49 protein-coding genes (1 of these 49 running past the window's edge) are annotated in these 57671 nt (G+C 39.4%); 27 read left to right on the plus strand and 22 right to left on the minus strand.

Features of this window, described 5'->3' with window-relative positions:
- Positions 1 to 241 precede the first annotated feature (241 nt).
- The 9 genes from JWR87_RS05280 (at position 242) to JWR87_RS05320 (ending at position 7867) form a co-directional block, all read left to right on the plus strand.
- The gene (locus JWR87_RS05280; RefSeq protein ID WP_297816469.1) at positions 242 to 2485 is read left to right on the plus strand and encodes a TonB-dependent receptor; all 2244 of its coding nucleotides are present in this window, start codon (positions 242 to 244) and stop codon (positions 2483 to 2485) included.
- Between the two features lie 154 nt (positions 2486 to 2639).
- Entirely contained in the window at positions 2640 to 2948 is a 309-nt protein-coding gene (locus JWR87_RS05285; RefSeq protein ID WP_297816472.1) for a 2TM domain-containing protein, read from the plus strand.
- A 7-nt stretch (positions 2949 to 2955) separates the two neighbouring features.
- Positions 2956 to 3594, plus strand: coding sequence for a hypothetical protein (locus JWR87_RS05290; protein WP_297816475.1), 639 nt, complete (start codon positions 2956 to 2958; stop codon positions 3592 to 3594).
- A gap of 98 nt (positions 3595 to 3692) precedes the next feature.
- Positions 3693 to 4286 (plus strand): hypothetical protein, encoded by a 594-nt coding sequence (locus JWR87_RS05295; RefSeq protein ID WP_297816478.1) that lies wholly within the window; start codon positions 3693 to 3695, stop codon positions 4284 to 4286.
- A 3-nt stretch (positions 4287 to 4289) separates the two neighbouring features.
- Entirely contained in the window at positions 4290 to 4922 is a 633-nt protein-coding gene (locus tag JWR87_RS05300; RefSeq protein WP_297816480.1) for a hypothetical protein, read from the plus strand.
- Between the two features lie 40 nt (positions 4923 to 4962).
- The gene (locus JWR87_RS05305) at positions 4963 to 5205 is read left to right on the plus strand and encodes a transcriptional regulator (protein ID WP_297816621.1); all 243 of its coding nucleotides are present in this window, start codon (positions 4963 to 4965) and stop codon (positions 5203 to 5205) included.
- A 246-nt stretch (positions 5206 to 5451) separates the two neighbouring features.
- A complete protein-coding gene (locus JWR87_RS05310; protein WP_297816483.1) occupies positions 5452 to 5748 on the plus strand; it encodes a hypothetical protein in 297 nt (98 codons plus the stop codon).
- A 325-nt stretch (positions 5749 to 6073) separates the two neighbouring features.
- Positions 6074 to 7354, plus strand: coding sequence for a serine hydroxymethyltransferase (gene glyA, locus JWR87_RS05315; RefSeq protein WP_297816486.1), 1281 nt, complete (start codon positions 6074 to 6076; stop codon positions 7352 to 7354).
- An 87-nt stretch (positions 7355 to 7441) separates the two neighbouring features.
- Positions 7442 to 7867, plus strand: coding sequence for a DUF4293 family protein (locus JWR87_RS05320; RefSeq protein ID WP_297816489.1), 426 nt, complete (start codon positions 7442 to 7444; stop codon positions 7865 to 7867).
- A 118-nt stretch (positions 7868 to 7985) separates the two neighbouring features.
- Here the strand turns inward: JWR87_RS05320 and JWR87_RS05325 are convergent, their stop codons facing one another.
- The 3 genes from JWR87_RS05325 to uvrA all read right to left on the minus strand — a co-directional run bounded on the left by JWR87_RS05325 (position 7986) and on the right by uvrA (position 15899).
- The gene (locus JWR87_RS05325) at positions 7986 to 8192 is read right to left on the minus strand and encodes a PID-CTERM protein-sorting domain-containing protein (RefSeq protein WP_297816492.1); all 207 of its coding nucleotides are present in this window, start codon (positions 8190 to 8192) and stop codon (positions 7986 to 7988) included.
- Positions 8193 to 8251: 59 nt separating this feature from the next.
- Entirely contained in the window at positions 8252 to 12346 is a 4095-nt protein-coding gene (locus JWR87_RS05330; RefSeq protein ID WP_297816495.1) for a T9SS type A sorting domain-containing protein, read from the minus strand.
- 685 nt (positions 12347 to 13031) lie between these two features.
- Complete coding sequence (gene uvrA / locus JWR87_RS05335) at positions 13032 to 15899, minus strand: excinuclease ABC subunit UvrA (protein WP_297816498.1); 2868 nt, start codon at positions 15897 to 15899, stop codon at positions 13032 to 13034.
- Positions 15900 to 16370: 471 nt separating this feature from the next.
- On the opposite strand from uvrA, the gene JWR87_RS05340 reads away from it, so the two are divergent.
- Complete coding sequence (locus JWR87_RS05340) at positions 16371 to 16952, plus strand: sigma-70 family RNA polymerase sigma factor (RefSeq protein WP_297816500.1); 582 nt, start codon at positions 16371 to 16373, stop codon at positions 16950 to 16952.
- A 240-nt stretch (positions 16953 to 17192) separates the two neighbouring features.
- On the opposite strand, the gene JWR87_RS05345 is transcribed toward JWR87_RS05340, so the two are convergent.
- The 6 genes from JWR87_RS05345 to JWR87_RS05370 all read right to left on the minus strand — a co-directional run bounded on the left by JWR87_RS05345 (position 17193) and on the right by JWR87_RS05370 (position 24495).
- The gene (locus JWR87_RS05345; RefSeq protein ID WP_297816503.1) at positions 17193 to 19079 is read right to left on the minus strand and encodes a cytochrome c biogenesis protein CcdA; all 1887 of its coding nucleotides are present in this window, start codon (positions 19077 to 19079) and stop codon (positions 17193 to 17195) included.
- Positions 19080 to 19179: 100 nt separating this feature from the next.
- Positions 19180 to 19626, minus strand: a complete 447-nt coding sequence (locus tag JWR87_RS05350) for a protein-disulfide reductase DsbD domain-containing protein (RefSeq protein ID WP_297816506.1) — start codon at positions 19624 to 19626, stop codon at positions 19180 to 19182.
- A gap of 57 nt (positions 19627 to 19683) precedes the next feature.
- Positions 19684 to 20343 carry a phosphoribosylformylglycinamidine synthase subunit PurQ gene (gene purQ, locus JWR87_RS05355; protein WP_297816508.1) on the minus strand — a complete coding sequence of 220 codons (660 nt, stop codon included), beginning with the start codon at positions 20341 to 20343 and terminating at the stop codon, positions 19684 to 19686.
- A 270-nt stretch (positions 20344 to 20613) separates the two neighbouring features.
- Entirely contained in the window at positions 20614 to 21750 is a 1137-nt protein-coding gene (locus JWR87_RS05360; RefSeq protein WP_297816511.1) for a glycosyl hydrolase, read from the minus strand.
- A gap of 228 nt (positions 21751 to 21978) precedes the next feature.
- On the minus strand, positions 21979 to 22959 hold the full coding sequence (locus JWR87_RS05365; RefSeq protein ID WP_297816514.1) for a hypothetical protein: 981 nt from the start codon (positions 22957 to 22959) through the stop codon (positions 21979 to 21981).
- 24 nt (positions 22960 to 22983) lie between these two features.
- Entirely contained in the window at positions 22984 to 24495 is a 1512-nt protein-coding gene (locus JWR87_RS05370; RefSeq protein WP_297816517.1) for a hypothetical protein, read from the minus strand.
- Between the two features lie 244 nt (positions 24496 to 24739).
- On the opposite strand from JWR87_RS05370, the gene JWR87_RS05375 reads away from it, so the two are divergent.
- From JWR87_RS05375 to JWR87_RS05385, 3 genes are all read left to right on the plus strand, one after another.
- Positions 24740 to 25021, plus strand: coding sequence for a rhodanese-like domain-containing protein (locus JWR87_RS05375; protein ID WP_297816520.1), 282 nt, complete (start codon positions 24740 to 24742; stop codon positions 25019 to 25021).
- A 391-nt stretch (positions 25022 to 25412) separates the two neighbouring features.
- The gene (locus JWR87_RS05380) at positions 25413 to 26345 is read left to right on the plus strand and encodes an ABC transporter ATP-binding protein (RefSeq protein ID WP_297816523.1); all 933 of its coding nucleotides are present in this window, start codon (positions 25413 to 25415) and stop codon (positions 26343 to 26345) included.
- Between the two features lie 35 nt (positions 26346 to 26380).
- A complete protein-coding gene (locus JWR87_RS05385) occupies positions 26381 to 27700 on the plus strand; it encodes an ABC transporter permease (RefSeq protein ID WP_297816526.1) in 1320 nt (439 codons plus the stop codon).
- Between the two features lie 37 nt (positions 27701 to 27737).
- Here the strand turns inward: JWR87_RS05385 and JWR87_RS05390 are convergent, their stop codons facing one another.
- The 3 genes from JWR87_RS05390 to pdxA form a co-directional block, all read right to left on the minus strand.
- Entirely contained in the window at positions 27738 to 28223 is a 486-nt protein-coding gene (locus JWR87_RS05390) for a carboxypeptidase-like regulatory domain-containing protein (protein WP_297816529.1), read from the minus strand.
- A complete protein-coding gene (locus tag JWR87_RS05395; protein WP_297816532.1) occupies positions 28210 to 29079 on the minus strand; it encodes an aldose 1-epimerase family protein in 870 nt (289 codons plus the stop codon). The genes JWR87_RS05390 and JWR87_RS05395 overlap by 14 nt, the downstream gene beginning before the upstream one ends.
- A gap of 253 nt (positions 29080 to 29332) precedes the next feature.
- Positions 29333 to 30424, minus strand: a complete 1092-nt coding sequence (gene pdxA / locus JWR87_RS05400; protein ID WP_297816535.1) for a 4-hydroxythreonine-4-phosphate dehydrogenase PdxA — start codon at positions 30422 to 30424, stop codon at positions 29333 to 29335.
- 167 nt (positions 30425 to 30591) lie between these two features.
- Here pdxA and rsmA point away from each other — a divergent pair, with 167 nt between their 5' ends.
- Together rsmA and JWR87_RS05410 are read left to right on the plus strand one after the other, a co-directional pair.
- Positions 30592 to 31347, plus strand: a complete 756-nt coding sequence (rsmA, locus tag JWR87_RS05405) for a 16S rRNA (adenine(1518)-N(6)/adenine(1519)-N(6))-dimethyltransferase RsmA (protein ID WP_297816537.1) — start codon at positions 30592 to 30594, stop codon at positions 31345 to 31347.
- Between the two features lie 21 nt (positions 31348 to 31368).
- The gene (locus JWR87_RS05410; protein ID WP_297816540.1) at positions 31369 to 32298 is read left to right on the plus strand and encodes an NAD(P)-dependent oxidoreductase; all 930 of its coding nucleotides are present in this window, start codon (positions 31369 to 31371) and stop codon (positions 32296 to 32298) included.
- On the opposite strand, the gene JWR87_RS05415 is transcribed toward JWR87_RS05410, so the two are convergent.
- Complete coding sequence (locus JWR87_RS05415; RefSeq protein WP_297816542.1) at positions 32275 to 32814, minus strand: hypothetical protein; 540 nt, start codon at positions 32812 to 32814, stop codon at positions 32275 to 32277. The genes JWR87_RS05410 and JWR87_RS05415 overlap by 24 nt on opposite strands.
- A 205-nt stretch (positions 32815 to 33019) precedes the next feature.
- Here JWR87_RS05415 and greA point away from each other — a divergent pair, with 205 nt between their 5' ends.
- Together greA and JWR87_RS05425 are read left to right on the plus strand one after the other, a co-directional pair.
- Positions 33020 to 33496: a transcription elongation factor GreA gene (gene greA / locus JWR87_RS05420; protein WP_297816545.1), complete on the plus strand. Its 477-nt coding sequence runs from the start codon at positions 33020 to 33022 to the stop codon at positions 33494 to 33496.
- 83 nt (positions 33497 to 33579) lie between these two features.
- Positions 33580 to 33996 carry an HIT family protein gene (locus tag JWR87_RS05425; protein ID WP_297816548.1) on the plus strand — a complete coding sequence of 139 codons (417 nt, stop codon included), beginning with the start codon at positions 33580 to 33582 and terminating at the stop codon, positions 33994 to 33996.
- A gap of 222 nt (positions 33997 to 34218) precedes the next feature.
- Here JWR87_RS05425 and ruvC read toward each other — a convergent pair whose 3' ends face one another.
- A complete protein-coding gene (gene ruvC / locus JWR87_RS05430; protein WP_297816551.1) occupies positions 34219 to 34785 on the minus strand; it encodes a crossover junction endodeoxyribonuclease RuvC in 567 nt (188 codons plus the stop codon).
- 271 nt (positions 34786 to 35056) lie between these two features.
- Here ruvC and JWR87_RS05435 point away from each other — a divergent pair, with 271 nt between their 5' ends.
- The 3 genes from JWR87_RS05435 to JWR87_RS05445 all read left to right on the plus strand — a co-directional run bounded on the left by JWR87_RS05435 (position 35057) and on the right by JWR87_RS05445 (position 37426).
- Positions 35057 to 35896 carry a hypothetical protein gene (locus JWR87_RS05435; RefSeq protein ID WP_366090188.1) on the plus strand — a complete coding sequence of 280 codons (840 nt, stop codon included), beginning with the start codon at positions 35057 to 35059 and terminating at the stop codon, positions 35894 to 35896.
- Between the two features lies 1 nt (position 35897).
- Positions 35898 to 36689 carry a DUF3108 domain-containing protein gene (locus tag JWR87_RS05440; protein ID WP_297816553.1) on the plus strand — a complete coding sequence of 264 codons (792 nt, stop codon included), beginning with the start codon at positions 35898 to 35900 and terminating at the stop codon, positions 36687 to 36689.
- A gap of 263 nt (positions 36690 to 36952) precedes the next feature.
- Positions 36953 to 37426, plus strand: a complete 474-nt coding sequence (locus tag JWR87_RS05445; RefSeq protein WP_147204447.1) for a ribonuclease H-like YkuK family protein — start codon at positions 36953 to 36955, stop codon at positions 37424 to 37426.
- Positions 37427 to 37546: 120 nt separating this feature from the next.
- Here the strand turns inward: JWR87_RS05445 and yihA are convergent, their stop codons facing one another.
- Positions 37547 to 38197, minus strand: a complete 651-nt coding sequence (gene yihA / locus JWR87_RS05450; RefSeq protein ID WP_297816559.1) for a ribosome biogenesis GTP-binding protein YihA/YsxC — start codon at positions 38195 to 38197, stop codon at positions 37547 to 37549.
- A 418-nt stretch (positions 38198 to 38615) separates the two neighbouring features.
- Between yihA and atpD the strand changes: the two genes are divergently transcribed.
- The 4 genes from atpD to JWR87_RS05470 all read left to right on the plus strand — a co-directional run bounded on the left by atpD (position 38616) and on the right by JWR87_RS05470 (position 42039).
- Positions 38616 to 40115 (plus strand): F0F1 ATP synthase subunit beta, encoded by a 1500-nt coding sequence (gene atpD / locus JWR87_RS05455; protein ID WP_297816561.1) that lies wholly within the window; start codon positions 38616 to 38618, stop codon positions 40113 to 40115.
- Positions 40116 to 40190: 75 nt separating this feature from the next.
- Positions 40191 to 40442, plus strand: a complete 252-nt coding sequence (gene atpC, locus JWR87_RS05460) for an ATP synthase F1 subunit epsilon (protein ID WP_297816564.1) — start codon at positions 40191 to 40193, stop codon at positions 40440 to 40442.
- A 327-nt stretch (positions 40443 to 40769) separates the two neighbouring features.
- Positions 40770 to 41402 carry a DUF4136 domain-containing protein gene (locus JWR87_RS05465; RefSeq protein ID WP_297816567.1) on the plus strand — a complete coding sequence of 211 codons (633 nt, stop codon included), beginning with the start codon at positions 40770 to 40772 and terminating at the stop codon, positions 41400 to 41402.
- Positions 41403 to 41409: 7 nt separating this feature from the next.
- The gene (locus JWR87_RS05470; RefSeq protein ID WP_297816570.1) at positions 41410 to 42039 is read left to right on the plus strand and encodes an outer membrane beta-barrel protein; all 630 of its coding nucleotides are present in this window, start codon (positions 41410 to 41412) and stop codon (positions 42037 to 42039) included.
- 368 nt (positions 42040 to 42407) lie between these two features.
- Here JWR87_RS05470 and JWR87_RS05475 read toward each other — a convergent pair whose 3' ends face one another.
- Positions 42408 to 42959 (minus strand): YqgE/AlgH family protein, encoded by a 552-nt coding sequence (locus JWR87_RS05475; protein ID WP_297816574.1) that lies wholly within the window; start codon positions 42957 to 42959, stop codon positions 42408 to 42410.
- Between the two features lie 136 nt (positions 42960 to 43095).
- Here JWR87_RS05475 and JWR87_RS05480 point away from each other — a divergent pair, with 136 nt between their 5' ends.
- Entirely contained in the window at positions 43096 to 44439 is a 1344-nt protein-coding gene (locus JWR87_RS05480) for a HAMP domain-containing sensor histidine kinase (RefSeq protein WP_297816577.1), read from the plus strand.
- 76 nt (positions 44440 to 44515) lie between these two features.
- Here the strand turns inward: JWR87_RS05480 and JWR87_RS05485 are convergent, their stop codons facing one another.
- Positions 44516 to 48199 carry a T9SS type A sorting domain-containing protein gene (locus JWR87_RS05485; RefSeq protein ID WP_297816580.1) on the minus strand — a complete coding sequence of 1228 codons (3684 nt, stop codon included), beginning with the start codon at positions 48197 to 48199 and terminating at the stop codon, positions 44516 to 44518.
- A gap of 223 nt (positions 48200 to 48422) precedes the next feature.
- The gene (locus JWR87_RS05490) at positions 48423 to 48659 is read right to left on the minus strand and encodes a PID-CTERM protein-sorting domain-containing protein (RefSeq protein WP_297816583.1); all 237 of its coding nucleotides are present in this window, start codon (positions 48657 to 48659) and stop codon (positions 48423 to 48425) included.
- A gap of 281 nt (positions 48660 to 48940) precedes the next feature.
- Between JWR87_RS05490 and JWR87_RS05495 the strand changes: the two genes are divergently transcribed.
- Entirely contained in the window at positions 48941 to 51175 is a 2235-nt protein-coding gene (locus JWR87_RS05495; RefSeq protein WP_297816586.1) for an FUSC family membrane protein, read from the plus strand.
- 226 nt (positions 51176 to 51401) lie between these two features.
- Here the strand turns inward: JWR87_RS05495 and JWR87_RS05500 are convergent, their stop codons facing one another.
- The 3 genes from JWR87_RS05500 to JWR87_RS05510 form a co-directional block, all read right to left on the minus strand.
- Positions 51402 to 52139: an MIP/aquaporin family protein gene (locus JWR87_RS05500; RefSeq protein WP_297816589.1), complete on the minus strand. Its 738-nt coding sequence runs from the start codon at positions 52137 to 52139 to the stop codon at positions 51402 to 51404.
- Positions 52140 to 52221: 82 nt separating this feature from the next.
- A complete protein-coding gene (gene glpK / locus JWR87_RS05505) occupies positions 52222 to 53712 on the minus strand; it encodes a glycerol kinase GlpK (RefSeq protein ID WP_297816592.1) in 1491 nt (496 codons plus the stop codon).
- Positions 53687 to 55345 (minus strand): glycerol-3-phosphate dehydrogenase/oxidase, encoded by a 1659-nt coding sequence (locus JWR87_RS05510; RefSeq protein WP_297816595.1) that lies wholly within the window; start codon positions 55343 to 55345, stop codon positions 53687 to 53689. The genes glpK and JWR87_RS05510 overlap by 26 nt, the downstream gene beginning before the upstream one ends.
- Positions 55346 to 55746: 401 nt before the next feature.
- On the opposite strand from JWR87_RS05510, the gene serS reads away from it, so the two are divergent.
- Entirely contained in the window at positions 55747 to 57018 is a 1272-nt protein-coding gene (serS, locus tag JWR87_RS05515) for a serine--tRNA ligase (RefSeq protein WP_297816598.1), read from the plus strand.
- 81 nt (positions 57019 to 57099) lie between these two features.
- Here the strand turns inward: serS and JWR87_RS05520 are convergent, their stop codons facing one another.
- Positions 57100 to 57671 carry the 3' end of a PKD domain-containing protein gene (locus JWR87_RS05520; RefSeq protein ID WP_297816601.1) on the minus strand. It continues 3067 nt past the right edge of the window, so only the last 572 of its 3639 coding nucleotides appear in the window; its start codon lies off the right edge, out of view — the gene reads right to left on this strand; it ends in the stop codon at positions 57100 to 57102.

Consider the following 57671-nt stretch of genomic DNA (forward strand, 5'->3'; position numbering starts at 1 on the left):
GTATTAGAAGAATTTGCCGAAATTTTTTTAGTAAGTGGTGGCTGAGGGGTGGAAGGACGGATTTTGCCATTGAGTTTGATTCCTGATTTCTCCTTTTTTGCTATTTTAAAGAAACCCGTTTAAACCCTTAAATACCGTTCTTCACCTGTAGTTGCCGTAGGAATATAATGGTGAACTAGTTTTAGCGATAGTTTTGTTTATAAAATAAACCATATTATGTTTGTCTCGCAAATTAAAACTGATGAAAAAATTATTATTCTCAATAGTGCTAATCTTCGTAGGTAACTCACTTTTTGCACAGGTAAAAATTTCAGGAGTTGTAAAAGACAATCGCAGTCGTCCTATTTACGGGGTAAGCATATCCCTTAAAGATTCTTACGATGGTTCAACAACTGACTCTTTAGGAAATTTTGCTTTTCGTACAACTGAGAAAGGCGAACACATTATTATTGCTAGCAGCATTGGCTATAATTCGTTTGAGCAAAAAGTTTTAATTGGGTCTGAGCCGCTAACCTTAACTATCAGCATAAAGGAAAAGCTTGACGAACTGAAAGCCGTAATGGTAACTGCAGGATCTTTTGCAGCAGGTGACTCAAAAAGAGCTGCCGTGTTAAGTTCTTTGGATGTTGCCACCACCGCTGGTTCTAATGCAGATATTACAGCAGCTTTAAAAACTTTACCTGGTACCCAACAGGTTGGCGAGCAGGAAGGCTTGTTTGTACGCGGGGGTGCAGGCTACGAAACCAAACAGTTTATTGATGGAACGTTAGTCAACAATCCTTACTTTACAAGTGTACCTGATATTGGAAGCCGTGGTCGTTTCTCGCCTTTTCTTTTTAAAGGAACTGTTTTTACAACCGGGGGTTACTCTGCTTTATACGGTCAGGCCCTATCATCGGCCCTGCTGCTGGAGTCGATTGACTTACCTGAGCAATCAGAAGTAAATGCTTCTATATCTCCGCTGCTGGTAGGCGCGGGAACGCAACAGCTTAGTAAGAATAAAAAGTCTTCGTGGGGGATCAACTATAGTTATATAAATGTGGGTTTGTACTTCGCTATGGTAAAACAGACTCCGGACTACTTTAAAATGCCTCAGTTTCACAATGGTGATGCAAACTTTAGGTTTAAGACAAAGAGAGGTGGGATGGTTAAATACTACACCACGTTTAGCAATGGGGTACTAGGTTTAAGAAGACCTGATATTGATAGTTTGCATTTAAAAGATGCCTTTTCTCTCGCCAATAATAACTGGTACAATAACCTCAGTTGGAGAGAGAATCTCGGCAATGGCTGGAAGATGAACCTGGGTAGCGGTTATAGCACTAACAAGGATAATATAACCCAGCAGGTGCAGGACCAAAATAACCGGCCTAAACATTTTGGTAGTGGGTTGCCGTGGATGCAGAACAAAAACTTCGACCTGCTACATAGGCAGGATTTAGCGCAAGTAAAGGCAGTTTTTGAAAAAAAGCTCATTGGTATCAGCGCCCTTCGTTTTGGAGGTGAATATTGGTATTTGTATGATAAGAATGTTATTCATGACACGACCTATAAACTGATTGATAATTACACTGCATTGTTTGCTGAGTCAGATATTTTTTTAACAAATAGCCTGGCGGCTAAAGTGGGTGTTCGTTTTGAAAACTCTTCGATCATTAAAAAATATAACGTTGCCCCACGCCTTTCTTTGGCTTACAAAACTGGTAAGGATGCGCAAATGTCGCTGGCGTATGGAGTTTTCTACCAGAAGCCCGAGAATAATCAATTATACTACGGCACAAATGTCGGTATGACAAAAGCTACCCACTACATCATCAACTACCAGAAGATGACTCATGAGCGCATATTTAGGATTGAAGGATACTACAAGAAATATGAGGATTTGATTAAAACAGTCCCGGCTGTCAATTTTACTTCCCTGTATACTAATTCGGGATATGGAGACGCAACAGGTATCGATGTTTTTTGGAGAGATAAAAAGTCTATCAAAAACTTTGATTACTGGGTTAGTTATTCTTACATAGATACTAAGCGCGACTATCTTAACTACCCTCTAAAGCTTCAACCAAACTTTGTGGCTAACCACACTGCTTCTGTTGTGATGAAACGGTTTTTTACATCTATTAAATCAGGCTTCAATTTTACTTATACCTATGCAACCGGCCGTCCTTATTATAACCTGATGGTGAACAACAATTACAAATATTATGTAGGTGACCAGGGTAAAACAAAAAGTTACAATAGCCTAAACTTTAGTGCAGAGTATGTGCCCAGCATTGGAAAAGCGAATGCTAAAACAAACATTGTACTGTTTGTAAGTATGACAAATGTATTAGGTGCAAACCAGGTGTATGGCTATAACTATTCCCGCGATGGAATGTATAAAGAACCAATCATGCCGCCATCAAAAAGGTTTTATTTTATTGGTTGTTTCTTAAGCTGGGGAGTTGACAGAACACAAGATGTTATAAATAACAATTTGTAGCAAATGCACTAGGGGATGAGGCCACAACAGTTAGTACAAGTGAGTGACACAACAATGCCGGGCATAGTTGTAAAGCTTGAAAAAAAGCAGAGAGAAAACGCGCCGGTTTATAGGTTTAAAGGAATAACTAAATCAAAATAAAAAATTAAAAAACGTGCAAGACGAAACGTTTCCACTTACTAAAACGATCGCAGACGGCGACGTTAGGGACAATGAACTTTGGCAGATTGCGAAAAGAAGAGCAGCTTTTAAAATTAGCGCCTTTTCTTATGTTACAGTCAACTGTATGTTGATCGTAACCTGGTATTTCACTTCCGGCCCGCGTAGTTATTTTTGGCCGGTTTGGCCGCTTCTGGGTTGGGGTGTTGGTATTGCCACTCAATATTTTCATGCCTATTATGGTACGGATCTATTTTCATCGGAAAGAGAATATCAAAAATTAAAAAATCAACAAAAAAATTAAAAACATCATGAAAAAATTCATTTTATCAGTCGTATTGTTAGTTAGTGCGCATTGCCTTTTCGCTCAAAGCAGCCGGTATGAGCAAACAATGAAATTAAACCTTGTAAAGTTTGACTCTTTAAAAAACCCCGATGATTATGTAAGCCTGGCTGCAACTTTTGAACGGATAGCTGATGCGGAGAAAACACAATGGCTTCCCTATTATTATGCTGCGCTTTCACACGTTTTAAGGGCTTTCTCAGATGCGAAAGCAAATAAAGATGAAGTGGCAGAAAAGGCCGATGCTTTGATAGCTAAAGCTGAAACCATTGAGCCGAAAAATTCAGAAATATTTTTATTGAAAAGCATGAGTGCTACATTAAAAATGCTGGTAGACCCTGCAGGGCGCTGGCAACAGTATGGAGCAAGTGTAAACTCAAACAGGGAAATGGCTAAGCAATTAGAACCAAACAACCCGCGCGTTTACTTTTTAGAAGGTCAAAATACGTTTGGTACGCCAAAGGAATTTGGAGGTGGAAAAGATAAGGCAAAGCCGCTGTTTGAAAAATCGCTTGAGTTGTTTAAGACCTATAAAACCCCGGGCAGTCTTTATCCTAACTGGGGGGAGAAATCGGCTGAGCAAATGCTTGAACAAAGTAAATTATAATTGGCGGCTAACCTTGCCAAGGACTACGGTGAACAAATGGTCGACAAATTGGTCGGTCATTTGTTCCTGTTTACAATAATCAAATTCATATTTGTGAAATGATGAGTACAAGCGATAAAGATTTTTCGCCAGCAGAAAGCCTGCAATTGATAAGATCAATGATCGAAACGACGAAAACATCTATCAGTGACAAAAGTCATTTTTTTCTTTTATGGGGATGGGCTACCCTGGTCGGTTGTCTTTTACAGTATTACTTATCAGTCATTGCAAACTACCCACGTCATTACTACGCCTGGTTTGTAACTCCTGTTGCATTGCTGTTGCACTTCATATTTATCCATAAGTACAAGAAAGAGGACAGAGTAAAAACTTTTATAGGGGAGGCGATGGGGTTTATTTGGTTTATAATTGGAATTTCATACCTGGCGTTAGCTATTGTATTTAGCAAGATTGGCTGGCAATATTGCTTTCCATTTTACATACTATTGTACGGGATTGGAACTTACATTTCGGGAAGTTTACTAAAATGTAAGCCAATGAAAATTGGTGGAGGTATCTGTCTGGTTTTAGTAGCAATTGCGCCATTCTTACATTATTCTTTGCAAATGTTATTAGCTGCTTTTGCAATATTGATCAGCTATATAATACCGGGGCATTTATTAAGAAACCAATACAGGAAACAAAAAATTTAGAACATGCACGATAACGAAAAAGAGCTGAGTCAGGAAGAAAGTTTAATGATCATCCAACAAATGATTAACGCTGCGAAGCATGAGCAAAAAGACGATGGCAAAGGTTGGATTGCATGGGGATGGATGTTGTTTATAGCATCGATACTAACTGTCGTAAACCTTCATTTCAAATGGTTCAGCACTTTCTTTTTCTGGAACATCTTTGGAGCAGTCACCCTTGTAATGATGATTGTTGGCGTGGTGAAAGGATTTTTTGTAAAAAGTAAGGGAAGAGTAAAAACCTATACTAAATCTTTGTTTGAAAAATTAAACGCTGGTTTCTTTATCTGTATCATGTTTAACATATTTGCTATGAACCTTGGAGTTGGTCCTGCTAAAGGGTTTGCTTTATTAATAGGATTGTATGGATTCTGGATACTCATCTATGGCACTGCTCTGGACTTTAGACCATCTGTTATCGCTTCGTTTATCACCTGGACTTTTGGGTTTATTGCTCTGTTTCAAACCGACTTTGAAGTGGTTATGTTATTACATGCAGCGGCAGTATTATTTGGCTACATCATACCGGGATATATTGCAAACAGGGAGTTTAAAAAATTAACAGGCAGGAAATTAAATCAGAGCGCAGGTGTTTAAAGAGCTAGACCCCATACTACATTCACAGCTACGCCTCGCGGTGATGAGTTTACTTATGAGTGTTAAGGAAGCCGAGTTTACATTCATCAGGGAAAAAACAAATTCAACTGCAGGTAACCTAAGTGTGCAGGTGCAAAAGCTAAAGGAATCAGGCTATATCGATGTAAATAAACAGTTCAAAGACAACTATCCTTTAACAACATGTAAAGTAACCCCTAAGGGAATTGAGGCTTTTGAAAACTATGTCAAAGCTTTGCAGGAATATTTACAGGTAGGCAAATAGGTACCCGACCTACTTCCACATACAGCGTTTTTCCGAATTAACAATTCACTATACCAGCCCTCTTCAACTAAATGTACAATAGTGGTCATATGCGAACGTTTTTAAATACCTAACCGCATTAGAAAATATCGAGCTCTTTTTAAAAATTAGTGGTGGAGCGAAGCTTACAAAATCTCAACTACTCCATCAGCTGGCCGTGGTTGCCAGGCAGGGCGTAGGCAGATAGTAAAGTAACACTTTTAGGCAGTGCAAGAAGCAGCGGTGGGAATAGCCCCTACTTCGGTGCATGATGCCAAATGCATTATTCTTGATGAGGCGACAAATGGTTTAGATGCCGAGGGGATAGCAGACATAAGAAATTTAGTTCTTTCGTTTAAGCAAAGAATTGCGAAAGACAGTGGTGGTTTCTTCACACTTGCTTATGAAATTACAAGGTCAAAATATAAAATTGATAGTTGTGTTACTTGTTTTATTACATCAGGAGTAACTGCATCGGCACAAAATACAAATGCATTGACCAAGAGGGTTAAAGCAAACCGATAAAGTAAATAATTACGTAGCGGAAGGCAGCACGAAGACAAATGTGGCATTCATAAAAGCCCCGGCAGGAAAAATAATGGTCTTTTACAAACCTCCTGACCAGATTAGAAATAAACGCAGCAACGAAAAAGGGAGTTGTTGATTGGGAGTGTAACTAATAATACAAAGCTTATAAGGAGCGATTTTCTTCTGCAAACAGCGCCTTAGTGCAACTATGCTCATTTTATATTCTATAAGCAGCGACATTTTTGGTAAAAGTTATGGAGGAATTATTGGTGTTATTGCATATCTGCAAATAAGATTATTTTTGCGCCTTTAAAACCTCTACATGCAAAGAGATACAGTAATTTTTGACTTAATAGATAAAGAACTTGAACGGCAGCGACATGGTATTGAACTAATTGCGTCCGAAAATTTTGCCAGCCTGCAAGTTATTCAGGCGATGGGAACAGTATTGACAAATAAATATGCCGAAGGTTACCCCGGTAAAAGATATTACGGTGGCTGTGAAATTGTCGACCAGGTTGAACAGTTGGCAATTGACAGGTTAAAGCAAATTTTTAATTGTGAGTATGCAAACGTGCAACCACACAGTGGGGCACAAGCCAATGCGGCTCTAATGCTGGCCGTACTTCAACCCGGTGACGCCATCCTTGGTTTAGACCTTAGTATGGGCGGGCATTTAACTCATGGAAGCGCCGTTAACTTTAGCGGCAAGCTATATGAACCGCATTTTTATGGGGTTACAAGAGAGGGCGGAATAGTAGACTACGAAATGCTTGAAGCAAAAGCGCGTGAAGTAAAACCGAAAATGATTATTTGTGGTGCAAGTGCTTACAGCCGCGAATGGGATTTTGCAAGAATTAGAAAAGTGGCAGACGAAGTAGGCGCCTTTGTTTTTTGTGATATGGCCCATCCTGCGGGATTAATTGCCAAAGGCTTATTAGCATCACCTTTTGACCATTGTCATTTTGTTACTTCCACCACACATAAAACCCTTCGTGGTCCTCGCGGTGGAGTTATTTTAATGAAAAAAGACTTTGAAAATCCCTTTGGAGTAAAGGATGTAAAAGGCAACATTCGTATGATGAGTAACCTCATTGATATGGCTGTTTTCCCTGGAACTCAGGGTGGCCCGCTTGAACATATCATTGCGGCAAAAGCTATATCGTTTGGCGAAATACTTGCGGATGAATTTACAGATTACGCAAAGCAAGTAGTCGCCAATTCTCAGGCAATGGCAAAAGCTTTTGTTGAAAAAGAGTACCAGCTAATCAGCGGAGGAACGGACAACCATCTTATGCTGATAGATTTGCGCAATAAAAATATCAGCGGTAAAAAGGCTGAAAATGTTTTGGTGAAAGCCGACATAACGGTTAATAAAAATATGGTTCCTTACGACGACAAAAGCGCTTTTGTAACAAGCGGCATTCGTGTAGGTGTTCCTGCAATAACAACAAGGGGTATGAAAGAGGAACATATGCAGTTTGTTGTTAACGCTATAGATAATGCTCTGATGAATGCTGATGACGAAAATACTATTACAAGTATTAGAAAGCAGGTAAATGAATTTATGCAACAGTTTCCTTTATATCCTGAACTTGGATAGAAAAGCTGTATTAATAGTCAAAGTGCATTTTGTGGATAAGCGGGTTCTACTTTTAAGCAGAAGCTATTCTAACATAAAACAATTCAAATGATACAAAGAGTACAAACCATCTGGCTTTTCCTGGCTGCGGGATCAGGTTTTTTAACAACAGAGGTACCGATTTATGCGGAAACATTAGCGGGTGATGTAGCCAAAAGATACACTGTAACCGAGAGTTTGCTTTTGTTTGCTAATAATATTATTGCTGCATTATTAGCACTTATCGCAATATTTCTTTTTAAAAACCGCTCCACTCAAATGAAGTTCACTGGGTTGGGAATATTTGCTTCTGTCTTATTGATTGCATTGGAGGTTTTGAAAATTAGCGAATTGGAAGAAGCAAATGGAGTGATTCAGGGTACCTATTATTGGGGTGCCCTATTACCTATAGCTATGACAATATTTTTTATTCTTGCAGCAATAAACATTCGAAAGGATAATAAGCTGGTGAAAAGTCTTGACAGACTTAGATAATTGTTATCTCTATAAATTTTTGAAATGCATATTGTAAAAACGGTATGCATTTTTTTTGTTACAAGGCATGACTTAATTAAGCGAGCAAGAGGTACTCCTGTAAGTTTTTAACTTCAACTTAAAATGTATCTGGCTGCTTCTTTCGATGAGCCTTCTTTAACCCGTAGTATATTGCTGCTGCAACTAACACACCTACACCCCCATCAAAAGGAACTGGATTATCCTGTACATCATCCTCGTCTATTACAGGTTGAGCAAATGATACAGGTATATTAACCAAAAGAATTATCAACAGTAGACTAAGAGTCTTGCTTATCTTATTCATAGCGTAGATTATTTTATTATAGCAAAGCCCGTAGCAAAGCTTTCTTGTCTTATAAACCATCACTCAATAATTATATTTTCTACAAAGGTTTTATTTCCGCTACTTATCGTTAGTCTGTAATTTCCTTTAGCTATAACCTTTTTGATGTTTAGTTTATAAAGCTCTAATGCCGGGTCATAATGTACTTTGTTGATAGAAATTAATTCTCCTAAATCATTTGAAATAGAAATTGTATAATTACCTTTTTGCAGGTTCGTCATTTTGAGATTAACTGTATTGCCTCTTGCTGGATTAGGAAAAACAGAAATTAACCCGGTATTCTCTGGAAGGTCGAGCAATACTATTTTACTACAAATCACTTCTCCACTTTTTTGATGACATTTTATTCGATAAAAGTTATTTCCTGTTGTTGCATTACCATCAAACCAACTATAAGTGTTTTGTACACTTCCATTATTTTTTACTCCGGCGGTTCCCTGCTTTTTAAACAAGCGACCATCTGTTGATTTTTCTATCTCGTAGTTGTGGGTGTCTTTTTCTGTCTGAGCAGACCATTCTACCTGTATTCCATTTTCTTTTTTATAGGCTTTTACGTTCACTAGTATTATTGGTAGTACCTGGGTTGAGTTTAAAATAATGCTATAACGGTTTGGCAAGAAGGATGTTGAATTGCTATCTATGGTGAAAGGAATAATAGTTTCTGTATTCAAATCGAGAAGGGTGTCCTTTTTCAAAAATTTGTCTTTTAGAATTATAGCAACACCAGGTGCAATACGAGCAGGTTTGATTTTTAAGAAGTAGTTTTTTTGCCTAAGCTGGACAATATTTAGTTGAATAGTATCAGACGAAAGCGCGGGTGGTCGACCTTCTATACTTAACAATTTTCCCTTACTGGCAATCGACATATTTTCATCGAGGTTACCAATCTTTTCAGCATCTTCCTCGCCAATAGAAGAGGTGAAATTATCATCAAAAAGAACTGTAATTCCATCAGCAGTGTTTTCGCTTTCTTTTAGGGTATCTAGCAACAATTGCACAGAAAGCGCAGGAACACCGTCGTCGGTCCTATATACTTTTCTGTTTGCACTTGTTTTATTTGCCTCGTTAAAAGTCAGGGAAGGATTAGCTGTTTTGGTTTGAACAAAAAAAGCCTGGCCGCACTGAATGTTTTGATTAACCTCCGAACCTGGAACACTTGTTACCCCGTTGCCATAAGTAACATAAGCGCCACGGGTATTAAGATTTGGATCCCAAACATAATAATAAGGTGAGAGGCCTTGCTTCGTTAATGCATCCCAATCAACGGGAGAGGCATAGGGATTTCCAACCATACTAAAAGCATTTATGCTTCCGTCTATAGAGGGACTGCCAGATACATTGTAAACTACTTTTCCTTTCACTAAAGATCCGGTACCTCTTAAAATAGTGTTCGAGGGAGCTGCGCTATTATTGCTTAGATCAACACTTCTGCTACCTCGTACAAACAGGCGGTAGCCCACGCCGGCAGTAAATGTACCGCTGGTATTAGGTATGCCCTGCCACGCCTGGCTGCTATTATTAAAAATGAATAATGATGGATTGTTTGTTGCAGTTGCGTCGAAGCCATCATTAGGGTTTGCCGAACCGGTGATGTGAGTTCCGTAACCTGGAGTACTGTTATAATTAACTGAATAGGCAGGAGGGGTATTATTTTGGCCTTCCATCCAGTTTCCTTTTATGCTTGTAGAGGTTGTAACCGGTGAAGACAAAAATCGAAAAGCGCGCTTAGCAGGTATGTACCTTTCTACAGTAACATTGGTAGCATTCAATAAAGCGATAGACCCATCGGCGATTTCACCAATCGAACCAGTACCAGTTGCATTACTATGAATGATAACTGGTCGATCATTAAAGTTTGCTTTAGCGCCTGCACTTACCTTAAGAACTACGAGAGGATCAATGACAAGAGAATCTGCACCTGTTGAAATATTCATCGTTCCATTCGTCACTGTTTTGATGCCACTACCCTTAAGTAGTAAAGAAGGATAGTCGCCACTGAGCGTGGTAATTGTCTGATCGCCGGGAGGTGTTTGACTTACCGTACGGGAATATATGATTGTAGATTTTGGATTAATGGTAACGTTTTCGATGTTAAATAATGCAGCTGAAGAATTGCCGGAAAAACCTCCGGTTACCCCGGTCTTAAATGTGGCACCCGCTTCCATTATAAAATTTTGTGTTCCTGCCGAGCCGTCAATCCTTCTATCATTATTATCGTACATGCCAGTACCCTTAACAGTGAAAGAACCTCCGGCAACAAGAGTTATTATTCCGGCACCGTTCTTAACATTTGATCCGCTAATTATAATATTGAAGTAGCTTCTGGGAGAACGTATTGCCTGGGCAGTCGTAGCGTGGTTAGTAAATTCAATATCACCGCCGGTGATGTTATAAGTTCCTGCTATATCAGGCTTTGTATTAACTCCCGATAGTATCAGCCTGCCACCGCTCATTAACAGGTTGGTATTTGCGTCGCCAAAATTTTTGTTTGAAACATCCACAATAGCATTGTCTTTAATGGTTACGGTGCCAAAAGGAGAGCATGTCGGAACAGTCTTGACACCACTACCTGAAAATGTTACATTCTTATAATCGTCTCGCGAGCTTACCTGCTGATCGCCCAACCTGCCATATTCTATAATACTGCCTGCGTAAATATTAAGTGTGATGGATGGTGTTGAGGTGGCGCCTGGTATAGAGGTGCTTGTTCCTGCGAAGCCGTCAGCGTCGCGGCAAATAAAAGTTCCGTAAATATTAATCGTGGGAGAACCGCCCCCGGTTACCTGGCTTTCTCCCCCGGTGTCAAAAGAAGAATTGGCGTTTATATTTAGCGTGCCGCCGCCATTAAGCTTTAGATCGTTTGTTCCGTTTAATGCAAATGTGTTTGCTGCTGATATATTCAACGTTCCGCTTACTGAAACGTCTGTTTGTGCTGTTGCTTTTTTAACGCCACTGCCGGAAATAGTAAGATTTCCATAACCTAGGGGAGTAATAGTTTGATCACCGGTTCGGTTGTATTCAATAGTAGAAGATGCACCTATTGAGCTAACAGTAAACCCTGTTGCAAAGGTAGAGCTAGAGCTTCCTGTTAGCCCTGTTGTGTTGGTGGTTTTCAGCGTTCCGTCAATCTTTATTTTGCTATTTCCGCCAATAATAAAGTCCCCGGTAATCAAGGTGCCGAGAAGGGTTATATCGCCGGTTGCTCCGGGGTAGTTATCAATTGTTTTGCTGCTGGTTAAGGTGGTAAGGGTTGTGGAGCCAATTGTGAGGCCGCTGCCATTAAGCGTGAGGGTTCCGCCTCCTAGTTTAGCAGTAGCGCCATTTATTATAAACTGTCCCCCGTTTATTGCTGTTGCGGCAACTGCTGCCGTTCCAATAATCCCATTTCTAAAAGTTTTAGATCCGTTGCTCTGCAGGCTGACATTTGCATTTGCTTCGAACAACCCATTTATTACTGTTGCTGCCGTATTTCCAAAAGAAATGGGTTTGGAGACTCGAAAGATTGGTATAGAGACTCCTGAAGGAAAATAAGCCACTCCATCTATAGGTGAAGTCGTGTTGTTCCAATTAAAGACAGCACTATCTGCCCATAAAACATTGCTGGCAATGGTAGAACTGTTATTAGCATAATTTGAAGGCTGGCCGTTGTTGCTTGCTACTTCTAATACACCACTACTTTGTATCTCCATTGTTGCTAAGCCAGAAAATGATGGCAATAGGGACCCAGTAATATTATGTTTAAATACACCTCCATTTTGTACAACAATATCGTTACCTGTTCCGTCGGTCACGGTTAAGCCAGATGTTGCTCCTGTTGCAAGTTCTAATATGCCGCCGGTTGCTATCACTACCTGGTCAACTGTTGTATTAGTGGTTATTACTACAGAGTGCCCGCTTCGGATAGTGATGATACTTGCAGATTCGGTTGGAGCTAGTGTAGATGTAATCCAATTTGAAGATCCATCAGAAGAACTTTCCCAGGTATTAGCAGTATTCCAATTGCCGGATGTAGCGGAACGGAAGTGATGAGTTGGGAGCGTGGCCTGAGCGGAAGCCTCAGCTGCCAAAGTAATTAGGATAGAAATTAAAAGAGATCGGGTAAAGCTTAATTTCATAATCGCGAGAATTAGTGAAACGTCTTAGTTGATTTCGGAAAAAAGTGGGTGAGAAGGAGTTTATAGGGATAGCAATGGTAGTAAACAATAGATTAGGATAGTTCAAATATATAGCGAAGTAAAAAGTATTGAAAGTAGAGAATACTTAAAAAAAGATTATAATGTTACCGATGGCAACGGTAGTTCTGTCATCTACAAAAGCTCTTACGCTTGTAAAGGAGGTTAGTGAAGACAGGTCAATTAAAAATTAAACCTAACCATATTTTATTGACGAAGTAGAAGTAAGCTAAGCGGTATTAATGCAATTTGTTTTCTTCAACCGGAAGAAGCTAAGAAGCTTTTTATGTATATCTAATGAAAATGCTAAATCTTCTTCTTTTACATTTTCTGTAATCTTTGTCCATATCTTATTTTGCTTTATCAAATATTTCGGGGGTCATTGGTTGGCGTTGGAATATGGATTAAAATCACTATTAATAGGGATTTTTCAAGAATTAAAATGCAAATACATTTGGTACTTATTGGGGGATTTTTAAGAGGCGCACCTTTTTAGGAAGCGCCTCTTTTTTGCAAATTTTTTACAATAGTTGAACGTTGGGTCAATAGAGAATCTACAAGTTGCAGGGAGTGACACAACAATGTTAAAAAGAGATATACTGCCTGCTTCAATAAAATAAGTAACCTCTTACATAAATCTACCTGTATAGCTTTCCGCGGCATTCTTTAATTCTGATGGAACTCCGCTAAATACAAGATTACCGCCTTTGTCTCCGGCTTCGGGGCCAAGGTCTATAACCCAGTCTGCGCTTCTGATTACATCTGTATTGTGTTCGATAACAAGAATGGAATGACCCTGTTCTATCAAGGCATTAAAAGATGTGAGGAGTTTTTTTATATCATGAAAGTGGAGGCCTGTGGTAGGCTCATCAAAGATGAACAGAACATGACCTATGCCTTTGCCTTTTCCAAGAAAGCTTGCAAGTTTTACCCTTTGTGCTTCGCCACCACTTAAGGTATCGCTGCTTTGGCCGAGTTTAATATAACCAAGGCCAACATCCTGTAAAGGTTGGATTGCTTTTGCTATGCTTTTTTCATCTTTAAAAAATTCGATTGCCTCATCTACGCTCATGTTTAACACATCGTAAATGTTTTTCATTTTATACGTTACCTCAAGCACCTCTTCTTTAAATCTTTTGCCATTGCAAACATCACACACAAGATGTACGTCAGCAAGGAATTGCATTTCTACAACCTGCTCGCCTTCGCCTTTACATGCATCACATCGTCCACCGTCTACGTTAAAAGAATAATGCTTTGGTTGAAAGCCACGCATTTTAGCCATCGGTTGCTTTGCATAAACATCTCTTATCTCGTCGTATGCTTTTATATAAGTTACCGGGTTACTTCTGGATGATTTGCCAATGGGATTTTGGTCAATCATCTCGATCTGCGAAATGTAGTCTGTATCGCCTGATATAGCTTTATGGAAGCCGACTTTCTCTGCAAACTCGCCTTTCAGCTTTTTTAGGGCGGGGGCTAAAATCTGTTTAATTAGCGTTGTTTTGCCACTGCCGCTTACTCCGCTAATAACACAAAAAACATCGAGCGGGAATTCAACAGTGATGTCTTTTAAATTATTATGTCGCGCATTGTGTACAGTAATACTATGGTGTGACTTTCGAATGTGGGCAGGAGGTTTAATCTGTAATTCGCCTTTGAGGTATTTACCTGTAAGACTTTCGCTATTTGAAATAATCTGGTTGTAATCGCCGGCGGCAACTACCTCGCCTCCCAGGTGACTTGCAAAAGGCCCCATATCTATAATGTGATCTGCTTCACGCATCATCATCTCGTCATGCTCTACAACTACTACGGTGTTGCCAAGGTCTCTAAGCTCTTTCAACACTTTTATCAGCCTTTCGGTGTCGCGGCTATGTAGGCCTATCGAAGGCTCGTCTAAAATATATAGCGAATTAGTAAGGTTGCTACCAAGGCTTCGGGTAAGTTGAATACGTTGACTTTCTCCACCACTTAGACTGTTTGCAAGACGGTTCAAAGTAAGGTAGCCAAGACCCACGTCGAGCAGGGTTTTAATGCGGTTGTTGATTTCGATCAAAATTCTTTTAGATACCTGCTGGTCATACTCGCTCAGTTGTAATGCTTTGAACCAATCATACAAATCTTTGATAGGCAACTGGCACAACTCACCAATGTGCTTTTCGCCCACCTTTATATACAAAGCCTCCTTTCTTAACCGGTAACCCTCGCACGCTGTACAACTTGTTCTTCCACGATAGCGGCTTAGCATAACCCTATACTGAACCTTATATAAGTTTTGCTCAACTTCTTTAAAAAAAGCATTTATGCCTTCTGTATACCTGTTTCCTTTCCAGAGTATATCGTATTGTTCTTTGGTTAAATCTGCAACCGGCGTGTGCACGGGAAAATCAAAATTTCTTGCAGCGAGTACAAAATTGTCTCGCCACAATCCCATCTTTTCGCCTTTCCAGGCGGCAACCGCGCCCTCATAAACGCTTAGTCTTTTGTCGGGGATAACAAGATCGGGGTCGATGCCTAGTACCATTCCAAATCCTTCACAAACCGGACATGCACCAAAGGGATTATTGAAAGAAAATAAATTAGGAACGGGCTCTTCGAATTGGATGCCATCTAACTCAAACTTGTTGCTGAAGTGCATCAATTGCTCACCTATCAGCAAATACATTTCACCTTCACCCTCATAAAAAGCTGTGCCGATACTGTCGCTTAAACGATGGATATCATCTTCATCAAAATCTTTTCTCACAATACGATCAACGAGGATGAAAGTTGTAAGATGAGTTGTGTTGGAAGTTGAAGACAAAAGCTTCTGTTCAAGATCCTGATCATTCATCTCCAAAAGGTCTTCTATGCGTATCACTTCTCCTTCACCTGGCTGGGTAGATGGAGAAGCAGAGGCGTACATCCGGCTAAAGCCTTTTTGCAATAAGATGTTCAACTCTTCTCTAACCTGTCGGTTTGCATGTTGTTTAAACACAGCCAGCATTAATATCCGGCTACCTTCAGGAAGCTTTTGAATAGCCTCAATCACATCTTTTACATCATCCTTTTTTACTTCACGTCCACTTATCGGGGAGACGGTATGTCCTGCCCTTGCATATAACAGCCTTAAGTAATCATAGATCTCGGTCATACTTCCAACGGTGCTTCGGGGAGTACGTGTACTCACCTTCTGCTCAATAGCTATTGCAGGGCAAAGGCCTTTTATAAAATCAACATCAGGCTTGTTCATACGGGCCATAAATTGCCTTGCGTATGCACTTAAGCTTTCAGCATATCTTCTTTGCCCTTCAGCAAATAATGTGTCAATCGTTAACGACGATTTTCCTGACCCTGAAACGCCCGTAACTACAATAAATTTATTTCTTGGAAACTCAACTGTAACATTTTTTAGGTTGTGTGTTCGTGCTCCCTTTACAAGTATATTTTCATTTGCCCTGGTTGCAGGTCTTTCTTTTACAGCTTTCGATAAAGCGGAACTGTTTTTAGCCATAGAAACAAAATTATAAACAATAACGCGCTTAAATTATTTATTGGACTGCCCCCGTAAGTTATTCACACCGTTTTACAATACATCTGGTCGGCGTTCGGTTTTCAACGCTCCATTTTCAATGAATTTCTTTATTGTTCCATCCGTGGGAATAACTTACCGGATTTTACATAAATGGGAATGAATTTAAAACTATTGTTTTTCCTATTGACCTTCAGTAAGTTATCAATATTTAAAAGTCTCATCGGTTAAATAGGTCATTTTTTGCTATTATAAGTGTGCCTTTTTGGGGTATTGTTTTAACTGCTATACTTACTTGCTGTCTCATCTTTACGTTTATTTTACAACATGTTACAAATGATAGCAATAAAAGAAAATATCTTTTAGAAGCGACCAGGCGTAAAAGAAAAGTCCAGTAAATCCAAATTCTCAATATCCTAATTAAAAACCAATTCTGTATCCAGATTTGCCCAAATGAAAAACCAATCAAAATTAACCGACAACCAGCTTGTGCAGTCGTTTCGCGACGGTAACAACCAGGCTCTTGAAATTTTAATTACACGTTACCGCGATAAAATGTTTTCTACAATTCTTTTCCTGGTAAAAGATAAATACCTGGCCGAGGATCTTTTTCAGGACGCCTTTATTAAGATTATTGATACAATTAGAAATAATCGTTACACCGAGGAAGGCAGATTTCTACCCTGGGCCATTCGTATTGCTCACAATCTCTGCGTCGATCATTTTAGAAAAGTAAAAAGGGCTCCTGCTGTTAAAACTGCTGATGATCACGACATCTTTGAATTGTTCAATTCTGCCGAAGACGCGGCCGATAAAAAGCTGATGCAAGTAGAAACACAGGAACGTATCAGGCTTATGCTAAACCTGCTTCCGCAAGAGCAAAGAGAAGTAATTGTTTTGCGCCACTACGCTGATCTCAGTTTTAAAGAAATTGCAGAAATAACTCAATGCAGTATTAATACGTCCCTGGGCCGCATGCGCTACGGTCTCATCAACATGCGTAAGCTTCTTATCGAAAAACAAATTGCGTTATAAATAATAGCACTTATTTAAACTAACAAAAGCCTCTGCTACCAGAGGCTTTTGTTAGTTTATTTCCATCTGCTTTTATTTCCGCGTTTTGAGGTTTTTTATTAGCCATACAGCAGCAATTTTATTCAACATTCTTGCGTCGCACTAGTGTACTACATAAATAGTGGAAGCATACAGGACAATGCCTCGTACAAGCTTTTTTAGTTGGGAAATAACGGCTAAAATATTATTTAAGACACACCTTTATTTTCCTTCAAATTTCTTCTTAACCGTTTCAAGGTGATCAATAAACTTTTTCACGTTTGAGTCATATCCATACTTAACATCGCTAAGTGGATTTCCATTTAAATCAAGAAACATATAGAGAGGCTGCGCGTTAAAACCAAATTTCGTTATCTCGTAATCTTTGTTCTTGTCACCTACTGTAATTATTTTTTCTCCTGCCTGGTTCGTGTATTGCTCACTGTCGGGCAGTTCGGTAGATTCATCAACATATAAACTCACCAGTACAAAATCTTCTTTTATTCTTCTTAGGACTTCCGGGTCAGCCCATACTTCAGCTTCCATTTTGCGGCAGTTGGCACAACTATGACCGGTAAAGTCTAACATAACCGGTTTATTTAAAATTTTTGCTGCAGCCATTCCTTCATCTAAATCAAAATAACCCGGAAGCCTAAACGGAGTATGCAACTTATCGATATACTTTTTAGCCGGAGGAGCAACGTTCTTCGAACTGCCGGAGGTTACTCCGCTAGCTTTCAGTTCTTCTAACTGGTATTTTATATCCTGTAAATTAAAATCCTGCGTGCTTGTGTGCGGTAGCCAACCACCTATGCCTTTAAGCGGCGCTCCCCATAAACCTGGGAACAAATACAAAGCGAAACTAAAAGTTGCTATCGCAAAAAACAAACGCGGAACGGTAATAAAAGGAAGATCACCGTCATGGCTAAACTTTAGCTTGCCTAATAAATACATTCCTTGCAGGGTAAAGATCACTATCCAAATCACCAGGAAAATCTCGCGGTCAAGTAGCCGCCAATGATAAGCAAGATCTACATTAGATAGAAATTTCATTGCAAGTGCCAGCTCTATAAATCCGAACGTTACTTTCACTGTATTCAGCCAGCCACCACTTTTCGGCAGGGTCTTAAGCATCGACGGGAAATAGGCGAAAAGGGAAAATGGTAGTGCCAGCCCTATACCAAAACCCAGCATGCCCATAACCGGTGCCATCGTAACGCCTGCTGTAGCTGTTTTGCCAAGTAAAGTTCCTACGATTGGACCCGTACAACTAAAGCTTACAATCACCAGCGTTAATGCCATAAAGAAGATACCTACAAGACCTCCTTTGCCTGCTTTTTCGTCTGCCTTATTAGCCCAACTATTTGGCAAGGAGATATCAAAAGCACCAAAAAAAGAAATAGCAAACAGTATGAAAATGGCAAAAAACAATAAGTTGGTTACCGGATGTGTTGATATATTATACAAAGCATTTCCGCCAAAAAGCAAAGTAAGTACAAGGGTAGGAATGGTATATATTAAAATGATGGATAAAGAATAAAAGGTTGCATTGCGCAATCCTTCGCCTCTTGACTTACTACGTTTCAGAAAGAAACTTACGGTAACCGGCACAAGTGGAAAAACACAAGGCGTTAAAACAGCCAACAGACCGGTTGCAAGACAAAGTAAAAAAGTAGACCAAAGAGAACCCTCATCACTTGCTGTGGCGGCAGCAGTTGGTGTTGCTTCAACAGCCTTGATTTTTACAGAAAAGGTTTCATCTCCAGTTGGAAATTCATCGTTAACGCCCGCCAGCCACGTTACTGTTCCTTTTATTTTGACACTGTCGTTTTGCGAAATGTTTAACCGTTGTCTCCACTCAACGCTGTCTGAAAAGTATTTAACTTCCTGTCCTGCATCTGGATTCATTGCAGTTTTTAGGTCACCAATTTCAACGAGGCTGTCTTTTACATATTTTTTACTCGCACTGTCAAACTCAACAAGACTAATAAATACATCATCAGCAGATTTCTTTTTAGCTGAAAACAGCCGCACCTTGTCTGCTATTTTAGCCTTTACAGAGATATAGGCTCCTTTTTCGTCGCGATTTCCTGAAAATGAAAACTGCACATGTTTGGAGACCTGTGCAGTTAAAGTATGCGAAATAAAAAAAAGTAGAAGAAGAGAAAAGGGCTTACAGAATTTTGTCATCGTACGTAAGGGTTAACAATTACAAAGAAACACTCAACGTTTTCTTCTTTGGGGGGAGACACTGACTATCGTCGCATGCCATATATTCTACAGTCACGTTTACATTCGTTTTCACATTGCCCTTTACCTTAACTACCTGTACAAAATCTACTTTATCACCAAAATATTTCACTTTGGTATCAAACAGCTTGTCATAGTTTTCCTTAAGTGCCCCAATTTCTTTCACCCCTCCATCAAACGTTAATAAAGGGTTTTTTGTGAACTTAAAATTAGTTGCAACCGGGCCACCCTCTCCTGTTTTCTGGGAGTATATGTGCCACGGTTTTGGCATGGTAGCAGTGATCACAACCTCGTAGAAGCCTGCCTTTTTTCTGCTTGTTGCGGTCCATTTCACCGGGTCTTGTACCTGGGCTGAGGAACTGAAAGCAAACAAAACAAAAATGATAAAAGATATAGTGGTACGCATGTTTTTGAAATTTAATTATATAACGAAACACCAGGGCAATTGGTGCGCCCGTTTGTGTTAATTCAAACCCAACAACTTAAACACCTGTATTCCATCTATATTACCCAATACAGAGGAAATTGCTCTTTCAGGGTGGGGCATCATTCCAAAAACATTATTTTCCTTATTTCTAATTCCGGCAATATTTCTCATGGCGCCATTTGGGTTACTCATCGGTTCTATATTACCCTTTTCATCACAATACTTAAATGTAACCTGCCCGTTCGCTTCTAATTCGTCTAACACACTGTCCTCGGCATAATATCTGCCTTCGCCATGTGCAACCGGTATCGTTAGTGTAGTTCCTTCCTTGGCGGTTATGTATACATTCTTACAAACAAATTGTTGTTGAGCATTGGGTAATAAAGCGCCGGGCAACAACCCGCTCTCACACAAAATTTGGAAACCATTACATACACCCAGAACCTTTCCCCCTCTTTTTGCAAAATCTATTACACTTTCCATCATAGGACTAAAGCGTGCAATTGCGCCGCAGCGCAGATAATCGCCGTAAGAAAAGCCCCCGGGTAAAACAATACAATCATCTGTTGATAACATGCTGATGTCTTTGTCTTTGTGCCAGAGCATCACCACTTCTTTACCTAACTCGCTCTCAAGCGCATCCTGCATATCTCTATCACAGTTTGAACCCGGGAAAACAACAATTCCAAATTTCATAATAGTAGGGTCTTAATGAAGCGAAGGTAGATAGTCAATTGTAAATACTGTTCTAATATTTGAGGGGCAGTGTTTGAAGTAATGTTTCTCGCGGAAGCTGCAGAAATCGCGGAAGTGTTTTGTTTTCTTTCTGCGCCTTCAGCGCTTTCTGAGAGAGGCGGTGTTTGGTGAAATGGAAATGTCTCTCGCGGAAGCTGCAGAAATCGCGGAAATGTTTTGTTTTCTTTCAGCGCCTTCCGCGCTTTCTGCGGGAACTTTGCTAACCCTCTATCAAAAAATGCCCAAAAACTTCTTTTTCTTATAAATGCCCTTAAGATCGTTTTCAAAAAGGGTGTAAGGGTCATCGTAAAACTTTTTAAAATCGGGCACGCTAACCTGACCTGGAAAAGGAGCGTAATAATGAGTGGGACTGCGAATGTCGTTTCGCCATACCAATACATAAGCTAACTGCATATTATGCGCCTTCATTACTTTCAAAAGTGTACCTGTCCACCACGTTGGGTTGGGAATGGTTTCGAGGCCAGTTTCTGTAAAAGCTGCTAGTTTGCCTGCTTTTGCTGCATAGTCAGAAACTATCTTCAATTTTTTAGCTGCGACTTCAATATTGTATTTGTCCCGCCCCATGTCGCCGTAATTATCTACACCAACCATATCCACCCACTCATCTCCCGGGTACCTGTCAAGATATTGCTCTTCACTTAAAAATCTGTTATCGGGTGAAAAGGTATAAATGAAATTATGAACATTCAGACTGTCTCGTAGATAAGATACAGTAAACCGCCATAGTGATAAAAATTCTTCTTTTGTACAGTGCGGCTTGCCCCACCAGAACCAACCTCCGTCGAATTCGTGGTATGGTCTGAAAAGCATGGGTACTAGCTTTCCATCAGCTCCTTTGGTGCTTTGTGCAAATTCGGCAATGCCGCTTAAAATCTCTTTGTAGAGCCCGTTAGACTTGCCGCCAGGAATAAGATATTTTACGGCAGGCACAGAAACAGAGTCAACCCAATTAAAACCACCCTTTGACAATGGATTGGGAAAGTGCCAGGCAACGGTGGTGACACCGCCACGGTTGTAGGTATCTATTACCGTTTTTCTTACGACATCTTTTGATCTTTTTCTTGTCTCTGGCGTGCCACCTGTAAACCCGCTAAAATCAACGCCTATAACTGCCGGGTGAGATCCCACTACTGATTTTACGTCTGAACGATTTTCATCTGCCGACCAGCCATGGCCGTACTCTGTAGCATGTTGATGCCCGAACAGTGTGTGCTCCTTCGCTAGGGTTCTTAGGTTCTTATATAAGGCTTTGGTCTCTTTCGTAGCCCTTGTATCAATGGGTGTATTCTTTTGGCAATTGCCGGCTAAAGACAGAAACAAAGCAAGCCCAATCAGTAATATTTTCATTAGGTTAAATTTGTTTTTATTGATAAATAATGTAGCAAGGTAAGAAGGCGGTTGTTGAAATTTTAAAAATCAGGTTTTTTTTGAAAGCGCTTTCATTTACTCATTTCAGCTTTGAAAGTTTCCTTAAAAGCTACAACTGATGGAGAAGCTATTTGAATAGTGGTGTGCTGTACAAGAGTGTGACACAACGATGTTTAGCGTTGTACCTAAAGTCTGTTACAAAATCTTCTATGGCACTACCTGCCAGTTTTTTACAATTGCAAGTACCAGCAATGACCAGAACATCAGGTTGGGTAAAGTGTTTTTTTTAGGACCTAAGAAAGCTTTGGCGATGTAAGGGCTTGCAGGTACTATCCATAATAAAAGACTATCTATGCCTACACCTTTATTTATAAAAGGAATTGGCAACATTACAAGTAACATTACTGTTAGTACAACCCAGTTTTTTCGCACTTGTATAAGAAGTCTTCTACTTTCCTGCTGCGAGTAAACCATACCAAGAATAAGAGTGATAAGAATTAAACCAATAGTTACAAAAAAGGCGGGCGAAACAACTGTACGGGGAATATTAAGCCCCCATTTAGGGATGTAAAGTAAAATGGAACCAAGCCGATCCGTGAGATATAAATAAGAAGCCAGAAAGTAATACGGGAAAATGACCCCCATTAGCAAAACAACCCATTCAGTTATAATAAAAGGCCTAACGATAGCCAACGCAAAAAAGGCAACTAAGATAAGAAGGGCAGAAGGATGATACAAAATGATACTGACACCTATAAGTAGGCCAATATTAAATAGTAAGGTTTTAGGATTTGGGTTGTTGTATAGCCTGACAGTTTTAGCAAACAGCCAAATAACTAAAATGTTTTCAATTAGTGCAGGTGTTAAATTACTCCACTCCTTAAAAATTCCTGTTAATAAGATATATACCATGGCAGCAAGAAAATTGTTCTTGCTATACATGCGGTGGTCGTTGAAAAGATAATTGATTCGTAAAGCCTGAACAATTACGATGGCGTGGTAAATAAAGATGACAATGCCAGGACTTAAGAGAGTAACATACCGATTTAAAAAAACAGACAATAACCCATCAGAACGGCCGCCTGGTACAATCGGAAAATCAACAATGAAGTGGCTGTGAACAATAAAGCTCAAAATTACCAGCCATATCACTGTAGCCGGAGACCGGTCTTTAAATAACGCAACCACTCTTTAGTTTAACAGGTTTATTTTCTATAAATCTAACCGTGCAAAACAAAGATAATTTCGGTACAAGCATGGAAAAATTATTTGCCTGGCTCCTACCTGTTTTCCGTACCTGGCCATAAAATCATAACCTTGATCGAGGTTTCTAAGGGTGGGGTTGCGGGTAACCTGCCCTGTTGGAGAAATGCTTTGGTCGTTCAACAACTGAAGGCGTTTTTCCTGCTGGTTAAACAAAAAATGAAGTTGATCTCCTGTATTTAGCATAGAGTAACCGATGAACGCATCCGTTTCATCATCGTATTGATTTTTATTTAACACATTACTCCAGCTCATTGTTCCTGTACTATCGAATGAAAAGACGGCTATGTTTTGAGCGTTATAACGAGTGCTTTGTCCTAACGTGTTGTACCTATACCAGGGGTATCCATAGCCGTAAGGGCTAAAGCTGTAATAGTCCATTGGTCTTAGAAAAGGCGAACCGTACATATAGTCGTAACGGTTATAGTTTCCACCTCTACCGGTACTAAAGAAAGACTCGGCAGCAAGCAGAAATCCCCCGTCTTTTCTTACAATTAAATTTCTAATGAAAAAATCGTTGAATGCCGACTTTACGCTATTGTCTCCTTTGGCATCATTTCTTAGGTTTTCATTAAATTCATACGCAATTACTGACTTTGCAGAGTCTGAAGCTTTATCCCAAATGCAGGTATACAGCCCTTCAATATTTCCCCGCCGCGATTTGCTGTAAAAGGAGGATATGATATAATGCTTATTGTAGTTATCTACCTTAACCCTTACATCATCCAGCGAAATGCTGTTTAGCTGCACTTGTTTTGCCCTTACCTGGTCGCTCCCCAATCTTTTCTCAAAAAAATAAAGTTTCTGAATCTTGTCATTTTCCTGGCTTTGAACAGCTCTCACAAAAGCAAAATCTCCTTCGTTATCAATAACAAATTCAGTAAGATAATCGTGTCTCTCCGGCATGCGAATGCTGATAAACTGTTTGTCTTGTCTTTCGAGACCTTTATTAAAAATGGAAGTTGTTAGTAAAAAATTTTCCTCGTTCTTGCTATTTATTTTAAATAAGCCAATAAATTCTTTGTCCTCACTATTTATAACAGAATAAATTTTATTGCTGGCAAGAAAACCAATTTCAGTAGTATCCATTACTATAGGGCTACCTACTATTTTTCCATTACCATCCATTTTGGCAGCCATCGCATAAACCACATTGCGCTTCTGATATTGATAGAACATGTAGCAATACTCGGGATAAGCAAGAAAATCAGCATTGATAATTCGCTCAGGCAAAAAGTTAAGTTTTACCCTTTCTTTTTGCTTCATATCAAAGTCATACACGCTAAGCGCGTAATTGTTTCTTGTATTCTTATATATCAGAATATTTCCGCCCACTTTTCCTATTATTTCAAATTCTGTTTGCCTGAAGTCGTTTTTATCTGGTTCGCTATATATAACCCGTTGGGCGTTTGCAGAACAAACACTTAATAAAAGCACTATGAATGCCGCAAATATTTTCATACCGTCATTAAAAATTTAGATCCTAACAAATGTAAGCTATGTATAGTATGTATTTATGCAAGGATATCTTAACACTTAGCCTATGGCAGATAGATGGAAAGAAGGAAGTAAAGAATTAACCAATTATTTACTTTTGTAACATAACGTGGCTTGAACTACACAATTGATAACTGAAGATGCGCCCAGGCCCTTTGGGTGGCATCAAACCGAAAAGAATTCTTTTCAATAACAAGCCGCAACGCTTATGAACCATATAACAGTCGAAGAGTTAAAAAGTAAGCTAAGCCAAGGCGAGTATTTTCTTTTGGATGTACGTGAAGATGATGAACATGAAAGGTTTGATATTGGCGGAACGCTTATTCCGTTAGACGAGATTATGGCGCGGGCAGCTGAGATACCAACTGACAAGCCGGTAGTTGTTTATTGCCGCAGAGGTATTCGTAGCCAGATAGCTATTCAAAGACTCGAAGACAGGTTTGGCATTACAAATCTTGTAAACTTACAAGGTGGCCTGGAGAGGTGGTAACTGTAGTAATATTTCTTTGTTACCAGCTTTCGAATAAAAATATAACATCGTTGTGTCACACCCGTTTACTGTAAATATGTACTCGACTCTATTTTGAAAACCAAAAACACCGAAATACCCTCGCCACACTCTTATTGATTTACGTAGTCTTTATTCGCTTGCATCAATAGCTGAATTAAAAACAAAACCCGAAGTGTGCGACGCAACAACGCTGCTATATGTGCATATGCAGGTTACAGAAAAATACAACAACCGAAAATCCTGTTCTTAATTATTGAAAGTATAGAAGAATTAAATAAACAAATTTTGTAAGAAATGGTACCATTCATATAAAAATAGATACATTCAATTTTCCTTACACCTACATTTGAATTTAACCCAACTGCTTTACATGCATCTTCTACAACTTAAGAACTTAAAGAAATATTATGCTACGCAAAAGGCCGTAGATGACATTAGTTTTTCGATAGAGCAAGGAAGTATTTTCGGTTTACTTGGTCCTAACGGCGCCGGCAAGACAACTTTGTTAAGAATGATAACAGGGATATTTTATCCGGATGAGGGTGAGATTATTTTCAATGGTAAAAAGTTTGATCCGATGAACGATACTCTTTTCATCGGCTATATGCCTGAAGAAAGAGGGCTGTATAAAAAGATGAAGATCGGGGAACAAGCGCTTTACCTTGCCCGGCTTAAAGGCCTTTCGAAAAGTGAGGCAATGGAGAAAATTAAGTATTGGTTTACCCGCTTAGGAATGGAAAGCTGGTGGAATAAAAAAGTGGAAGACTTAAGCAAGGGAATGAGCCAGAAGTTGCAATTTGTAGCAACCGTTTTACATGAGCCAAAACTAATTATCCTCGACGAACCTTTTAGCGGTTTAGACCCTGTAAATGCCAATTTAATAAAAGACGAAATTTTTGAATTAGCCAGAAGAGGAAGTACAATCATCTTCAGTACGCACCGCATGGAGCAGGTGGAGGAGATTTGCGACCACATTGTGTTAGTAAACCAGGGAAAGAAAATTCTGGACGGTACCGTGCAGGCAATAAAGCAACAGTTTAAAGAAAATCTTTTTAGAGTACAGCTATCAAACATGTTGACAGATGTACATAGTGAAGCATTTGAAGTAGTAAACCAGTCAGGTAACCAGTTAACAGTAAAGATTAATGACGGAAGCATCAGCAACGATGTGCTGAGATATTTCTTAAACGAGAACGCTTCAATCGAGGCATTTAATGAAATTCTTCCATCATTAAACGAAATATTCATAAGACAGGTTGAAGGAACGCGAAGTACCCGCCAATTTCAAAATGTGACTGTTTAATCTACTTTCTTTCATTTTTCAATTTCAACCCAAACATGAATAAAATACTTTTAGTAATACAACGGGAATACCTGGTAAGAGTCAGAAACAAAACATTTATTCTTTCAACTATTCTTACACCCTTATTGTTTGCCGGGCTTATTACTACTGTGACTATAATTTCAGTAAAAAACATTGATCATGAAAAAATAGCCGTAATAGATAACACCGGTACGTTGGAGGGTAATTTAGAAAACACAAAAGCTTTATCGTTTGAGTTTCCTAAAGGGGTAGATAGTACAAACTATATAGCCAAAGGTTATACTGCTCTTTTATATACCCCAGGTGGTAACGTGCAAGGTTATAAGCTTGTTTCGAAAAAACAATTCGGAATGGTGGCAGAGTCTCAGCTGGAAGATAAAATAAACGAGACACTGGAAAACCAGCTTTTAAAGTCGAAGTATAACGTGGATGTAAAAGAGCTGGAAGCTGAGCGAAAGAGAATAGGCTCTGCTAAGATAGACCAGACCTACCAGGAGGGATCGGAAGTAAAAAAAGGCAACAGTGGTTTAGCCTATGGTATCGGGTATGGAAGCGGGTTTCTAATTTATATTACCCTGCTTATATATGGTAACATGGTTATGCGTGGCGTAACCGAAGAAAAGACCAACCGTATAGCTGAAGTAATTATCTCTTCGGTAAAACCTTTTCAATTAATGATAGGTAAAATTATAGGCATAGGAGCGGTGGGACTAACGCAATTTTTAATTTGGATCATTCTACTTGTGGGCCTTACAACAGCCGCTACTGCTTTGCTGTCGCGCGAAACATTACAGCAGGCGCAAGAGTCTACGCAGCAAATGCCGGGAGGAAGCATACAAGCAGCCGGTGGTGCAGCAAGCGGATTTGCTGATTTTGCTGATACGCTTAGCCAGGCAAACTGGTTTTTGATTATTGGGTGCTTCCTGTTTTATTTTTTATTCGGATACCTTTTCTACGCTTCATTATTTGCAGCAGTCGGTAGTACAGTAAATGAGGATGCACAAGATGCGCAAAGTCTTCAGTTGCCTATTACAATGCCCATTATTGTATCTATTATCATAATGATAAATGCTATTACAAATCCTTCGGGAAGCCTGGCTACATGGGCTAGTATGATCCCTTTTTGTTCACCTATTGTTATGATGGCGCGAATTCCTTTCGGTGTTCCAGGTACGGTTCCCTATTGGCAATTAGCGCTAAGCATGGTGCTGCTTGTCGCTGGGTTTCTATTTACCACCTGGGTGAGTGCCAAAATTTACAGAACAGGTATTTTGATGTATGGAAAAAAAGCCACGTGGAAGGAAATGTTGAAGTGGGCTTTTAGAAGTAATTAAAGAAGATATAAAATAACACTTAATAAGAAAGGAGGAATTAATTTTCCTCCTTTCTTATTGCGATAACTTTTTCACTTTCCTGTTTTATCTTTTTGTCTTGCGCCTTTCGTGCTTTCACCATCTCAAAACTTACGCCTAAAGACATCCCTGGCTGTAAAGCAATATTTTCTTGAACAAATTTTTCATAACCTTCCATTTCAAAGGCGATGGTATAATTACCGCCAGGCAAATTGCGAACGCGGTACATACCTGTTGAGTCTGTAAGTGCAAATTTTTGACCTTGAAAAGCAGATGAGCTTAATGTAACGACAGCTTCATTTAAGGGAGATTTAGAGCGTGCGTCTTTTATTACTCCACTAATTACCGCCATTTTTTTCTCCTGAGCAAAAGCAGGAAAACCGAGGAGGATTGCCATTACAAAAGACAATGACACTTTACATCTCATGTGCATTAAATTAAAAGGTTCGATAAAGCTAAAACTAAAAATATATTTATTTAAAGTGAGAGGTTTAAAAAACTTCAACCAGGTAAGACACCTCAAATTTGCCTAAAGGCGCTAAAGTATTAATGCCTTCTTTTTCTTTTAAGTTGCCAGAAGCATCAACGCTGTCTGCTATACCACACCAGGGTTCTATGCATACAAAATCTCCTCCTTTGGTTTCCCAAATACCGAGGAAAGGAAAATCTTCAAAATTTACTTTTATTCCGTGTGAGGTTTTAGAACTAGTGATAGATATTGAAGTGGATTTTAAGTCTTTTAAGACGATAGCGTCAGCAGAAAAAAGTTCCTTCTTTAGCGTTAGTACATTTTCATCTTCGAGTAAAGGATGAGATTGTGTTTCAATCAATCCATCCGGTGACACCGGCCATCTGCCAGTAGTTTCCTTTTCGTTAAAAACCAGTTGATAATCTTCGAAGGACGTGCTTTCTACAAGGGGTACTTTAAATGCCGGGTGAGCACCTACAGAGAAAAGCATATTATCAGTACCTGTATTTTCAATAAGGAAGCTGACTTGTAAGGCGTTCTCAATTAGTGTATACTTTACAGAAAATAAAAATTGAAACGGATATTTTTCTAACGTTTCTTCGTTTGATTTAAGTGAAAAGGTAATTGAGCTTTCAGTTTGTTCTGTTACATCAAATTCCGTCTCGCGGGCAAAGCCATGGCGGCTAAGACTATATTGCTTGCCGTTGTATTGGTATGTTTTGTTTTTCAACTCGCCTACAATAGGAAACAATACAGGGCTGTGTTTTCCCCAATAAACAGGGTCCCCACTCCACATGTACTCCAGCTGATGTTGCTTATGAAAAATGCTTTGTAATTCTGCGCCTTTGGTTGCTACTCCAATTGAGATAAAGTTGTTTGAAATTGAGGGCATAGCTGATTTTTAAATTTATGGTAAACGGTGTGACACAACGATGATGCCATGAAAGACAAAGGCGGGAAACATAATAGATCTCTCGCAAAATGCGCCGAAAAAGAGAAGAAGCGAGCCTCTCATATTTCTGTGGTTTCTGCAAAAACAAAGGAAACATACATAAGTTTCTTTGAGAATGCGTGAAAGAAGAGAAGGAGCAAACCTTTTATATTTCCGCGATTTCTGCGTCTTCAGCAAGAAATCTTCCTCGTGACTATTCTTCGATAATTCTTTCATCCACTACGTTCGCAAACACGCGGGCACTAATGCGGCGGAGGGGATTTTTGTGATTTTCTTCGTAAAACGCGCGACGATTGATAATTTCGATACACTCGAAAGTGGCAGAAACGAAGGATGATGCATCGGCAACACCTTTACCGGCAATGTCGAAAGCGGTACCGTGGTCGGGGCTGGTACGAACAACTGGTAAGCCGGCAGTATAATTAACGCCTTCACCAATCGCCAAAGATTTAAAGGGGATGAGGCCCTGGTCGTGGTACATGGCTAGCACGGCGTCGAACTTTTCGTGTTCACCCCGCGCAAAAAATGCGTCTGCACTATACGGTCCGAAAACGAGGAGGCTATTATTTTTAGCTTCTTTAATGGCTGGTTTAATAATCGTTTGTTCTTCCTTGCCTATCAGCCCTTCGTCGCCTGCATGAGGGTTTAGACCGAGAACGGCAATTTTAGGCTTATCAATACCGAAGTCTTTTATGAGGCTATTATTCATAATACGCAGCTTGCTAAGAATAGCCGCACTGGTAATATGACTTGCCAGTTCGGTAACAGGAACATGTTCGGTTAACAGTCCAACGCGAATGTTGCTGGCAGCCAGCAGCATGACAACATCGTCTACTTTAAAGACATCTTTAAAATAGGGGGTGTGCCCGCTGTAATTAAACTCGTCTGACTGAATATTTTTTTTATGAATAGGAGCAGTTACAAGGCCATGTATATGTTTGTTTTGAAGTGCGTCTACGGCTGCCTTCAAAGATATAAAAGCGTATTTTCCGCCTGTCTCGTTTAACTGGCCAGGCGTAATAGTTACATCCTCTTCCCAACAACTGAATACATTTACCTGCTTTATATTCGGTTTTGTTACATCCTTAATAATTGTAAAAGTGAAGTTTATGTCGGGCAAGATCTTGCGATAAAAATTAATGCTTTTATTATTAGCAAAAACTATGGGCGTACAAAAATCAAGTATACGGCTGTCGCCAAGCGCTTTAATAATGATTTCAAGTCCAATTCCATTCAGATCTCCACAACTAAACCCGATCACTGGCTTTTGCAATTCGGTACTCATAGGTGTAATGTATTTTTGAAAGGGCAAAAATAGCGAAACTAATCAGTTCTGATTATAAGGAAGATTTCGCGGTAGCGACACGTTTTATCGCTAATCGTTTTTGCTCTTGTTGTATCGTCTTCGCTGCCAGGTTAAATGTTTACAATTAAGATTTACTTTTGAGGCTGATGGAATACAGCTTAAAAAAATCGTTGGGGCAGCACTTTCTGAAAGATGAGAATGTTTGCAAAAACATTGTAGACGAATTGCAAAAAAATTCTTTTGATCGATTGTTGGAAGTTGGGCCAGGTGGAGGAGCACTAACCAAGTATCTTTTAAAGATACCCGGTATAAACTTTAAAGCAGTTGAACTTGATAAGGAAAAAGTGCTTTTTTTAGAGAGGGCTTATCCTGCAATAAGGGGAAGAATTCTTAATGAAAGTTTCCTTGATATTGATCCACCTTTTGAAGAAGAGTTTACAGTTGTCGGAAACTTTCCCTACAACATTTCCACGCAAATCTTGTTTAAAGTATTAGACTGGAAGCAACAGGTTCCTGTGGTTGTCGGAATGTTTCAAAAAGAAGTAGCCGAGCGGGCAGCTTCAAAAGAAGGCAGTAAAGTATATGGAGTTTTAAGTGTACTTGTGCAGGTTTTTTATAAAGTGGAATATTTGTTTGATGTTGATCCTTCGTGTTTTAATCCTCCACCAAAAGTAATGAGTGGGGTTATCAGGTTAACAAGGCGTGAAACGGTACCGGAAATGAAAAGTGAGAAAGCTTTTATTAACCTGGTAAAAACAGCATTTAATCAAAGAAGAAAAACGCTGAGAAATGCTGTGAAGTCATTATTTACGCCAGAAGAATTAAAGGATAAATTGTTTGATAAGAGAGCAGAAGTTTTAAGCGTTGAAGATTTCGCCGCCTTGACTTTTCGTATGAACTAACACAAATAAGATAATAATAAATTGACTTCAACAGCTATTATAACTGCTCCTGCACATTCTTATTTAAAAGAAACGCTTGAAAGGAATCATTATGACGTTTTGAATGTTCCAGCCATTACGTATGAAGAGTTAAGCGCTAAAATTCAGGAAGCTACGGGATTAATTGTAACTACTCGACTGAGGATAGACAAAGCCTTGCTGGATGTTGCTCCCAATTTGAAATGGATAGGTAGGCTCGGAAGCGGAATGGAACTGATAGATCTTGATTATGCAGAAAGCAAAGGGATAAGGTGTGTAAGCAGCCCCGAAGGGAATCGGAATGCAGTGGCAGAACACGCCTTGGGTTTGCTGCTTAATTTGATGAATAATATCACTAAGAGTTTTGATGAGCTTAAGCGGAAGCTTTATTTGCGTAATGAAAACAGGGGCATTGAACTGTTCGGAAAAACTGTTGGAATTATAGGTTACGGAAATAATGGAAGTGCTTTTGCCAAAGTGCTTGAACCTTTTGGCGTGACCGTACTTGCTTATGATAAACATAAGCACAGTTTTGCAAAAGGTTATATTAAAGAGGCAAGCATGGAGCAGGTTTGCAGGTATAGCGATGTAATTAGCTTACATGTTCCCCTTACAGATGAAACTTATCATCTTGCAAATGAGCAGTTCTTCCTGTCTTGCAAGAGCAAGCCTTATTTTTTAAACTGTTGTCGAGGTAAGGTTACGGATACCAAAGCCCTGATTAACGCATTGGATGCAGGGTTGATTAGCGGAGCAGGTTTAGATGTACTGGAGAATGAAAAGCTTGAAACCTATACGCCCGATGAAGATCAGCAGTTGAAGAGTCTTTTTGAAAGACCGAATGTTATTATAACGCCTCACATTGCAGGTTACTCTCATGAGGCATATTACCTAATGTCTAAAGTGGTATTAGATAAACTGGGTATTAGGTGATGTTTCAATCTCACCTTCAAAAGCGAGGTCGAAATCTTTGTGAAAACTTCCTTCCCGCGTAAATGAAGAGCCTGTCCATTCTTCTCCTTCCGCATATGGATTTTGAACACTCCACGGACACTCTGCAACAGCTAACATTCCGGCACCTTTACACTCTAGCTTAAACCCATAGTATGAGTCTTTATCGACTCTTAGGTTGCCAAGTTCAAAATCTAGCCATTGGTTTTCGTTTGCCTTTGTGATGCGCCTCGAAGTTTCTGATTTCTTCTCTTCAAATGTATGGTTAGCAATGTTGAACTTATAAATACTTAGTGTAGCATCAGACGAACCGAAGACAACGGAAGAAAACAGTTTTATTCGTTTTAATACACCGCTTGCAGGTGCAAGAAATGTTTGACCCGCGTAATAATCAACTCCGTTTTTGCAATTACCCACCCAATAATAGGGGCCAATGTCTTTAACACCAAAAGCAATAACTGATGCATTGTTTTTAGGAAGGTTTGCAAAGGTTATCATAGTATCGCATTTGCGGTGCCTAGACCAATTAATGCGCCAGAAAATAAAAATTTTGGTTAAAACAAAAAGAAGAAGCAACTGGTGCTCCCCCCGTCAATAGCATGAATTTTAATTATGTTTGATGAATTTCTTATTTTTGCACGATACAACGCTGCAAGTCTTTGTGGCGTTGTATTTTTTTATGTCTTTTTAAAATGAAAAGAAAATGAGTGAGACTACAAACTATGTAACAAAAGAGACTTTTGAATTGATGAAGCAGGAATTGCACCAATTAAAGTCGGTAGAAAGACCTGCTGCATCTCGTGCAATTGCGGAGGCCCGGGAAAAAGGAGATTTGAAGGAAAATGCAGAGTACGACGCTGCTAAAGAAGCGCAGGGAATGCTTGAGGCTAAAATAAAACAATTAGAAGGAGTTATTGCCACCGCAAAAATTGTTGATACTAATACCATAGACACCAGTAAAGTAACTATATTAACCCGCGTTACAATTACAAATATGGCAACTAAAAAAACTGTAACATATCAAATAGTTGGTGAAAAAGAAGCGGACTTAAAAGCTAATAAAATATCTGCATCATCGCCGATTGGTAGGGGGTTAATTGGTAAAGTAAAGGGAGAGATTGCGGAAGTGCAGGCGCCGAATGGGATGATGAAGTTTAAAGTAGAAGATATTACAGTGTAAAGCGTAGGCAAGTATTTTCAGCCGGTCTTTGGCCGGCTTTTTTATTGAAAACAACTTATTAAACCTGCTATAAAATAAATTGCATGACTATATTTTCTAAAATTATTGCCGGAGAGATTCCCTCTTATAAGGTTGCAGAAAATGATAAGTTTTTTGCATTTCTCGATATATTTCCTGTTCGAAAAGGACATACGCTGGTCGTTCCTAAAATAGAAGTTGACAAAATATTTGATGTTCCAGATGAATATTTAGCTGAACTGCTTGTATTTGCAAAGCCGATCGCAAAAGCCCTTGAAGCGATTTTTCCTTGTAACCGCGTTAACATCATTACGGTGGGTCTGGAAGTGCCGCATGCACATGTTCATTTAATTCCCACAACACATCCTTCTGATGTACATCTTAATAATCCAAAAATTAAATTATCTAAAGAAGCGTTTGCGGAGATTCAGCAAAAGATAATTGTTGAGATGGGAAAAGTGGAGGCGGGTAGTAGAAAGTAGTGAACTGCGAGTGGAAAATTCGGAATGGTAAGGGGTGCGGCAACGCAAGTGTTTTTAATTATGAGAACATTTGAGGGAGGAAATTTGATAACGATGAATAGAATTACTACAAGTACAAGAGAGTGACACAACGATGTTGAAAAAAAAATCAAAAGTCGGTTCAAAAAAAAGGATCTCGCGTTCTTTCTCCTCAATGTCTTGCTGACTCTATAACTTGATAATTTATCGACCTACCACTCTTCCCGGATTTTTTGATATAAAGTCTTCCCAACCTTTCAGGCCTTTGCCTAATTTTCCAATTACAGAATTAGACTGGTAATGATGACATAGTGCTACCGCTAGCGCATCTGTAGCATCAAAATATTGCGGCTTCTCTTCAAGATTCATAATGCGTTGCAACATCTTCCATACCTGGTCTTTATCAGCATTTCCGTTTCCGGTTATAGATTGCTTTACTTTTTTAGGAGAATATTCAGTTACGGTCAATCCTGCCTGCATAGCGGCTGCTATAGCGACTCCCTGGGCTCTTCCAAGCTTTAACATGCTTTGAACATTCTTTCCAAAAAAAGGTGCTTCAATAGCGAATGTATTTGGTTGGTAAGTAGCGATAAGTTGGGCAACTGTCAGGTGTATTCTTTGCAGTCTTTCATAAGCATCCGTTTTGCTCGATAGCTTAAGCGTATCCATTATCAGCAATTGAGGACTGCTCGTTGTGGCGTCCATCAGGGCATATCCCATAAACAGCGTTCCCGGATCGATGCCTAGTATTACATTTCTACTCTTTATCATGGATATTTAAAAGTGAATTGTGAAAGTACCTTATCTGTATGTATCGTACTACTTATTAGTAGTTTAAATGATTGTGGCATTATAATTTAGTACGTTTGGCAAAATTTTACCCCTCCTGGCCAAAAGTCTTAAAATATTTTTTAATTATTTCTTAGGTCCTGTTTTATTTATTGTTTTATCGTTTTCCATCTATCGCAACATTATACATCAACCCGATTGGAAAGATGCTTTAGAGCAAATAAAAGAATCTCTATATGGACGGCAAGGATGGATGGCTGTACTTGTGATGTTTTTAATGCTCGGCAACTGGAGCTGTGAAGCGTTAAAGTGGAAAGTCTTAATCGGGCACATTCAAAACATCTCGTTTCTAACAGCTTTTAAAGCTATTTTATCTGGCCTGAGTGTCTCTGTGGCCATGAACACACCAAATGGAACCGGCGAATACTTTGGACGTATTCTTTATATAAAAAAAGGAAACCGAATAAGAGCCATTACTCTAACTTTTGTAGGAAGCATAAGCCAGTTGATTGTTACGCTGGTGTTTGGCACAATAGGCGTTTTCTTGCTGAAAGAAAAATTTTATAATGCAACAAGTCAAAATACTCATTTATCGCTGGCGATTATTAATGGTGTTGCATATGGTTCAATAGCGGTTACAATAGCCTTAATCAGTATTTATTTTAAACTTAGTTGGCTGGTGAAGCTGTTAGAAAAAATTCCTTTTATTGCAAAATATGCTTACTTCATTCAAAAACTCGAAGATTTGCGATGGCACGAGCTATTGAAAGTATTGTTAATTTCCATTCTTCGTTACAGCGTGTTTATTGTTCAGTACCTTTTATTGCTTCAAATATTTAATGTAGGAATTGATATTGTTAATGCCTTCTGGCTAATAACCATTATGTTTCTTATTTTGGCCATCGTTCCAACAATAGCTTTGGCTGAGTTAGGTGTTAGAGGTAAAATCAGTATTTTTTTATTTGGAGCCTTTAGTACCAATACTTTAGGTATTGTGTTAACTGCTTCTACCATCTGGCTTATTAACTTAATTCTGCCTGCTTTGGCAGGGAGTTTGTTCGTCTTAGGCATAAAATTCTTTAGAAATAAGTAATGTGAAAAAACTTTTACTGTGTGGTTTATTAATATTCGTTTCTACCCGCCTAACCGCCGGCGACGATTTCTGCAGCACTAGAAACAATAGTTTTAACGCAGGCGAAAACATCTCCCTTGTTGTTTTTTACAATGCCCTTGGCTTATACATTAATGCAGGTACTGCAAATTTTACTGTTACCACCGAAAGGCTTAATAACAGGCCCGTCTACCATATTGTAGCGACAGGGGTAACAAACAGCAAATACGATTTTATTTTTAAGGTCAGAGACCGCTACGAAACATTTATCGATACAAATAATCTGTTGCCTTATAAATTTATTAGAAACGTAGACGAGGGTGGGTATAAGAAATATGAAAACATAACATTTAACCATGCCGCCAATACCGCTTTGTCTACGCAAGGTGTTTACAAAGTTCCACCTTGCATACAGGACGTTATTAGTTCAATGTATTACGCCCGAAACATAAACTTTAATAAATACCAGCCGGGAGACAAAATTCCCTTTACTATTTTTTTAGACAATGAAGTCTATAACATGTACATCCGCTACCAGGGAAAAGAAACGGTAAAAACACGCTACGGAAAATTTAGGGCTATTGTTTTTAAACCCTTATTAGTAAAAGGTACATTGTTTGAAGGTGGCGAGAAAATGACGGTGTATGTTAGTGACGATGCCAATAAAGTGCCACTTAGAATAGAAAGTCCATTATTGGTTGGTTCCGTAAAAGTTGATCTAATGAGCTATCAGAACCTTCGATATCCTTTAACTTCTCTTATAAGTTTTCGTTAAAAGGTAGTAGCTCGGGTTCTTAATGATACCAACATTTGTTTTCAATTTCTCATTGTTGCGACGCATTTCGTTCATCAGCATATCTACCTGCAGCTTATTTATTCCAGTTTCTTCAAGTAAAAATTAGTTTAGATCGATTGGGTTGAAAACGTGAGAATTCCGTATCTCACGGAAAATAAGGGTAGAAGTATTTAAAGAAAATTTTCGACCCGAAAGAATAGGAATTGAAAATATTGGGTAAATTACACAAACTCATTTTATTTATGCTTTGGAGAAAGTTCAGCGGAGAACCTATTCATCTCCCAATTAAGGAAGCTGTAGAAACGGCAATCAAAAATGAAACTGCGGCCGGAAACAAACTAAAAGTTTGCATCGGAACCGACAGCCAGGTAAAAGGCCAGGAAACAGAATTTGCAACAGTCATTGTTTTTCTACGAGAAGGCCACGGTGGCTTTATGTACATCAACAATGATAAGACGCGGCAGAAGTACTCTATCAAAGAAAGAATGCTGGTTGAAGTTGCAAAAAGTATTGAGATTGCATATGAGTTGTGCCATCTTTTTACCACCTACGATGTTGATATGGAAGTGCACGCCGACATCAACACGAATCCCCAATTTAAAAGTAATGATGCGCTGCGGGAAGCCATGGGCTACATTCTGGGAATGGGGTTTGCCTTTAAAGCAAAACCCGAAGCCTTTGCCAGTAGCAGTTGCGCCAACAAGGTGGTAAATTAGAGAACCAGGATTGGTTTGATCTAAAATGATTTTGGAGAAAATAGCTTTCTCTAAAGAAATCGTCTCTCTATCTTTTCCTTAAATTTTAAGGACTTGTTCATTCTTGAATTTTAAAATCTATTACTCTCCTTTATAAAACTGCTCGTTACACTCCTCTATAAAAGAAAGCATTTTATCTCTACCCTGTTTCTTAATGGCGCTGCTCACAAAGTGCTGCGGTAGAAATTGCCATGTTTTTCTCATAGCTTCAAAAAACGCTTTTACATTTCCTGCAACTGTTCTTTGGTTTTCTTTATCACTTTTTGTAAAAACAATGGTAAATGGTACCTCCCATCTTCGTAATTGATCTACAAATTCTAAGTCAATTTTTTGAGGCTCATGCCTGCTGTCTATTAAAATAAATACACTTACCAGGTTTTCTCTTTTTCTCAAATAATTCTCAATCATTTGTTCCCATTTCCTCCGATTACTTTGCGATACTTTCGCAAAACCATAGCCAGGTAAATCCACAATAAACCACGAGTCAGGTTTTTTAAATCCGACCGGAGCTTCTTCACCTTTCCATGATTCGATTATAAAATGGTTGATAAGTTGAGTTTTGCCCGGAGAGCCGGAAGTCTTTGCTAACTTTTGATTATTAGTCAACATATTTATTAAAGAGGACTTTCCAACATTACTACGTCCAATAAAAGCATATTCAGGTTTGTCAGGAGCAGGACAATTAGTGTAATCAGGACTAGAAATGACGTATTCAGATGATTTAATAAACATTGCTGCAAGGTAGCAATTAACCTTTAACAGCTATTAACGGCGGCTAAAAGTAACAGGTAGAAAAATTAAAGTGTGTTCCACTTAAATTGGTAGCAAGAAAACTCTCCCAAAAAAAAGAAGGAAGCGTTTTAGTACTTCCTTCGGAATTTAAACAATGTAAGGTTAGCAAAAGCTTTATAACCATGGATTTATTAAAGCGGTATGTAAAGGTTAGCAACGGCCAACTAATAAATCCTATTATTGTTTGTTTGAATAAACAAACACTATACCAACGATAGAAGACGGCAGACATCCAAACGGCCATCAACATTTAATTCGGAGTGCGCCGATCGCAGAATGATAAAGCAACCAAATTTTAAAAATAAGGTGCTATCCCTTACCTTTGCGCCAAAATTTAGACCAATAAAATATTTGTCTTATGTCAAAAGTTGGTAAGGTAAAACAAGTTATAGGCGCGGTAGTGGATGTGCAGTTTGAAGGCAATTTGCCTCAAATCTACAATTCCTTGGAGTTAAAGAGAGAGAACGGCGACATACTTGTGATGGAAGTTCAGCAACATCTTGGTGAAGATAGTGTTCGTTGTATAGCAATGGATGGTACCGAGGGGTTGGTTAGGGGAATGGAAGTAAACGATACAGGTAGGGCAATCAGTATGCCTGTTGGAGAAGGAATTAATGGTCGTTTGTTTAACGTTACAGGTGATGCAATTGATGGATTACCACAAGTTAGCAAAGTGAATGGTCGTCCTATTCACGCCAAGCCTCCTGCTTTTGAAAATCTAAGTACATCTTCCGAAATTTTATATACCGGTATTAAAGTAATTGATCTTATAGAGCCTTACTCTAAAGGCGGTAAAATTGGATTGTTTGGCGGTGCAGGTGTGGGTAAAACGGTATTGATCCAGGAGCTGATAAATAATATTGCAATCGGTTATGGCGGTTTATCAGTTTTTGCCGGTGTAGGAGAAAGAACCCGTGAAGGTAATGACCTGATGAGGGAGATGATCGAGGCAGGTATTATGAAATACGGTGAAAAGTTCAAGCAAAGTATGGAAGAAGGTGGATGGGACCTTGATTCGGTTAATCTTGAAGAATTAAAAGAATCAAAAGCAACTTTTGTTTTTGGTCAAATGAACGAACCTCCCGGAGCACGTGCCCGTGTGGCTTTAAGTGGTTTAACCATCGCAGAATATTTCCGCGACGGAGACGGACAGGGAAAAGGTAAAGACATTTTGTTTTTCGTAGATAATATCTTCCGTTTTACGCAAGCTGGTTCTGAAGTATCTGCGTTGTTAGGTCGTATGCCTTCAGCGGTAGGATACCAGCCCACCCTTGCTACAGAAATGGGTTTGATGCAGGAAAGAATTACTTCAACAAAAAATGGTTCTATTACATCGGTACAGGCAGTGTACGTACCTGCGGATGACTTGACTGACCCGGCTCCCGCAACTACTTTCGCTCACCTGGATGCTACAACAGTACTGTCGCGTAAAATTGCTGACTTAGGTATTTATCCTGCGGTGGATCCATTGGATAGTACAAGTCGTATTCTTACTCCTAACATTGTTGGTGATGTTCACTATGATTGTGCAAACCGGGTTAAATTAATTTTACAGCGCTATAAAGAACTACAAGACATCATTGCAATTCTTGGTCTTGACGAATTAAGTGATGAAGATAAACTGACAGTTTCAAGAGCACGTAAAGTACAACGTTTCCTTTCCCAGCCTTTCCATGTGGCAGAACAGTTTACAGGTTTAAAAGGAGTTTTTGTAAGTATCGAAGATACGATCAGGGCTTTTAATTCAATTATGGATGGCGAAGTGGATGAATACCCTGAAGCAGCATTTAACCTGGTAGGTACTTTGGAAGATGCTGTTGAAAAAGGTAAAAAAATGATGGAAGCAGCAAGAGCATAGCCCTAACCCTGTAAAGGGGAAAGCAAAATAGATTAATTCATTAAAAATAAATTAGCCCCTTTAGGGGTCTGGGGTATGACTTTAGAAATATTAACACCCGAAAAAAGACTTTATAGTGGAGATGTATACGGTGTACAGTTACCTGGAATTGATGGAAAATTTGAAGTTCTAAACAGGCATGCACCTTTAGTAAGTGCCCTTGGAAAAGGGAATATTAAAGTGATTAAAGATAAAAATACAACAGCAAATTTCTCAATAGAGAGCGGATTTGTAGAAGTCTTAAATAATAAGGCAACCGTGCTTGTAGAGGGTGCAACGGAAGTGTAAAGTATATTGATTTTTTTGTAAGCCCTCAAGCATCGCTTGGGGGCTTTTTGTTTACGAGAATTTAGTGTTAAATGGCAGCTTTCCTGACAATTGTAAATCTCATTGCTGCTTTTACGTCAGGCGCTTCCGGATTGAGGCTCTCAACCATTTCTTGAACATTTTTGCAAAGGGGCAGATTCTATTAGTGTTTTTTGAAGCTCCTATTCTAAAATCTAAAGCTTTCTTAAAAACGATTTCTTAACCACACTTTCCATTTTTTTTGCATTTGTAGGCATCTCGTTTGATTAACTACACCTGTTAATTAAATAAACAAAAAGAAAAACAAATATGAAAAGCAAGAGTGTATTGTGGGTCACAATTCTGGCATTGGGAGCAATGTTTACAGGTTGTACAAAAGATCCTGTGGCTAATTTAACTGCAGAAGAATCCCGAATTTATATTACTGATCATGATTCAACAGTTAATTTTTCAACTTTCAGGACGTTTAGTATTTCTGATTCTGTGGCCGTTATTAATGACGGAAGGGCTACAAAAGAAATCACTGCTACCGACCAGGCATTTATCAATGCAGTAAAGGCGGAAATGCAGGCAAAAGGATTTGCGATGGTAAGCAAGGGTGCTAATCCAGACCTGGGTATTAACGTAAGCAGAATTTACAATACCTCAACTGGTATTGTTAGCTACCGAAATTATTACGACATGTACGGTGGTTTCTATGATCCGTATTACTGGGGATATGGCGGTTATGGTTACTATAGCCCGTACAGCTATGCCACTTATTCAATTAGGGAAGGAGCACTTTCAATTGATTTGCTAAACCTTAAGAATGCAGCTACATCAAATAGAATTAATGTGATTTGGACAGGTCTCATTCGTGGTTCCGGAATTTTTAATTCCTCTACTGCTGCAGACCAGGTGAAGATGTTATTTAATCAATCAGCTTATTTAAAAAATCAGTAAAAAACTTATGAAAAAGAATATTCTAATATTTATGACGTTGTGTGTTTGCATGCTTACCCTTTCTGCATCAGCACAACAAAAATTAAAAATGGAGTTGGGGTACAATGTCAGCGCTCCTCTTGGAAGTTTTAAGAACGATTTTATTGGTAACACTTCTTATAGAGGCGGCTATGGAGAACTTAGTTATGCATTCAATCCAAAATTTTCTTTAGGATTGCATTCGGGCTTTCAAAGCTATTATCAGAAGTTTGATCGTCAGGTGTACAAGCTTGAGGCAAACCAAACAGTATCTGCCGTTGTTAGCAATACTATGGAAATTGTTCCTGTAATGTTACGTGGTACTTTTTCGCCATTGGGCGCTTCTGCTACAGCTAAGATCCAGCCTTATGTATCTGCAGGTGCAGGTGTTAGCTTAGTTAATTATGGGCAGTATTTAGGCGAGTTTGGTGGAACTGAAACGTCAAGTCCCTTTGCTGCGCAGGCAGGCGCCGGTATCAAAATTCCTTTTGGAAACCAGTATAATCAAACCGCTTTTAAAATTGGAGCTACTTATAATTTTACCAACTACAAGCGCAACGAACTGTCTGGTTTAAACACTGTAGGTGTTAACGCAGGAGTAGTGTTTGCTCTGAAATAGTTCGTACCACCAAAAATTTCAATTGGCCGGCTTTATTGTAAAGCCGGCTTTTTTATTATTGCAACAAAGGGTATTTCAATTGTTTGCTGCACTATTTGAGATATTTTAAATACCGGCATTTTGTCTCCGGTTTTTCGTTGTTGCGTCGCAATCCTTTCATCTTTTAGTAATTCTGTTAATCGGTTAACTTCGATGATCATGTGGATGCTGCAACAGAAAAAAAAGTACAAGAGTGCGACGCAAGAATGAATCATAGCGTACTGCAGTCGGGCCAATAACAGAAAAATAAAGAAATTTTACAGGAATAATAAAGCAGCGTTTCTATCAATATGTTTGAATACGCAAGAAGGAATAAGGACCTGCTTGATCTAATTTAACTGGGGATCTATCGGATAGTTTATCATCTGGACGTACTCACCACCTAATTGTTTCAAAGCATCTTTCCATGTATTGTCTATGTTAACAGGAAAAATAAGTTTACGGGTGCCTTTGCCTGTTATCCAGCTTTTCAATTTCATTTCTTCTTCCAGTTGTCCTTCACCCCATCCGCTATAACCAATAAAAAAACGAATGTCACGCTCTTTTAGTTGATCGGTTTTTAAAAGTTCAACAATCGTCTCAAAATCTCCGCCCCACACGACTCCATCCGTCACTTCCACTCCCCCCGGGATAAGATCAGGACGCTGATGTAAAAAATGAATAGTGTCAACCTGTACCGGACCACCATAATAAACCGGAAAATCAGAAGTATCAACACCTGTTATCAATTCACCTAACAATTGGTCATATCTACGGTTTAAAACAAAGCCAAAACTTCCCTCTTCTTTATGTTCGCAAATAAAAACGACTGAGCGCATAAAGTTGGGATCGCGTAAAAAGGGATCGGCTATTAAAAGTTTTCCAGAAAAAGCCTCAATCATATTGAAAAGTTAGTACATATTAATATTTGGTAAAGCTATTTTTATAAAAAAAATTTCAGTGTCAAGGTGGCGTTAAAAACAATAAAACCTGTTGGGCTCCCTTCTAAACGCTCATATTCACTTTATATTTGTGTTGATGAAGAGAATTTTCCCTGTAATTATTGTGCTTATAACGCTATCATTGCTAGGTATAATAGTACTGCAGGTAAGTTGGTTTAGAGATATGACATTGTTGCGAAAGGTACAATTACGAAAGGGTGCCGAAGAAGCAACTACCGAAGCGGCGATAGAATTAGGCAAACATGCATCATCTGCTCCATTTTTTAAAATTCCCCGTAAACAAAATCTTAGTTTATTACCTAACGACTATGCCATTGGGTACGGACGGCCCCTTTTGTCGCAGCATTTTTCGGTATTCGAGATAAAAGAAAAAATTCAAAAAGCATTTAACAGCAAAGGTCTTGAAGATGTGAATTTTGAATTTGGTGTTACATCAAATTCTTCTGCCTATACGCTGGAACTACAGACAGATAATTTTTTTAAGGAGGCCAATGATACGGTACATAACAGGAGTATCATCGTTCCGATTTTGCCGGCCGACAATGAGAACATATTACAACCCCGCGAGCCTTTTGAACACCTGATTGTTATTATTCCCAATTTTAAAATACAAGTGTTGGAATCGATGATGTGGGTGGTAATGTTTGCAGTGGTTTTCACGCTTATCATCGTCACAGCTTTTGGTGTAACTATTCAGGCCTTGCTTCGCCAAAAGAAGCTGAGTGAAATTAAGACGGACTTTATTAATAACATGACCCACGAATTTAAAACGCCGTTAGCAACTATTTCACTTGCGGTAGATGCGCTTAGAAATGAAAAGGTACTGGCTCAGCCAGAAAAGATGTCTTATTTCAGCGGTATTATAAAGGAAGAAAACAAGCGGATGAATAAGCATGTTGAAACCATTTTGCAGGCGGCACTGCTTGACAGGCAAGAGCTAAAATTAGACATGAATAAAGTGCATGCTCATACTTTAATTGAGAGTGCCTTAAACAACTACCAGCTTCAAATACAGGATAAAAACGGTAAAGTTGAAATTAAGTTCGACGCAAAAAACGATGTGATAATAGCAGATGAAAACCACTTTACAAACCTGCTATCTAATCTCTTTGATAATGCTATAAAGTACTCAAGAGAAAGTCTCGTGTTAAAGATTACAACGTGCAATACAGGAAAAAATCTTCAAATAAAAATTCAGGATAACGGAATTGGAATGAACAAGGAAACGGTGAAGCGAGTGTTTGAAAAATTTTACAGGGCACATACCGGAAACCTTCACAATGTAAAGGGTTTCGGTTTAGGAATGAGCTATGTAAAGACAGTGATTGACGTACATAAAGGCCGCATTAAAGTAGATAGTACTGTAGGTAAAGGAAGTTGTTTTACTGTTGAAGTTCCTTTGGCTGATAAGACATCCTAAGAAAGAGACACATTTCTATAAAGTAAAAAGCTGCCCTTGTCGGCAGCTTTTTACTTTTATTTATCTTTTTGTTACACTATTGCAGAAGTATAGGCTTACTATAGCTTGTCTTATCATTCCGCAGTTGAAGGGTGTACTTGCCTTTTTGTATTTTTCCGTTTAACAAAATTGTTTGAGAATTAGCTGCGTGAGTTATTCGGATAGAACTATTAAGAACAGATTGTCCCAGGTTATTAAAGAGGTTGACAGTGTATTTACCCTCTTCGAGGTTCTTTACTTGAAGGTGAATAGACTTTCCTTTTACAGGGTTTGGAAATACAGTAAAGCCGCTCTTTCCACTGTTTACATTTACTCTTACAATGTTGCTGTGCCTGGCTTTTCCAGCCTTCTCAATTATCTTGATGCGGTAAAAATTATTTCCGACGCCAGGGTTGATGTCGAGCCAATAGTAGGTGCGTGTAAGCTCATTATCAGGTTTTTTTGCTGTAGTGAATACCTTTTCAAATTCCAGTCCATTCATTGATTTCTCCACTTCGTATTGCTCTATATTAGTTTCTTTCAAAGTATGCCATTCTACTTGTATGCCTTTGTCTTTTTGGTAAGCTTTTAAATCAGTAAGAACAACAGGTAATGTTTTTGCCGAACCAAAGACTATAGAGAAACGGTTTGAAGCAAAGGATGCAGAGTCTTCTGTAATGCTGAAAGGAATTGTGGTTGACGTAGAAAGGTCGACAGAAGACTCTTGTTTTAAAAATTCGTCCTTTAAAGTCGCCGTAATCGCAGGATTAAAATTACTGACCTCAAATTTAAAGAAATAGTTTTTCTGCCTAAACTGCCACATTCTTATAGGAAGTGTATCATTATCCATTATGTCAGGACGCCCTTCAATACTTAATGCTGTACCATTTCGATTTATGGCAATGTTTTCATCCAGGTTGGTAAATTTATACGAGTCTTCGTCACCAACTGTTTTAACGAATTTATCTCCAAATACCACTACAAATCCATCTGCTACATTTTGATCTCCTGCATTTAAGTTTAACAGCAATTGTACTGACATTTTGGTCATAGAATTAGTGCCTCTAAATACTGCCGTATTGGTATAGCTTTTATTAGATTCATTAAAAGTTATAGACGGTGTATTTGATGTTGATTGTACAAAAAATGCTTGTCCTGATTGTATATTTTCATCAAGGGCAGAGTTTATATTACTGTTGGTTTGAGAAGAGCCGTTGTACGATACATACGCTCCTCGTTTACTTTGCAATTCATCCCACCCATAATAAGTAGACGCAAGGCCCGACTTTGGCAAAGTATTCCAGTTTACAGGGCATGCATAAGGATTACCTACAAAACTATATCCGCCAACCGTTTTACTTAAAACAGATGAGCCAATGGTTTGTGTACCTATGGAAAGCGCGCCTGTTGCTCGAATAATTGTATTGGACGGCATTGCCTCATTGTCATTCAAGTCGACTGCTCTGCTTCCACGAATCATAAAACGATACGGAACGCCGGTAGTTAAAGTTCCTGAGCTGTTTGGAACGGGGCTCCAGCTTTGGGCGTTGTTGTCAAAAGTAAATAGGGAAGGGTTATAAGTCTGGGTAACATCAAGGCTGTCGCCTGCTGTTTTAGGTCCTGTTATATGAGTGCCATAACCCGGGTTTGGATTGTAATTTGTCCATCTGTCAGGGTTTACAGCGCCCTCCATCCAATTGTTTTTAATGCTGGTTGCAGTGGTTACTGCAGGCGAAATAAACCGGAAAGATCTTTTAGCCGGAATGAAACGCTCGACAATAAAAGCGCCACCATTTCCATAAGTAACTACAGCATTCGCTCCTACAGCAGTTACCATAGAAGTATTCAATACACTGGTCGACCTAATCGTAATCTTATTGCTTCCAACAGCCAAAGTTCCGCCTGTAATATTAATTTTTCCTGGAAGCGTCCCGCCGGTAATGATAAGGTCTGAAAGCATGTTGACAATGCCACCTGCTACTGTAAAGTTTTTAAGAAGCTGGCTGCCGGTTGTAAAATAAAGGTCAGAGTTGCCTCTTGTAGTAAAACCCGAAGAAGATGAACCAGAGATGCTGCCGATACCTGTACGAATACTTCTTCCAACATCAAGAGTTGTATTGTCTGCAATAACAGCTATTCCATTCTTTACGTCTAATGTGCCTGCTATTGTTAAGTCGGTAAGGGTATTTCCTAATGGGCGGTTAGATAAAACAAATGTATGTTCGGCACGAGTGAAGTCAACAGGCGTACTACCACTCCCATCTGTATTTGCTCCCCACGTGGAGGGTATGTTTATGTCTGGAGTGCTTTTAGAATAAACGACTATAGCGGGAATGATAGCTGCTGCGTCACTAGTAACGGAAGCGCAACCGGCATTAGCATTGTTAATTGCCTGTACGGTATATAACCCGCTATCTGCTATGTTTAAGGAGCTGATTGTATAAAAAGAATCAACAGCTCCGGGAATAATTACCGTGTTCTTTCTCCATTGGTAGCTTGTTGCGTTTGTTGCAGTAACTGAAAGAGTAACGGTATTTCCTGTAACAATTGTTTGAGACAAAGGCTGTTTTGTAATTTCTACATTTAAATATGCTTTATTGCTCGTTACAGTTCCGCCGGGATTCGTAATTACTACATCATAGGTTCCTGCACTGCTGGCAGTTACCGGAGAAATAGTATATGAAGGGCTTGTAGCCCCCGAAATATTTACCCCATTTTTTCTCCACTGATATGTATCGCCCTCGCCGGTAGCAACAACCGAGAAGGTAGCAGTTGAAGTTGCACCAGTACAAACAATTTGTGTTTGAGGCTGTTGGGTAATAGTTGGTGGGGCAATTACAAAAGCGTCAGTGTTATAGGCGACGAAGCCGATATCACTTTTTCCACTGGGTTGCAGTACCAAAGATGCTACTGAGGCCTTATTCGTTACGGTAATACCGAAGTCTGATAGCTTAAAAGCAGTTAAACGGAGCGGTCGAGTATTATTAGCAGCTAGTCCACCTGTTATTACCGCCTGCTCACAAGGCACGTTTCGTTGTAAATCATAAAAATCAACCAAATAATTTCCCAGTAATTGAACCGAACTCCAGCTAACTACTATTTTGCTACCTACTACCACGTTTGCAGCATTTACAAAATACATAGTATCAGTTTTAACGGGATCAGGATTTGCTATTTGGGTAAATAAAATGTCAGGCTTTGCATCGCCAATAGAGCCCGAATCAATACTCTTAACCGGAAAAGTTAATCTTGCTGAAACGGGTACATCTATTACCCCTGTTCCTATATTTAATCCATTAATCCCGTCGGTAAGTACTTCTTTCATTTTTACTGTCGGTAATGGATTGCTAAATCCATTACCGACACCATCATAATTTACGGCCAGGCCCACAGCACATGCCACTGAAGTTATCGTTCCTGTAACAGAAGTTATGGGTAAACATTTAAAATTTCCCGTGGTAAACGACACGCCCCTACTTGTCAGTGGCGTATTATTAGCACCTGTGGAATAAAGTGTTCCTCCTACCGTAAAGGCTATTAAATTATGACTGTCATTAGGTTTAATAGTATTGTTAGTCGTTGAGTTTGTACGCCAATATCCTCCGAAATCAGTTATGATTTCTGTAACCTGTTGAGCTTTTAAACAAGTTGAAGTAAGAAGAAAAAGAAGAAAATTGAAAATAGTTTTTATAGAAACAATCTTAAGTTGTTGTTTTCCCCCTGGTTGTAAAAATTTTATCATATCCAGCTTTTAAGTTTTGTAGAAACCCTGATAGGCTTAACATAAAAACGGGGCGGGCTGAAAAAAAATTATTACAATCGTACAATAACGTCTGAAAGGGTTAGAGATATGGCCGATGCAACTCTACATTATTACGATTAATAAGAACCTTGGTTTTTATAAGGGGGGAGAAGAAAATTGACGAGAATATTTTGAAGGATAAGAAAATGGTTCAGACCCGAGGCTAGTTGGGGAATGTGACTTGTTTGCTTTTCTCTGCTTTTTTGTATGCTCTTATTTTAAGAATACCGTAAACGACACCTACAGCCACAAGTAAACCAACCCCATCATCAAAAGGAACGTCTGTTACACCATAAGGACTTTCGCCGTCAAAATTAATCGGGTCATCACGCCGCGCAAAAAGTAATTTGGGTAAGCCTATAATAAATAAGACAATAAACATCCTTATACTCTTTTTCATACTTGCATTTTTTATTAGCTTGTCACAAGAACCGTTTTTTGTCACTTGTGCATATTCAACGCTTGCTTTCTTTTTATATTTTATTTCATACAGTTTTTTGTAAATTTTTACAATTAACGCCCTGTATTACTTCCGCTTTGCAAATACAGAACTTTTTCGTTGTTTTTAAATAAAGCTTAGGTTAGGGTGTCTAAACCTTTTTAAACCGGTTTTCAAAAATAGTTTTCAGACTTTTGTAGAAAAAGAAGGGATTATATCAAGCCGATTGGAAGAAATAATTGATGGATTACATTAAAACATACAAGAGTTTTATTAACAGCCACTATTTAAGTGAAGGCGTAAGAATAACAACAGGCGTTGTTCTTCCCGCGCTTGCTTTCAGCTATTTCAATATGTTTTCCATCGGTATTATTATTTCGTTGGGAGCCCTTTTCGTAAGTGTTACAGATAGTCCGGGACCAATACATCATAGAAAAAATGGAATGGCTGTTTGTATTGCAGGCATTCTTATCGCTACACTTCTAATAGGTTTCGCTGTAAACTCACCTGTTCTCCTTGCTGTCTTTCTTTTTGCAGGCTGTTTTTTTTTCTCGATGATAGGTATTTATGGAACAAGGCCTGGTTCTATCGGCACTGCAGTCATGCTTGTAATGACTCTTACCATTGACCCCCGTTTAAATCTCGATACTTCGTTGAAGGTAGTCACCCATTCTTTTTATATGGTTTGTGGCGGCGTGTGGTACATGGGTTTTAGTATGTTGCTGTATAATTTCAGACCTTACAGACTTCTTCAGCAAGCGCTGGGAGAAGCCATACAGGCAACGGGAGAGTACCTACGCATCAGGTCCGAATTTTACAAGAAAGAGGTGAACTACGAAAACACTTTTAAACAACTGCTACACCAGCAGGCACTTGTACAGAATAAGCAGGATGAACTAGCCGAACTGTTATTTAAAACACGCAGCATTGTAAAAGAATCAACTAACATTGGTCGCTCATTGGTAATGATTCATTTGGATATTGTGGACATATTTGAAAGAATAATGATGTCGCATCAGCAATACCCGCTGTTGCATAAGTATTTCGATGAAACTGATATTCTTAATGATTACTACAATCTTGCTAAAGAGCTTGCATACGAATTGGAAGATCTTGGAATTGCTGTAAAAAGCGGCGAACGCTCTCCCCAAAGCCGCGACCTAATCCAACATATAATTCAGGTAACAGAAAAGTTGAACCAGTTGCGTCTCAATTATTTAAAGCCGGATAATATAGAGGGGTTCATCAGTCTCAGAAGAATTTTAGAAAACATACAAGACCTGGCAGAACGGCTGGTAACACTTCGCAAATACACAGACTTTGACGGCACGTTTAAAAAGAGAAAAATTAAGGGGTCGGATTATGAGCACTTAATCTCCTCGCAACAAATTACGCCGGGTTTATTTTTCAGTAACCTTACTTTAAAATCAGACACCTTCAGGCATTCCTTAAGAGTAAGCATCGCAATAGTTATAGGGTTTATTATTGCTTCAGTACTAAACATTGGTCACAGTTATTGGGTGCTGCTTACAATAGTGGTTATACTAAAGCCTGCATTTAGTCTAACTAAAAAAAGAAACATCGACAGGCTTGCCGGCACTTTTGCAGGAGTAATTATAGCCCTCATTATTTTATACGCTGTTAATAATAACACCACGTTACTTGCATTTCTTGTAGTTTTTATGGCCGGAGGTTACACTTTTATGCGAACGAACTACTTTATTAGTGTCCTTTTAATGACCACGTACCTGCTTATTTTCTATCACCTGCTCAATCCCGGCGACTTTAAGCTATTGCTTACAGACAGAATTGTAGATACCCTCATTGGTTCTATTATCGCCTTTATGGCTAGCATTTTCCTTTTTCCATCCTGGGAAAGAAAGAAGTTTAAACCGGTGATGATTACGATGCTTACCGATGTAAAAGAATATTTTTCTGTAGTGGCAGATGCTTTTAGTGGCCACGAGATTGACCCTCTTGAAAAGCAGTTGGCAAGAAAGAATGCGTTGGTGGCTCTGGCAAACTTGTCTGACGCTTTTAACAGAATGATTTCAGAACCAAAAAGTCAGCAACAAGGGGTAGAAGTGCTGCACCAGTTTGTCGTATTAAATCACATGCTTACCTCTTACATAGCTACACTATCTCATTATATTCAAATGCATGTTATTCCTTATAGCTCAGATGATTTTATAAAGGTTTCCGAAGACATCCGCCAGTACTTTATTAATGCAATCAGCTATCTAAACGACGAGGATGTAACAGAAAAAACAATCAGCAATAAAGATTCTTTACGCAAGCTTAACGAACGTGTCAACCACTTGATGCAAAAAAGAAAAGAGGAGTTACAACAAGGTCAGATGGAGTCTTCTACCCGTAAACCTTTATTCGACTTAAAGTCTATTGTCGACCAGTTTAATCTGATTTATAATGTAGCTGTCGATCTAAATAAAATAACCCAAACCTTAAAGATTGAATAATGGAGAGAGCTGGGATCATTTGTGGTTACCAGCTTTGGTAACTCTTTGCATCACTGGTTGCGTCGCACTCTTTTACTGCCCTAATTTTATTGAGCTATCCATTACTATCCGACTTACTCCATATTAAAACAGTTGAATGTACTACCTAAAAAAAGTGGTTCAATAAAGATTCGTGATACAAATGGCGAAAACATAAAAAAACGCTAGGCCACTTTCTCTCCTGATTTTACACTTTTACTTTTAAAAAGGTAAAAACTAGAGCTGCAATGATAGCGCCGATAAAAGGTCCAAGAATAGGTATCCACCCGTACGCCCAATTGCTGCTTCCTTTGCCAGTTATAGGAAGTATAGAGTGCGCAATCCGCGGACCAAAATCACGTGCAGGATTGATGGCATAACCCGTTGTTCCACCCAATGACAAACCTATTGCCCACACCAAAAACGTAACAGGAATGGCACCCAACGAACCGAGGCCAATAGGAGATTTTTGATCAGTGATTTCTGCATTCGTAAAATAAAAAATAACAAACACAAGTACAAAAGTTCCTACGATCTCGCTTAGCAGATTAAAAAGCCTATTACGTATGGCAGGCGCGGTACAAAAAACAGCCAGCTGCGAATTGGGATCTTTTGTCATATTAAAATGATCGCGGTATACAATCCAAACCAGCAAGGCTCCGATAACAGATCCTATTAACTGAGCAATGATATAAGTTACTACTTTGCCCCACGCGAACTTTCCGGCTACCGCAAGACCAATGGTAACCGCAGGATTTAAATGCGCACCGCTATATGGGGCAGCTATTACCACACCAACAAAAACAGCAAGCGCCCACCCGGTAGTAATCACCATCCAACCTGCACTAAAGCCTTTCGTTCCTTGCAATACTACATTGGCTACAACTCCGTTTCCTAGTAGGATGACAAGCATTGTACCTATTAATTCGGCTGTAAATTCTGACATAAGAAGTTTTGAATTTTGGGTTTTGAGTTGTGCGAGACGTGGAAGTGATATATAAGAGAGCAAATAGTAGGTAAAAGCTGATCTAATCCTCTGCCCACGCCTTACAAGCCTTTACTGCTTTGTGCCATCCTTTTATTAAAAGTTCCGGATTTTTTTCATCAGATGGTTTAAACGTCCGGTCTACTTTCCATTGTTGGCTAATCTCTTCTATACCACTCCAATAACCAACAGCAAGGCCGGCGAGGTAAGCAGCTCCCATCGCTGTTGTTTCGGTAATCTCAGGTCTCACCACTTTTGCCTGTAACACGTCAGCCTGTATTTGCATTAGCAGATCGTTCACAGTAGCACCACCATCTACGCGCAATTCGCCAATGGAAACCCCGGAGTCAGCCTCCATCGCTTTTAAAACTTCCATTGTTTGAAACGCAATGCTTTCCAAAGCTGCGCGGGCAATGTGTGCCGAAGTGCTGCCGCGGGTTAAGCCAACAATTGTTCCGCGGGCCTCCTGGTTCCAGTGTGGAGCCCCTAAGCCGGTAAAGGCCGGAACAACAAAAACGCCTCCATTGTCAGTTACTTTCTGTGCAAGTTCTTCAACTTCGGCTGATGAAGAAATTATTTGTAGTCCATCTCTTAGCCACTGTACGACTGCGCCACCAACAAAAATGCTTCCTTCCAGTGCATACTGAACCTGGTCACCTATTTTCCAGGCAATAGTTGTAATTAAATTGTTTCGGGAAACAACGGGTTTGTCTCCGATATTCATCAGCATAAAACAACCGGTACCGTAAGTGCTTTTTACCATTCCTGTCTTGGTACACATTTGTCCAAATAGGGCTGCCTGTTGATCGCCTGCAATACCTGCGATCGGAATTTTTGCAGCTAATATTTCCCCGGCAGTTTCTCCAAAAACTTCGCTGGAGGAACGAACCTCCGGAAGCATATTTAATGGGACTTCAAATATTTTTAATAGCTCCTCATCCCACTGAAGTGTATGAATATTAAAAAGCATTGTTCTTGATGCATTTGTTACATCAGTAACATGTGTTTTTCCTGCTGTCAAATTCCATATGAGCCACGAATCAACAGTTCCAAAAGCAAGCTTACCTGCTAGAGCCTTTTCTTTGGCACCTGCTACGTTTTCTAAAATCCATTTCACTTTGGTTGCCGAAAAATAAGCGTCGACAATAAGTCCTGTTTTTTCCTGAATCAGCTTGTCAATACCTTTTTGCTTCAACTCGTCACAAAAAGAAGCGGTGCGTCTGTCTTGCCAAACAATTGCATTATATATGGGTTTACCGGTCTCCCTTTCCCAAACGATGGTGGTTTCTCTTTGATTGGTTATTCCAATTGCTGCGATGTCAATTGGTCTTAATCCTGCTTTTATAACGGCTTCTGCAACCACACCTGCCTGCGACGACCAAATTTCATTAGCATCATGTTCTACCCAACCTGGCTGGGGGTAGATTTGTGTAAACTCTTTTTGGGAGATAGATTCAATAGTGCCGTTGTGATTAAAAACAATAGCCCTGGAGCTGGTGGTTCCCTGGTCAATTGAAAGAATGTATTTGTCCATCGGTTGGTTGTTGGTTTCTGTTATTGTGTTCCCCGTTGAAGCCGGCTTTCAGGTCTGGTAAATATTGATAAGCAAGTTGATGAAACGTAGCTACTTCTGCTCTTTTCCATTCTTCCGGGTAACCTAGCTCCTGGGCTATTAATGCTACAACCCGAGGCGCTGCATCAATAGCGGCTAAAGCATCTAGAAACAAGATTCTAAGTCTCCGTGCAAGCACATCTTCAGCACATCTTGCCATTTCGTAACGCACTGCCCAAACAACCTCTGCTTCTGTGTACGGTAGGTGATCAACCAATTGATGACCCAAAAGCGGGTTGTCTTTAATCAATTCTTTTATACCTGCTGCATCAGTTCCGTAAACCGAAAAGTGACCTTGGATGAAGGAAGTTGTGCAACCGTGAATTTTTAATTTTTTAGTAAGGCAAGCGGTTTTCACTAGCTTGCCTACTTCAATTGCTTTGTTTACAGTCTCCTCCGCCATCTTTCTATAAGTAGTCCACTTGCCACCGGTAATAGTTATAAGTCCTGAACTGCTGGTAAGCAGTTTGTGGTCGCGCGAAATTTCTTTGGTACTGTTTAGATTTTTATTATCGGCCGCGAGAGGACGCAAGCCTGCAAACACGCTTAACACGTCCTTGCGGGTTGGTGTAACAGAGAAATAAGTTTTAACTGTTTCAAGAATAAACTCAATTTCTTCTTCAAGTGCTACTGGTTCAATACTGTTTGTGGTAAGGGGAGTATCGGTAGTACCCACGAGCACATGCTGATGCCAGGGAACAGCAAACAAGACTCTTCCATCTTTGGTTTCGGGTATAAGGATAGCGTTAGTACTTTTTAAAAAGGATTTTTTTAAAACAAGGTGAATTCCCTGGCTAGGTCTTACTAATGGTTGTCTTCCGGGTTCATCAAACTTCAGCACGTCATCAACAAAAATTCCTGTGGCGTTTACTACCACCTTTGCTGACAGCTTGTATTCCTTTTTAGTTTCAAGATCTATGGCAGCAACACCGTTTACTTTGCCTTTGTTTTTATGTAGCCCCGTTACTTTAAAGTAGTTTAGAAGAACCCCCCCTTTTGCAGCGCTTGTTTGTGCAAGGTTTATTGCCAGCCGGGCGTCGTCGAACTGACCGTCGAAATATTCAACCCCCGCTGCAAGTCCGGTTGCGTTGATATTAGGTAGTTGTTCTATTACCTTTTCCCTGTTAAAGAAACTTGATTTACCAAAACTAAAACGGCCTGAAAGCCAGTCGTAAAGTTTGAGGCCAATCATATATTTTATAGTAGAAAACCAGCTATAACACGGGATTATAAAAGACTGAGACTTTACAAGATGCGACGCATTTTTGAGCATAATAGCCCGTTCATCTAATGCGTTATAGACTAATCGGATGTCACCTTTTGCAAGGTAACGTACGCCCCCATGCACCAGCTTTGTGCTTCTGCTGGAAGTGCCTTTAGCGAAATCAGCTTGTTCTAAAAGTAAGGTAGAATATCCCCTGCTGGCACTATCAACTGCAACGCCTAAGCCTGTTGCGCCTCCGCCAATTATAATAACATCCCACGCAGACTGGTCGTTAATTTGTTTTACAAATTCATCTCTCGAGAACCTTGTAATTCGTTGCTCTTCAGGCATTAAAACGGGTTAAGATATGGGCAATCAGGTTGGATCTGTAATTTACACGATTATACCTCTGTTTTCATTTATATAATGTGATTTTTTAGTTCTTACCTTTCTTCCAGTTACAGCTTTTGCCTGGTCGTTTCTTACTTGTAAAAATAATTTGCAGGTAAAAAGTAAGAAAGCCGGCCCGTTGTATATGAAGTGTTCAAGTGATCCAATTAGTACACTACACCTTCCTATTACACTTTTTAAAAAAGTTTTGCTGCTTTTTGTTATGCCGCAGAAGGGTGTGACACAACAATGCCGCTATAATAACGGACGATGGCGACCTGATTTTCTTCTTGCTGCTTTCCTTCTAATTCATTACTACTCACAAAACTTCAACTGTTATCTTTGCGCAAATTTTTGAATGTATGCTACAGGTAAGTTTTATTCGTCAAAACAGGGAGGCTGTATTGGAAAGGCTGGCAGTGAAAAACTTTTTTCAAACCGAATTGGTTGACGAGGTAATAGCGCTGGATGATGAAAGAAAAAAGCTACAGGCAGACTTTGATAGTACGCAGGCAAGAGTGAATAGTGCATCTAAGGAGATTGGTAATCTTATGAGGCAAGGTCAAAAAGAGGGGGCTGAAACATTGAAAGCTGAAGTAGCCTCTTTGAAAGTGGGTATAGAACCATTGAAGGTTAAAATGGCCAATGTTGAAAAAGGGCTGTTAGATAAACTGCTACTTATACCGAACCTGCCGGCATTAGAAGTGCCAAAAGGCAAGACACCTGAAGACAATGTGGTGGTGAGAGAAGGAGGGGTAAAACCTACGCTTGCAGAAGGTGCGTTGCCCCACTGGGAACTGACCACAAAATACAAATTGATAGATTTTGAATTAGGAACAAAAATTACAGGAAGTGGTTTCCCTGTGTACATAGGGAAGGGCGCAAAATTGCAAAGAGCACTAGTTCAATACTTTTTAGATTTTAATACTGCTGCGGGGTACGTTGAGTACTTGCCTCCTTTTTTGGTTAACGAAGAAAGCGCTTATGGTACGGGGCAACTTCCAGATAAAGAAGGGCAAATGTATCATGCAACTGCTGACAACTTTTACCTCATTCCCACGGCGGAGGTACCCGTTACGAATGTATATAGGGATACGATTTTGAAAGAAGATGAACTGCCAATAAAGATGACGGCTTACTCTCCATGCTTTAGGCGGGAGGCGGGTAGTTATGGTAAAGAGGTTAGAGGACTTAATCGTTTGCACCAATTTGAAAAAGTTGAAATAATTCAAATCGTTCATCCTGACAAAAGCTATGAGGTTTTAGATGGAATGGTTGATCATATAGAGAAGTTATTGCAAAGCCTCGAACTGCCTTATCGCATTCTTCGATTGTGCGGGGGCGATATGAGCTTTACCAGTGCTATCACTTATGATTTTGAAGTATACAGTGCCGGGCAAGATCGCTGGCTGGAAGTAAGTAGCGTGAGTAACTTTGAGAACTTTCAAACCAATCGTTTGAAGTGTCGTTTTAAAGATGCAAATGGCAAAATGCTGCTTACGCACAGTTTGAACGGAAGTGCATTGGCGCTGCCACGAATTGTAGCTGCTTTATTAGAAAATAACCAGGCTGGAGAAGGCATCATGTTGCCGCGCGTTTTGCATAGCTACTTTGGGGCAGAATGGATTTTATAGACATCCTGCATTTCGGGTTGGCATAGCATTCTTAAAACATTTGAATAACGCTTTGGAAACTTCGAAAGCATCTGATAGCGGCTATTTCAACAACGTTATATCGCCTCTTTTTTGGAATTTTGAATTGTCTGAGTACTCGACATCCAAAACGTAATGATAAACTTCATTGGGTTGAACGGTTCCTTTGTAGGTTCCATCCCAACCAGCCGTTCTGTCAATGGTTTCAAACACGAGTAAACCCCATCTGTTATAAATTTTCCAAGCCATTCTTGTGATGCCAAAACCTCTGACAAATACTTTGTCATTTATACCATCCCCGTTAGGAGTGAAAGCATTTGGAACATCAATTAAAGGAACGATGCGAGCCTGAAGAGAGGTGCACGCAGTATCAGGACATCCGGCATTATTAATTGCTATAAGGCAGGGATTATAAAGTTTTGTTTCGTTGTAAATATGCTGAACAGGTGAAGCTGATCGGGTAAGCAATGTATCTCCGTCTCCAAACTTCCAGATATAGCGGGTAGCCCCTATTGAACTATTTATGAACTGAACAGCTGTATTTTCCTGCGGAGGATCAGGTGTAAAACTAAATGAAGCTGTAGGCTTGCCACTTACAACTATAGTGAAACTGGTGGTATCTAACAGATTACATG

It is taken from the genome of Segetibacter sp. (genome assembly GCF_025963695.1).
GTDB lineage: Bacteria > Bacteroidota > Bacteroidia > Chitinophagales > Chitinophagaceae > Segetibacter.

What these genes read in the sequence shown, in the direction of transcription:
- JWR87_RS05290 (WP_297816475.1), top strand. Translation starts at nt 2,956, where the DNA reads ATGAAAAAATTCATTTTATCAGTCGTATTGTTAGTTAGTGCGCATTGC.
- glyA (WP_297816486.1), top strand. Translation starts at nt 6,074, where the DNA reads ATGCAAAGAGATACAGTAATTTTTGACTTAATAGATAAAGAACTTGAA.
- JWR87_RS05500 (WP_297816589.1), bottom strand. Translation starts at nt 52,139, where the DNA reads ATGTCAGAATTTACAGCCGAATTAATAGGTACAATGCTTGTCATCCTA.
- JWR87_RS05495 (WP_297816586.1), top strand. Translation starts at nt 48,941, where the DNA reads ATGGATTACATTAAAACATACAAGAGTTTTATTAACAGCCACTATTTA.
- JWR87_RS05295 (WP_297816478.1), top strand. Translation starts at nt 3,693, where the DNA reads ATGATGAGTACAAGCGATAAAGATTTTTCGCCAGCAGAAAGCCTGCAA.
- JWR87_RS05300 (WP_297816480.1), top strand. Translation starts at nt 4,290, where the DNA reads ATGCACGATAACGAAAAAGAGCTGAGTCAGGAAGAAAGTTTAATGATC.
- JWR87_RS05435 (WP_366090188.1), top strand. Translation starts at nt 35,057, where the DNA reads ATGGCTGTACTTGTGATGTTTTTAATGCTCGGCAACTGGAGCTGTGAA.
- uvrA (WP_297816498.1), bottom strand. Translation starts at nt 15,899, where the DNA reads ATGGCTAAAAACAGTTCCGCTTTATCGAAAGCTGTAAAAGAAAGACCT.
- JWR87_RS05385 (WP_297816526.1), top strand. Translation starts at nt 26,381, where the DNA reads ATGAATAAAATACTTTTAGTAATACAACGGGAATACCTGGTAAGAGTC.
- JWR87_RS05325 (WP_297816492.1), bottom strand. Translation starts at nt 8,192, where the DNA reads ATGAATAAGATAAGCAAGACTCTTAGTCTACTGTTGATAATTCTTTTG.
- JWR87_RS05380 (WP_297816523.1), top strand. Translation starts at nt 25,413, where the DNA reads ATGCATCTTCTACAACTTAAGAACTTAAAGAAATATTATGCTACGCAA.
- JWR87_RS05485 (WP_297816580.1), bottom strand. Translation starts at nt 48,199, where the DNA reads ATGATAAAATTTTTACAACCAGGGGGAAAACAACAACTTAAGATTGTT.
- JWR87_RS05480 (WP_297816577.1), top strand. Translation starts at nt 43,096, where the DNA reads ATGAAGAGAATTTTCCCTGTAATTATTGTGCTTATAACGCTATCATTG.
- JWR87_RS05360 (WP_297816511.1), bottom strand. Translation starts at nt 21,750, where the DNA reads ATGAAAATATTACTGATTGGGCTTGCTTTGTTTCTGTCTTTAGCCGGC.
- pdxA (WP_297816535.1), bottom strand. Translation starts at nt 30,424, where the DNA reads ATGAGTACCGAATTGCAAAAGCCAGTGATCGGGTTTAGTTGTGGAGAT.
- JWR87_RS05375 (WP_297816520.1), top strand. Translation starts at nt 24,740, where the DNA reads ATGAACCATATAACAGTCGAAGAGTTAAAAAGTAAGCTAAGCCAAGGC.
- JWR87_RS05475 (WP_297816574.1), bottom strand. Translation starts at nt 42,959, where the DNA reads ATGATTGAGGCTTTTTCTGGAAAACTTTTAATAGCCGATCCCTTTTTA.
- JWR87_RS05280 (WP_297816469.1), top strand. Translation starts at nt 242, where the DNA reads ATGAAAAAATTATTATTCTCAATAGTGCTAATCTTCGTAGGTAACTCA.
- JWR87_RS05330 (WP_297816495.1), bottom strand. Translation starts at nt 12,346, where the DNA reads ATGAAATTAAGCTTTACCCGATCTCTTTTAATTTCTATCCTAATTACT.
- greA (WP_297816545.1), top strand. Translation starts at nt 33,020, where the DNA reads ATGAGTGAGACTACAAACTATGTAACAAAAGAGACTTTTGAATTGATG.
- JWR87_RS05470 (WP_297816570.1), top strand. Translation starts at nt 41,410, where the DNA reads ATGAAAAAGAATATTCTAATATTTATGACGTTGTGTGTTTGCATGCTT.
- JWR87_RS05425 (WP_297816548.1), top strand. Translation starts at nt 33,580, where the DNA reads ATGACTATATTTTCTAAAATTATTGCCGGAGAGATTCCCTCTTATAAG.
- yihA (WP_297816559.1), bottom strand. Translation starts at nt 38,197, where the DNA reads ATGTTTATTAAATCATCTGAATACGTCATTTCTAGTCCTGATTACACT.
- glpK (WP_297816592.1), bottom strand. Translation starts at nt 53,712, where the DNA reads ATGGACAAATACATTCTTTCAATTGACCAGGGAACCACCAGCTCCAGG.
- JWR87_RS05395 (WP_297816532.1), bottom strand. Translation starts at nt 29,079, where the DNA reads ATGCCCTCAATTTCAAACAACTTTATCTCAATTGGAGTAGCAACCAAA.
- JWR87_RS05465 (WP_297816567.1), top strand. Translation starts at nt 40,770, where the DNA reads ATGAAAAGCAAGAGTGTATTGTGGGTCACAATTCTGGCATTGGGAGCA.
- atpC (WP_297816564.1), top strand. Translation starts at nt 40,191, where the DNA reads ATGACTTTAGAAATATTAACACCCGAAAAAAGACTTTATAGTGGAGAT.
- purQ (WP_297816508.1), bottom strand. Translation starts at nt 20,343, where the DNA reads ATGAAATTTGGAATTGTTGTTTTCCCGGGTTCAAACTGTGATAGAGAT.
- JWR87_RS05490 (WP_297816583.1), bottom strand. Translation starts at nt 48,659, where the DNA reads ATGAAAAAGAGTATAAGGATGTTTATTGTCTTATTTATTATAGGCTTA.
- atpD (WP_297816561.1), top strand. Translation starts at nt 38,616, where the DNA reads ATGTCAAAAGTTGGTAAGGTAAAACAAGTTATAGGCGCGGTAGTGGAT.
- JWR87_RS05445 (WP_147204447.1), top strand. Translation starts at nt 36,953, where the DNA reads ATGCTTTGGAGAAAGTTCAGCGGAGAACCTATTCATCTCCCAATTAAG.
- JWR87_RS05370 (WP_297816517.1), bottom strand. Translation starts at nt 24,495, where the DNA reads ATGAAAATATTTGCGGCATTCATAGTGCTTTTATTAAGTGTTTGTTCT.
- rsmA (WP_297816537.1), top strand. Translation starts at nt 30,592, where the DNA reads ATGGAATACAGCTTAAAAAAATCGTTGGGGCAGCACTTTCTGAAAGAT.
- JWR87_RS05340 (WP_297816500.1), top strand. Translation starts at nt 16,371, where the DNA reads ATGAAAAACCAATCAAAATTAACCGACAACCAGCTTGTGCAGTCGTTT.
- JWR87_RS05510 (WP_297816595.1), bottom strand. Translation starts at nt 55,345, where the DNA reads ATGCCTGAAGAGCAACGAATTACAAGGTTCTCGAGAGATGAATTTGTA.
- ruvC (WP_297816551.1), bottom strand. Translation starts at nt 34,785, where the DNA reads ATGATAAAGAGTAGAAATGTAATACTAGGCATCGATCCGGGAACGCTG.
- JWR87_RS05350 (WP_297816506.1), bottom strand. Translation starts at nt 19,626, where the DNA reads ATGCGTACCACTATATCTTTTATCATTTTTGTTTTGTTTGCTTTCAGT.
- JWR87_RS05320 (WP_297816489.1), top strand. Translation starts at nt 7,442, where the DNA reads ATGATACAAAGAGTACAAACCATCTGGCTTTTCCTGGCTGCGGGATCA.
- serS (WP_297816598.1), top strand. Translation starts at nt 55,747, where the DNA reads ATGCTACAGGTAAGTTTTATTCGTCAAAACAGGGAGGCTGTATTGGAA.
- JWR87_RS05415 (WP_297816542.1), bottom strand. Translation starts at nt 32,814, where the DNA reads ATGATAACCTTTGCAAACCTTCCTAAAAACAATGCATCAGTTATTGCT.